This window comes from Streptomyces sp. PA03-5A (genome assembly GCF_033792725.1).
Classification (GTDB): Bacteria; Actinomycetota; Actinomycetes; order Streptomycetales; family Streptomycetaceae; genus Actinacidiphila.
Genome location: NZ_JARAVL010000001.1, coordinates 512,118 through 561,785, shown reverse-complemented (window position 1 = coordinate 561,785; position 49,668 = coordinate 512,118). Strand labels below are relative to the sequence as shown.

45 protein-coding genes (1 of these 45 cut by a window edge) are annotated in these 49,668 nt (G+C 72.2%); 31 read left to right on the top strand and 14 right to left on the bottom strand.

Translation table 11 applies throughout. From position 1 onward, the window contains the following. The coding region (locus PV410_RS02515; protein ID WP_500321983.1) for a sodium:solute symporter family transporter at window positions 1-829 on the top strand (829 nt) is incomplete at its 5' end. Between the two features lie 114 nt (window positions 830-943). On the opposite strand, the gene PV410_RS02510 is transcribed toward PV410_RS02515, so the two are convergent. Continuing rightward, a complete protein-coding gene (locus PV410_RS02510) occupies window positions 944-2,410 on the bottom strand; it encodes an MFS transporter (protein WP_500321982.1) in 1,467 nt (488 codons plus the stop codon). A gap of 90 nt (window positions 2,411-2,500) precedes the next feature. Then, window positions 2,501-2,905: a VOC family protein gene (locus PV410_RS02505; RefSeq protein ID WP_500321981.1), complete on the bottom strand. Its 405-nt coding sequence runs from the start codon at window positions 2,903-2,905 to the stop codon at window positions 2,501-2,503. Between the two features lie 84 nt (window positions 2,906-2,989). Here PV410_RS02505 and PV410_RS02500 point away from each other — a divergent pair, with 84 nt between their 5' ends. Then, window positions 2,990-3,598: a YdbC family protein gene (locus tag PV410_RS02500; protein ID WP_500321980.1), complete on the top strand. Its 609-nt coding sequence runs from the start codon at window positions 2,990-2,992 to the stop codon at window positions 3,596-3,598. A 39-nt stretch (window positions 3,599-3,637) separates the two neighbouring features. Here the strand turns inward: PV410_RS02500 and PV410_RS02495 are convergent, their stop codons facing one another. Next, window positions 3,638-4,429, bottom strand: a complete 792-nt coding sequence (locus PV410_RS02495) for a VOC family protein (protein WP_500321978.1) — start codon at window positions 4,427-4,429, stop codon at window positions 3,638-3,640. 210 nt (window positions 4,430-4,639) lie between these two features. Between PV410_RS02495 and PV410_RS02490 the strand changes: the two genes are divergently transcribed. The 3 genes from PV410_RS02490 (at window position 4,640) to PV410_RS02480 (ending at window position 8,115) form a co-directional block, all read left to right on the top strand. Continuing rightward, window positions 4,640-5,305, top strand: coding sequence for a phosphoglycerate mutase family protein (locus PV410_RS02490; protein ID WP_499514451.1), 666 nt, complete (start codon window positions 4,640-4,642; stop codon window positions 5,303-5,305). A gap of 55 nt (window positions 5,306-5,360) precedes the next feature. Next, entirely contained in the window at window positions 5,361-6,263 is a 903-nt protein-coding gene (locus PV410_RS02485; protein WP_500321977.1) for an ADP-ribosylglycohydrolase family protein, read from the top strand. A 214-nt stretch (window positions 6,264-6,477) separates the two neighbouring features. Next, the gene (locus tag PV410_RS02480) at window positions 6,478-8,115 is read left to right on the top strand and encodes a DUF4153 domain-containing protein (RefSeq protein ID WP_500321976.1); all 1,638 of its coding nucleotides are present in this window, start codon (window positions 6,478-6,480) and stop codon (window positions 8,113-8,115) included. A gap of 59 nt (window positions 8,116-8,174) precedes the next feature. Here PV410_RS02480 and PV410_RS02475 read toward each other — a convergent pair whose 3' ends face one another. Continuing rightward, window positions 8,175-9,722 carry an MFS transporter gene (locus PV410_RS02475; RefSeq protein WP_500321975.1) on the bottom strand — a complete coding sequence of 516 codons (1,548 nt, stop codon included), beginning with the start codon at window positions 9,720-9,722 and terminating at the stop codon, window positions 8,175-8,177. A 110-nt stretch (window positions 9,723-9,832) separates the two neighbouring features. Here PV410_RS02475 and PV410_RS02470 point away from each other — a divergent pair, with 110 nt between their 5' ends. The 3 genes from PV410_RS02470 to PV410_RS02460 all read left to right on the top strand — a co-directional run bounded on the left by PV410_RS02470 (window position 9,833) and on the right by PV410_RS02460 (window position 11,914). Beyond that, on the top strand, window positions 9,833-10,426 hold the full coding sequence (locus PV410_RS02470) for a TetR/AcrR family transcriptional regulator (RefSeq protein WP_500321974.1): 594 nt from the start codon (window positions 9,833-9,835) through the stop codon (window positions 10,424-10,426). 94 nt (window positions 10,427-10,520) lie between these two features. Next, window positions 10,521-11,216 (top strand): ribonuclease HII, encoded by a 696-nt coding sequence (gene rnhB / locus PV410_RS02465; RefSeq protein WP_499514456.1) that lies wholly within the window; start codon window positions 10,521-10,523, stop codon window positions 11,214-11,216. Window positions 11,217-11,275: 59 nt separating this feature from the next. Beyond that, on the top strand, window positions 11,276-11,914 hold the full coding sequence (locus tag PV410_RS02460) for a hypothetical protein (protein WP_500321972.1): 639 nt from the start codon (window positions 11,276-11,278) through the stop codon (window positions 11,912-11,914). Here PV410_RS02460 and PV410_RS02455 read toward each other — a convergent pair whose 3' ends face one another. Together PV410_RS02455 and PV410_RS02450 are read right to left on the bottom strand one after the other, a co-directional pair. Further along, the gene (locus PV410_RS02455; RefSeq protein WP_500321971.1) at window positions 11,915-12,511 is read right to left on the bottom strand and encodes a hypothetical protein; all 597 of its coding nucleotides are present in this window, start codon (window positions 12,509-12,511) and stop codon (window positions 11,915-11,917) included. Between the two features lie 197 nt (window positions 12,512-12,708). After that, on the bottom strand, window positions 12,709-14,868 hold the full coding sequence (locus tag PV410_RS02450) for a RecQ family ATP-dependent DNA helicase (protein ID WP_500321970.1): 2,160 nt from the start codon (window positions 14,866-14,868) through the stop codon (window positions 12,709-12,711). 154 nt (window positions 14,869-15,022) lie between these two features. On the opposite strand from PV410_RS02450, the gene PV410_RS02445 reads away from it, so the two are divergent. Then, the gene (locus PV410_RS02445; protein ID WP_500321968.1) at window positions 15,023-16,264 is read left to right on the top strand and encodes a DUF4192 domain-containing protein; all 1,242 of its coding nucleotides are present in this window, start codon (window positions 15,023-15,025) and stop codon (window positions 16,262-16,264) included. Here PV410_RS02445 and PV410_RS02440 read toward each other — a convergent pair. Beyond that, window positions 16,176-17,486 (bottom strand): alpha/beta fold hydrolase, encoded by a 1,311-nt coding sequence (locus PV410_RS02440; protein WP_500321967.1) that lies wholly within the window; start codon window positions 17,484-17,486, stop codon window positions 16,176-16,178. The genes PV410_RS02445 and PV410_RS02440 overlap by 89 nt on opposite strands. 132 nt (window positions 17,487-17,618) lie before the next feature. On the opposite strand from PV410_RS02440, the gene PV410_RS02435 reads away from it, so the two are divergent. From PV410_RS02435 to PV410_RS02410, 6 genes are all read left to right on the top strand, one after another. After that, the gene (locus tag PV410_RS02435) at window positions 17,619-19,598 is read left to right on the top strand and encodes a glycogen debranching N-terminal domain-containing protein (RefSeq protein WP_500321966.1); all 1,980 of its coding nucleotides are present in this window, start codon (window positions 17,619-17,621) and stop codon (window positions 19,596-19,598) included. 120 nt (window positions 19,599-19,718) lie between these two features. Continuing rightward, window positions 19,719-20,435, top strand: a complete 717-nt coding sequence (locus tag PV410_RS02430) for an NUDIX hydrolase (RefSeq protein ID WP_499514463.1) — start codon at window positions 19,719-19,721, stop codon at window positions 20,433-20,435. A gap of 29 nt (window positions 20,436-20,464) precedes the next feature. After that, window positions 20,465-22,099: an ATP-binding cassette domain-containing protein gene (locus PV410_RS02425; RefSeq protein WP_500321964.1), complete on the top strand. Its 1,635-nt coding sequence runs from the start codon at window positions 20,465-20,467 to the stop codon at window positions 22,097-22,099. Window positions 22,100-22,191: 92 nt separating this feature from the next. Further along, entirely contained in the window at window positions 22,192-23,100 is a 909-nt protein-coding gene (locus tag PV410_RS02420; protein WP_499514465.1) for a FadR/GntR family transcriptional regulator, read from the top strand. Between the two features lie 322 nt (window positions 23,101-23,422). After that, window positions 23,423-24,988, top strand: a complete 1,566-nt coding sequence (locus PV410_RS02415) for an RNA polymerase sigma factor (protein ID WP_499514466.1) — start codon at window positions 23,423-23,425, stop codon at window positions 24,986-24,988. A gap of 142 nt (window positions 24,989-25,130) precedes the next feature. After that, window positions 25,131-25,988 (top strand): S1 family serine peptidase, encoded by an 858-nt coding sequence (locus PV410_RS02410; protein ID WP_500321962.1) that lies wholly within the window; start codon window positions 25,131-25,133, stop codon window positions 25,986-25,988. A 77-nt stretch (window positions 25,989-26,065) separates the two neighbouring features. Here the strand turns inward: PV410_RS02410 and PV410_RS02405 are convergent, their stop codons facing one another. After that, complete coding sequence (locus tag PV410_RS02405; RefSeq protein WP_499514468.1) at window positions 26,066-26,296, bottom strand: DUF7455 domain-containing protein; 231 nt, start codon at window positions 26,294-26,296, stop codon at window positions 26,066-26,068. A 423-nt stretch (window positions 26,297-26,719) separates the two neighbouring features. On the opposite strand from PV410_RS02405, the gene PV410_RS02400 reads away from it, so the two are divergent. From PV410_RS02400 to PV410_RS02365, 8 genes are all read left to right on the top strand, one after another. Continuing rightward, window positions 26,720-28,849 carry a DNA gyrase/topoisomerase IV subunit B gene (locus PV410_RS02400; RefSeq protein ID WP_500321961.1) on the top strand — a complete coding sequence of 710 codons (2,130 nt, stop codon included), beginning with the start codon at window positions 26,720-26,722 and terminating at the stop codon, window positions 28,847-28,849. A 189-nt stretch (window positions 28,850-29,038) separates the two neighbouring features. Then, on the top strand, window positions 29,039-29,488 hold the full coding sequence (locus PV410_RS02395; RefSeq protein ID WP_499514470.1) for a DUF485 domain-containing protein: 450 nt from the start codon (window positions 29,039-29,041) through the stop codon (window positions 29,486-29,488). Then, the gene (locus tag PV410_RS02390; RefSeq protein ID WP_500321959.1) at window positions 29,485-31,092 is read left to right on the top strand and encodes a monocarboxylic acid transporter; all 1,608 of its coding nucleotides are present in this window, start codon (window positions 29,485-29,487) and stop codon (window positions 31,090-31,092) included. The genes PV410_RS02395 and PV410_RS02390 overlap by 4 nt, the downstream gene beginning before the upstream one ends. A 65-nt stretch (window positions 31,093-31,157) precedes the next feature. Continuing rightward, window positions 31,158-31,304, top strand: a complete 147-nt coding sequence (locus PV410_RS02385) for a hypothetical protein (protein WP_500321957.1) — start codon at window positions 31,158-31,160, stop codon at window positions 31,302-31,304. Window positions 31,305-31,324: 20 nt separating this feature from the next. After that, window positions 31,325-31,546 (top strand): hypothetical protein, encoded by a 222-nt coding sequence (locus PV410_RS02380; protein ID WP_500321955.1) that lies wholly within the window; start codon window positions 31,325-31,327, stop codon window positions 31,544-31,546. After that, entirely contained in the window at window positions 31,500-31,901 is a 402-nt protein-coding gene (locus PV410_RS02375; RefSeq protein ID WP_500321953.1) for an SDR family oxidoreductase, read from the top strand. The genes PV410_RS02380 and PV410_RS02375 overlap by 47 nt, the downstream gene beginning before the upstream one ends. Then, window positions 31,898-33,553, top strand: coding sequence for a thiamine pyrophosphate-binding protein (locus PV410_RS02370; RefSeq protein ID WP_500321952.1), 1,656 nt, complete (start codon window positions 31,898-31,900; stop codon window positions 33,551-33,553). The genes PV410_RS02375 and PV410_RS02370 overlap by 4 nt, the downstream gene beginning before the upstream one ends. A gap of 35 nt (window positions 33,554-33,588) precedes the next feature. Further along, window positions 33,589-34,320, top strand: coding sequence for an IclR family transcriptional regulator (locus PV410_RS02365; protein ID WP_500321950.1), 732 nt, complete (start codon window positions 33,589-33,591; stop codon window positions 34,318-34,320). Window positions 34,321-34,326: 6 nt separating this feature from the next. Here PV410_RS02365 and PV410_RS02360 read toward each other — a convergent pair whose 3' ends face one another. Continuing rightward, window positions 34,327-35,019: a response regulator gene (locus tag PV410_RS02360; protein ID WP_500321949.1), complete on the bottom strand. Its 693-nt coding sequence runs from the start codon at window positions 35,017-35,019 to the stop codon at window positions 34,327-34,329. Beyond that, window positions 35,016-36,644: an ATP-binding protein gene (locus PV410_RS02355; protein ID WP_500321948.1), complete on the bottom strand. Its 1,629-nt coding sequence runs from the start codon at window positions 36,642-36,644 to the stop codon at window positions 35,016-35,018. Before PV410_RS02355 ends, PV410_RS02360 begins: the two co-directional genes overlap by 4 nt. A 231-nt stretch (window positions 36,645-36,875) precedes the next feature. On the opposite strand from PV410_RS02355, the gene PV410_RS02350 reads away from it, so the two are divergent. The 3 genes from PV410_RS02350 to PV410_RS02340 are packed head-to-tail and all read left to right on the top strand — an operon-like array spanning window position 36,876 to window position 39,645. After that, a complete protein-coding gene (locus tag PV410_RS02350; RefSeq protein ID WP_499514476.1) occupies window positions 36,876-37,691 on the top strand; it encodes an ABC transporter ATP-binding protein in 816 nt (271 codons plus the stop codon). Next, entirely contained in the window at window positions 37,681-38,559 is an 879-nt protein-coding gene (locus PV410_RS02345; RefSeq protein WP_500321947.1) for an ABC transporter permease, read from the top strand. The genes PV410_RS02350 and PV410_RS02345 overlap by 11 nt, the downstream gene beginning before the upstream one ends. A gap of 48 nt (window positions 38,560-38,607) precedes the next feature. Beyond that, on the top strand, window positions 38,608-39,645 hold the full coding sequence (locus PV410_RS02340; protein WP_500321945.1) for an ABC transporter substrate-binding protein: 1,038 nt from the start codon (window positions 38,608-38,610) through the stop codon (window positions 39,643-39,645). Here the strand turns inward: PV410_RS02340 and PV410_RS02335 are convergent. The 3 genes from PV410_RS02335 to PV410_RS02325 form a co-directional block, all read right to left on the bottom strand. After that, window positions 39,612-40,517, bottom strand: a complete 906-nt coding sequence (locus PV410_RS02335; protein WP_500321943.1) for a ferredoxin family protein — start codon at window positions 40,515-40,517, stop codon at window positions 39,612-39,614. The two genes, PV410_RS02340 and PV410_RS02335, sit on opposite strands and share 34 nt — an antisense overlap. Before the next feature lie 159 nt (window positions 40,518-40,676). Further along, window positions 40,677-40,913 carry a hypothetical protein gene (locus PV410_RS02330; protein ID WP_500321942.1) on the bottom strand — a complete coding sequence of 79 codons (237 nt, stop codon included), beginning with the start codon at window positions 40,911-40,913 and terminating at the stop codon, window positions 40,677-40,679. Between the two features lie 143 nt (window positions 40,914-41,056). After that, window positions 41,057-41,734: a DUF6082 family protein gene (locus PV410_RS02325; protein ID WP_500321940.1), complete on the bottom strand. Its 678-nt coding sequence runs from the start codon at window positions 41,732-41,734 to the stop codon at window positions 41,057-41,059. A gap of 338 nt (window positions 41,735-42,072) precedes the next feature. On the opposite strand from PV410_RS02325, the gene PV410_RS02320 reads away from it, so the two are divergent. The 5 genes from PV410_RS02320 to PV410_RS02300 all read left to right on the top strand — a co-directional run bounded on the left by PV410_RS02320 (window position 42,073) and on the right by PV410_RS02300 (window position 48,399). Continuing rightward, on the top strand, window positions 42,073-43,080 hold the full coding sequence (locus PV410_RS02320) for a LacI family DNA-binding transcriptional regulator (protein ID WP_354796787.1): 1,008 nt from the start codon (window positions 42,073-42,075) through the stop codon (window positions 43,078-43,080). Window positions 43,081-43,329: 249 nt separating this feature from the next. Next, on the top strand, window positions 43,330-44,742 hold the full coding sequence (locus PV410_RS02315; protein ID WP_500321939.1) for an ABC transporter substrate-binding protein: 1,413 nt from the start codon (window positions 43,330-43,332) through the stop codon (window positions 44,740-44,742). A 37-nt stretch (window positions 44,743-44,779) separates the two neighbouring features. Continuing rightward, window positions 44,780-45,754 carry a carbohydrate ABC transporter permease gene (locus tag PV410_RS02310; RefSeq protein ID WP_500321938.1) on the top strand — a complete coding sequence of 325 codons (975 nt, stop codon included), beginning with the start codon at window positions 44,780-44,782 and terminating at the stop codon, window positions 45,752-45,754. A gap of 15 nt (window positions 45,755-45,769) precedes the next feature. Continuing rightward, the gene (locus PV410_RS02305) at window positions 45,770-46,651 is read left to right on the top strand and encodes a carbohydrate ABC transporter permease (protein WP_500321937.1); all 882 of its coding nucleotides are present in this window, start codon (window positions 45,770-45,772) and stop codon (window positions 46,649-46,651) included. A gap of 98 nt (window positions 46,652-46,749) precedes the next feature. Further along, window positions 46,750-48,399, top strand: a complete 1,650-nt coding sequence (locus PV410_RS02300) for a glycoside hydrolase family 13 protein (RefSeq protein ID WP_500321936.1) — start codon at window positions 46,750-46,752, stop codon at window positions 48,397-48,399. Window positions 48,400-48,468: 69 nt separating this feature from the next. On the opposite strand, the gene PV410_RS02295 is transcribed toward PV410_RS02300, so the two are convergent. Beyond that, on the bottom strand, window positions 48,469-49,668 hold the 3' end of the coding sequence (locus tag PV410_RS02295) for a DNA gyrase/topoisomerase IV subunit A (RefSeq protein ID WP_500321997.1). 1,251 nt of this gene lie beyond the right edge of the window; the window shows 1,200 of its 2,451 coding nt (coding positions 1,252-2,451); its start codon lies beyond the right edge, outside the window — the gene reads right to left on this strand; it ends in the stop codon at window positions 48,469-48,471.

The window sequence follows — 49,668 nt, the reverse complement described above, 5'->3', positions numbered from 1 at the left end:
CTCGGCGCTCGCGCTGTTCATGTACCCGCACTCCATCACCGCCGTGCTCTCCAGCCGCAGCCGCGACGTCATCCGCCGCAACACCACCGTCCTGCCGCTCTACACCTTGATGCTGGGTCTCCTCGCAGCCCTCGGCTTCATGGCCATCGCCGCAGGCGTGCAGGTCGGCAACACCCAGCTGGCGATCCCGCAGCTGTTCGAGAACATGTTCCCGTCCTGGTTCGCGGGCGTGGCCTTCGCCGCGATCGGCATCGGCGCGCTGGTGCCGGCGGCGATCATGTCGATCGCCGCGGCCAACCTGTTCACCCGCAACATCTACAAGGACTTCCTCAAACCGGACGCCACCCCCGCGCAGGAGACCCAGGTCTCCAAGGTGGTCTCGCTGCTGGTCAAGGTCGGCGCCCTGATCTTCGTCCTCACCATGGACAAGACGGCCGCGATCAACTTCCAGCTACTGGGCGGCATCTGGATCCTGCAGACCTTCCCGGCCCTGGTCGGCGGCCTGTTCACCCGCTGGTTCCACCGCTGGGCACTGCTGGCGGGCTGGGCCGTCGGCATGGTCTACGGCACCTGGGTGGCCTACGGCGTCGCCAGCCCGGCGCAGAAGCACTTCGGCGGCTCCTCCGACACCATCCCCGTCATCGGCCAGATCGGCTACATCGGCCTGACCGCCTTCGTGCTCAACCTGGCGGTCACCGTCGTCCTCACCTTCGTCCTGCGGGCCCTGAAGGCCCCCGAGGGCGTGGACGAGACCAGCAAGGCCGACTTCACCGCCGACGCCGGCGACCCCGGCGTGCAGAAGGACCTGCCGGTCGCCGCCGGCCACTGACCGCCGCTCCGGCCACGATCACGGGCCGCCGCCCTGGGACGGGGCGGCGGCCCGTGATCGTGGCGGCTCCGGATGCCGCCGTCGTGGGCAGGAGCGGCTGCGGGCCGCTCGCCGTCAGGCCGGCGGAGGGACGTCCCGTTCGCGCCGCGGCCGCAGTATCACCAGCGCGAGCACGAACGCCGCGGCCAGCAGGGCCGCGCCGGTGCCGAAGGCGAGGCGGAAGCCCGCGGTGAGGGCGGACGCGGTGTCGTGCCCGTCGGCGACGAGGGCGTGCGTCCGGGAGCCGGCGAGGGTGGACAGGACGGCGACGCCGAGGGCACCGCCCACCTGCTGGGTGGTGTTGAACAGGCCCGAGGCGACCCCCGCGTCCGCCGGCCCCGCGCCGGACATGCCGAGCACCGTCAGCGCGGAGACGGCGAGGCCGAAGCCGGCCGCCAGCAGCATCGTGGGCAGCAGGTCGGCGGCGTAACCGGCGTGGACCGGCAGCCGGGTGAGCAGACCGAGTGCCACCACGAGCAGGGCGAGCCCGGTGAGCAGGACGCGGCGCTCGCCGAAGCGTGCGCTCAGCCGGGCGGAGAGCAGCAGCGAGACGGTGCCGATGGACAGCGCGGCGGGCAGCATGGCAAGCCCCGTGGCGGCGGCACCGTACCCCTTGACGTTCTGCAGGTAGAGCGCCATGAGGATCTGGAAGCCGAAGAGGGCGGAGATCATCAGCACTTGGACGAGGTTGGCCCCCGAGACCTCGCGCGAGCGGAACATGCGCAGCGGCAGCAGCGGGGACGCGGCCGTCGCCTGGCGGACCACGAAGGTTCCCAGGAGCGCCACGGCCAAGGCGGCGAGGCCGAGGGTGCGTGCGGAGGCCCAGCCGTGACCGCCGGTCTGGACGATCGTGTAGACGCCGGTCATCAGTCCCGTCGTGACCAGGAGTGCGCCGAGGGCGTCGGCGCCCCGGGCGGGGGGACGTGCCGGGTCGGGCTCCAGTACGCGCACCGCCAACAGCGCGGCCGCCAGCCCGATGGGCAGGTTGATGAAGAAGATCCAGTGCCAGCCGGCGGCCTGGGTGAGCACACCGCCGAGCACCTGGCCGATCGACGCCCCGGCGGCGCCGACGAAGCTGAACGCGCCGATGGCCCGGCCGCGTTCACGGGGTTCGGGGAAGAGTGTGACGAGCAGGCCGAGGCTGACGGCTGAGGTCATCGCGCCGCCGACGCCCTGGAGGAAGCGGGCGCCGATGAGCACGGCCTGCCCGGTGGCGAGGCCGCACAGGAGGGAGGCCCCGGTGAAGACGGCCAGCCCGGCGATGAACATCCGCTTGCGTCCGAGGAGGTCGCCGAGCCGGCCGGACAGCAGGAGCAGCCCGCCGAAGGCGATCATGTAGCCGTTGACGGTCCAGGTCAGGTCGGCGGAGGAGAAGTGCAGGTCACGCTGGATGGCGGGCAGTGCCACGGTGACGATGCTGCCGTCCAGGATGATCATCAGCATCCCGGCGCACAGGACCGCGAGGGCCAGTCCGCGGGATCGGTGGTCGGGGGTGGCTCCCGTGGTCGCCGCCGCGGGCGAGAGCTGTGCGCGTAAGGGCATGGCGTCGTCTCCTGGTTGTCGGGGACCCAGGTAAGACGCTAGCAGATGGTTTTGTTGAAGACTATTTGTTTCGGGCCTTCTGAGGCCCGGTCAGTACGACTGGAGCTCCACGAGGCTGCCGTCCGGTGTGCGCAGATGCGCGGTCCGCAGCCCCGGGCCCCACTCGGGCCGGTCCCGGGGTCCGGTGACGACGCTCGCACCGTGCGCGGTCAGCTTCCCCGCGGCCGCCTCGACGTCGTCCACCCGCAGGACGAGCATGGCCGCGTCCTGTGCGGGGGCGTGCGCGGGCAGCGCCTCGGTGCCGATCGTGCGGGCGAGCGCGGCGCGGGAGAAGAGGGTGAGGGCGGCCTCGCCGCCCAGGTCCCAGTTGGCGTATCCGGCCTGCGGGGTCACCTTGACGGGCTCTATGCCGAGCAGGTCGCGCAGGGCTGCGGTCCAGAAGCGGGCGGCGGTGCCGAAGTCCTCGACGAGGAGGCGCGGGTACAGGGCGTCCATGGCGTGATCGTATTCCTCTCCCGTTCAGGGGAGTTGGTCCTTCGATGGGGCGGAAGGTCCACCGGCGGGCCATAGGATGGCGCGGTGCTGGTGAAGTGGATTCGCTGCGGAATCGTCGATCGCGCCGGATTCGAGCGCGGGCAGCGGAAATGGGCCAACGGGCTCATGGGGGAGCCGGGGTTCCGGGGGCAGGGCGGTGGCTGGAGCCGCAGCCAGCCGGGCGTCGCGCACCTCTTCGCGTTCTGGGAGGACCGCGAGTACTACGACGCCTTCATGGCCGGCGCGCACGACCGCCTCGCGGCCGCCCAGGCCGGCACCTACGAGAGCCTCGGCGTCAAGCTCTTCGAGCACCGTCTGGACGTCAAGGTCGGCTTCCGCCCCCGATTCGCCGACAGCGACCTGCTGCGGCTGGCGCACTGCAAGGTGCGGCCTGACCGCGTCGAGCACTTCGTGCTGATGCAGGAGAAGGTCTGGAACCCGGCCATGGCCGGCTCCCCGGGGATGCTGCGCGGGGTCTTCGCGCAGGGACCCGCGTCCGACTTCCTGGTGCTGTCCATGTGGGACTCGGCGTCCGAGCACGCCAAGTACCGGGACGGATCCATCCTGCGACTGTCCGAACGCGCCGATCTCGACGCCGACGTGCTCACCGTCGCCGGTGACGTCGTCGACCTGGAACAGGCCTGGTCGATATGACGGCACGGCGACTGGGGACCGCCCCGGGAGCCGCCGCGGTCAGCCCTTCCCGCCCTGCGCGGGGCGGGTGATCACCGAGAAGTACGCGCCGTGCGGGTCGTCGAGCACGGCGACCCGCCCGACGTGCTCGAGGTCGAACGGCGGCACGGAGACGCTGCCCCCGAGCTCGGTGGCCCGCGCGGCGGCCGCGTCGGTGTCGGTGACGGAGAAGTAGTGCATCCAGTGCTGGGGTATCTCCTGCGGCCAGGCGTCGTTCATGAGCAGGATGCCGCCGAACTTCCGGTCGGTTCCCTCCACTTCGAGCTCGGTGTACGAGCTGTCCCCGGCGAACGGGTGGGTCTCGCCCGTCCAGCCGAAGACGTTGCGGTAGAAGGCCCGGGAGCCCTCCACGTCCCGGGTGTTGAGCTCGATCCAGCACAGCGCGCCCGGCTCGTCGAGCAGGCCCGCGCCGCTGAACCGGCCCGGCTGCCACGCGGCGAACTCCGCCCCGTGCGGGTCCGTGAACTGCGCGAAGCTGCCCTGGTCGAAGACCGCCATCGGCGGTACGCACACCGAGCCGCCGGCCGCCTCGACCGCCTTGGCCGTGTCGGTCACGTCGCTCGTGGCCATGTAGGTGATCCACCGCGGCCGGTCGCCCTCGGCCATCACGGGACCGACGGCCGCCACGTGCTCGCCGCGCAGGCTGAAGAAGGTGTACCCCCCGGCCTCCGGAGGGCCCGCCTGGGAGTCCCAGCCGAACAGGCCGCCGTAGAACGCACGGGAGGCCTCGATGTCGGGACTGCTCAGATCGGTCCAGCAGGGTGTGCCGGGAACGAACGACGTGGTCTTCATGACGGCCTCCAACCGTGGCGCGCGTACGCGCCCCCCTCTTCATGCTGAGTCTGAGGTACGCCACTGACAATCGGGGGCGGGACGCCCGGCCTGTGGACGGAGCCGGCGACCGTCGCCCGGGGACCGCAGCAGGCCTGCGGCGGGGGCTGCCCACGGCCCGCGCCGGGGACCGCCGCGACCTTGCGCGCGCGTACGAATTACAGTGAGGCCATGGCCCGACCGCGTCGCATAGTGCTCATCAGGCACGGAGAGTCCCAGGGCAATGCCGACGACACGATCTACGAGCGGGTGCCCGACCACGCGCTGACCCTCACCACGAGAGGCGAGGAGCAGGCCCGCGCGGCGGGCCGGGAGCTTCGGGAGCTGTTCGGCGAGGAGCGGGTGCAGGCCTTCGTCTCGCCATACCGCCGGACGCATCAGACCTTCCACCTGCTCGGCCTCGAGCCGTGCCGTACCCGCGCCAAGGAGGAGCCCCGGCTGCGCGAGCAGGACTGGGGGAACTACCAGGACGCCGAGGACGTGCAGCGGCAGCGCAAGGCCAGGGACGCCTACGGCCACTTCTTCTACCGCTTCGCCCAGGGCGAGTCCGGGGCGGACGTCTACGACCGGGTCGGGTCCTTCCTGGAGACGCTCTACCGCGCCTTCGACAAGCCGGAGTTCCCGCCGAACGTCCTGCTCGTCACGCACGGGCTCACCATGCGGCTGTTCTGCATGCGATGGTTCCACTGGACCGTCGACGAGTTCGAGTGCCTGTCGAACCCCGACAACGGCGAGACGCGGATGCTGCTGGCCGAGCCCGACGGCCGGTACCGGCTCGACCGGCCCTTCGCCCGCTGGCGGACCACCGACTCCGACCTGGCGCGATATCACGGGTGAGATTGCGCACAGGACGATTGACCCGGGTGGCACCGGATGTCAGAGTTCTCCCGCCATGACCGCTGACCCCCGTGACCTCCCACGCCGCCGCGCGCTGTCCAGCCTGCGCGGTCTCGCCCTGGGCGACGCCCTCGGCTCCCAGTTCTTCGTGCCGGCGCACTACCCGGCGCTGCAGGGCCGCAGGCTGCCGCCGGGAACCTGGCAGTGGACGGACGACACCGAGATGGCGTGCTCGGTCGTCGCGGTCCTGGACTCGCACGGCGCCGTCGACCAGGACACCCTGGCCGCCTCCTTCGCGGCGCACCACGACTTCGACCGCGGCTACGGCCCTGGCGTGAACCGGATGCTGCGGCTGATCCGGCAGGAAGGCGCCGACTGGCGCACGCTCGCCGCCGAGATGTTCAACGGCCAGGGTTCCTGGGGCAACGGCGCCGCCATGCGCGTGGCGCCCCTGGGCGCCTGGTACGCGGGCGAGCCGGAGAAGGCCGCCGAGCAGGCCGAACTGTCGGCGTACACCACCCACCAGCACCGCGAGGCCGTCGTCGGCGCGATGGCCGTCGCGGCCGCCGCCTCGCTCGCCGCGGACCCGGCCGGCCCCGGCGACCCCGTGGACCTCATCACCCGCGTCGTGGCGCTGCTGCCGCGCAGCGCCGTGCACGCCGGGCTGCGCCGCGCCGTCGACATGCTCGACTACGACGACGTGGCCACCGTCGCGGCCGTGCTCGGCAACGGCCGCCGCACCAGTGCGCACGACACCGTCCCCTTCGCCCTGTGGTCCGCCGCCCGGGGCCTGGGCGACTACGAGGGCGCCTTCTGGACCACCGCCCGCGCGGGCGGCGACGTGGACACCACCTGCGCCATCGTCGGCGGGATCATCGCCGCCGGCGCCGGTGGCGAGCCCCCGCGGGAGTGGCAGGAGCGGTGCGAGCCCCTGCCGGAATGGCTGCCCGCCGGCTGAGCCGCGCCCCGGCCGCCTGCGGGCCTCCCAACCCTCTGCATTGTCACGGCCCTGTCACAGACTGCGCCCTCGGGCCCGTACCGCGCTTGCGCAGCTCGTCGGCGCGCCTAGCCTGTCGGCCACGCCGTCCGGCCGATCTTCGCCGGACGCGCAGTCGAGCACCGGTCCCGCGCGCAGCCCCCGGGCGCCGTGCGACCGGCGGGGAGGGGTTCTCATGTCCGACACGCCGTCCGACGCCGCGCCGACGGCGCAGGCACCCGCGCAGGCACCGCTGCAGAAGCAAGGTCCACCCGTCCATCCGGCGCCGCCGTACCCGCGTCCCTGGACGCCCCCGCCACCGCCCCCGCCGCCCGCGTGGGTGATCGCGAGCCGGTCGCGGACCCCACGCGCCGCACGTCCCGCCGTGCTGTGGACGGCGCTGCTCACCGGTGTGCTGGCCGCGACCCTGCTGCGCGGCGGCCTGGGGATCAACCTGTTGCTGGTCAGCGTGCCCGCCGCGGCCGCGGCCGCGGTCGCCGCCCTCGACCACGGACGGCGGCTGCGGCCCTGGTCGGCCCTGTGGGCGGTGGCAGGCCTGATGCTTCTGCTCATTCCGGCACTGCGGGACGCCTGGTGGCCGTCGTTCCTGGCCGTCGTCGCCGCCGCCTTCCTGGGCTCGCTGGCCCTGCACGGCGGCCGCCGCTGGCCGGGCGTCCTGCTCGGCGGCGCCGGGCTGTGGTTCGCTCCGGCGCCCGCGATCGGCTGGGCGCTGCGCGGGCTGCGCGAGCGGTCCGCCCACGACCGGAGCCGGCTGCTGCCGATGCTGAAGACCGTCGGCGTGACCGTCGTGCTCCTCGTCGTCTTCGGCGCGCTCTTCGCGGGGGCCGACGCGGCGTTCGCCGACCTGCTGGGCGACCTCATGCCCGATGTGACCGTCACCGACCTCCCCCTGCGCGTCCTGCTCCTCCTCGTCGGGACGCTGTTCGCCCTCAGCGCGGCGTGGACCGCCGCGGCACCGCGCCGCTGGGACCGGATCGAGGTGAAACCGGGACGCGCGCGCCGGCGCGCCGAGTGGGCACTGCCCTTGGTCGTCCTCGCCGCACTGTTCGCGGCCTTCAACGCCGTCCAGCTGGCGGTGCTGTTCGGCGGCTACGAGAAGGTGTTGGCCAAGACCGGCCTGACCTACGCGCAGTACGCCCGGCAGGGCTTTTGGCAACTGCTCGTCGTCACCCTGCTCACCGTGGTCGTCATCGCCCTCGCGCAGCGCTGGGCGCCGCGCGGCACCGACCGCGACCGCGTGCTCGTGCGCTCCGTCCTCGGCACGATCTGCGTGCTGACCCTGGTCGTGGTCGCCTCCGCGCTGCGTCGCATGGACCTGTACGTCGACGCGTACGGGCTGACCCGGCTGCGGATCTCGGTGGCGGGGGTGGAGCTGTGGCTCGGGCTGCTGATCGTCCTGGTCATGGCGGCCGGGGTGTTCGGCGCGCGCTGGCTGCCGCGCGCCGTGGCGGTGAGCGCCGCAGCGTCCGTCCTCGCCTTCGGGCTGGTGTCGCCCGACGCCCTCATCGCCGACCAGCAGGTGAGCCGCTACGAGAGCACCGGCAAGATCGACCTGGAGTACCTGCGGCACCTCTCCGCGGACGCCGTCCCGGAGCTGGACCGGCTGCCGGAGCCGCAGCGCTCCTGCGCCCTGGAGAAGATCGTCGAGCACCTCTACGAGGACGGCACCGAGGCCTGGTTCACCACCAGTCTGGGTGAGGTCCGGGCGCGGTCGCTGCTCGACGGGCGGCCGGCGCAGACCGGCGGCCGGCCGTGCGACGCGGCGGGGCTGCCGGGCTTCTACGACGAGTGGGGCGACCCGGTCTTCCCGTGAGGTGGAACGCCGTGTGCCGCCGCCCCGGCCTCCCCTCGGGCCGGGCGGCGGCGCCGGCGTCAGGCCGCGGGCATGCCCGCGCTGCCGCTGAGCGCCTCCAGGTCGCTCTTGCGGACCCGGATCACGAACAACGCCGTGACCAGGGCGAGCGCGACGAGCCCCACGGCCGCGTAGAACGCGGTCGAGATGCCGTGCGCGAGGACCTCGTGGCCCCACGGCGGCGGCAGTTCGTGCGTCCGCTGGAAGGCGGCCTGCTGCTCCCGGGTGGCGTGCGCCAGGAAGTCCGGGACGAGAACGGTGGCCTTGTCGCGGCTCGCGGTGCCGAACACCGTCACCAGGATGGACAGCCCGAGCGAACCGCCCACCTGCTGCATGGCGTTCAGGAGCCCGGAGGCGGCCCCCGCCTCGTGCTGGGCGACGCCGGAGACGGCCGTCAGGGTCAGCGTGACGAAGTTCAGGCCCATGCCGAAGCCGAAGAGCAGCATGGGGCCGAGCACCCCGCCCACGTAGCTGCTGCCGGGGTCGATCAGGGTCAGCCACGCCATCCCGGAACCGGTCAGCGCCGAGCCGGCCACGAGGAACGGCTTCGGCCCGAGCACCGGCAGGAAGCGGGTGGACAGCCCTGCCCCGGTGACGATCGCCGCGGTGACCGGGAGGAAGGCGAAGCCCGCCGCGATGGGGCTGTAGCCGAGCACGTTCTGCACGAAGATGACGATGAAGAAGAACATCCCGAACATGGCCGCGGCCAGGCTCAGCATCATCAGGTAGGTGCCGGAGCGGTTGCGGTCGGCGAACATCCGCAGCGGGGTGATCGGTTCCCGGGCCCGCCGTTCGATGACCACGAAGGCGCCGAGCAGCACGACGGCGGCCGCGAACGAGGACACGGTCAGGGTGTCCCGCCAGCCCGAGTGGGCGGCGCGGATGAAGCCGTAGACCAGCGAGGCCATGCCGAGCGTCGAGGTAACGGCTCCGGCGACGTCGAACCGCCCGGGGTGCCGCTGCGACTCGCTGATGAAGCGCGGTGCCAGGAAGGCGATCAGCAGGCCGATCGGCACGTTGACGAAGAACACCCAGCGCCAGTCGAGCCAGTCGGTGAGCATGCCGCCGGCCAGCAGGCCCACGGCGCCGCCGCCCGCGGAGACCGCGGCGAACACGCCGAAGGCCCGGTTGCGCTCCGGGCCCTCGGGGAAGTTGGTGGTGATGAGGGCGAGCGAGGTCGGCGAGGCTATCGCGCCGCCGACGCCTTGAAGGGAGCGTGCGGCGAGCAGCTGCCACGGCTCCTGGGCGAAGCCTCCGAGGAGAGAGGCGAGGGAGAACAGCAGGATGCCGAAGACGAACACCCTGCGCCGTCCGAGGATGTCGCCCGCGCGCCCGCCGAGGAGCAGCAGGCCGCCGAAGGTGAGCGTGTAGGCGTTGAGCACCCAGGACAGGTCGGTGGTGGAGAAGGAGAGCGCGTCCTGGATGTGCGGGAGCGCGATGTTCACAATGGTGGCGTCCAGCACGACCATGAGCTGGCAGGCCGCGATGACCGCGAGTGCGATGCCCGGCCTGCCGTCGCGTCGCGCGGCTCCGGGCTTTCGTGGTGAGGTGAGTTGCCCAGTCGTCACGAGGTCCCCCAGTCGGTGACTTAGTGAACGGTCGCGTTCACTGTGTACGACACTAGGGTGATGGTGGTAGTGAACGCAAGCGTTCACTAGAGAGTGAATGAGAAGGTGGCATGACCATGTCGCAGGGAGGGGGGACCCGCCGTCGCGGGCCCGTTCTGGAGCGGGCGATCCTCGGAGCCGCTCTGGAGCAGCTCAGCACGGTGGGCTGGCGAGGGCTGACCATGGAGGGCGTCGCAGCCGGCGCCCAGACCGGCAAGGCGGCCGTCTACCGCCGCTGGCCGTCCAAGCAGGCCCTCGTCGCCGACGCCCTGCAGACGGCCTTCCCCGAGGTCCCCGACGTCCCGGACCTGGGCGGCCTGCGGGAGGACCTGGTCTTCCTCGTGCTGCGGATGCGCGAGGCGATGTACTCGCGCGGCGGGCTCGCCCTGCGCTCGGTGATCGACGAGTGCGACCAGGAAGCCGCCCACTGCTTCGTACGGCTGATCATGGAAGGGGTCGTCGAACCCACCAAGCACCGCATCCTGGACGTGGTCCGGCGCGGCATCGAGCGCGGGGAGGTGAGGCCCGACGCCACCGGTGACATCGTCGCCGACGTGGTGCCCGCGCTGATGATGTACCGGTCGAAGATCGGCGGCCGGGAGATCACCGAGGAGGACCTGATCGAGGTCGTCGACCAGGTGATGCTGCCCCTGCTGCGCCCCTGACGCGGTCGCCGGGCCGGACGCTCGCGGCCTGCGGCCGTGCTCCCGAGACCTGCTCCCGGCCGGTCCAACGCGGGAGCGTAGGCTAAGCCTTGCCATGGTCCACGAACCCCCCACCCACACCGTCGAGCGCTCGCTGCGCGCGACCCTCGGCGCCAAGGTCATCGCGGGCGTCGACGAGGTCGGACGGGGCGCCTGGGCCGGTCCCGTCACCGTGTGCGCGGCCGTCACCGGGCTGCGACGGCCCCCCGACGGCCTCACCGACTCCAAGCTGCTCACCGTCAAGCGCCGTACCGCGCTCGCCGGTGCGCTCACCGGATGGGTGAACTCCTTCGCGCTCGGCGACGCCTCCCCGGAGGAGATCGACGCACTGGGGATGACCGCCGCGCTGCGGCTCGCCGCCACGCGCGCCCTGGACGCCCTGCCCGTGCGTCCGGACGCGGTGATACTCGACGGCAAGCACGACTACCTCGGGGGTCCCTGGCGGGTGCGCACGGTCATCAAGGGCGACCGCTCGTGCGTGGCCGTGGCGGCCGCGTCCGTGATCGCCAAGGTGCGGCGGGACGCGATGATGGCGGAACTGGGCGTGGACTATGCTCCGTTCGGCTTCGAGGACAATGCCGGGTACCCTTCGCCGGTGCACCGGGCGGCACTGGAGGAGCTGGGGCCCACCCCCCTCCATCGGCTGTCCTGGGCATATCTCGATACGCTGCCGCGTTGGCAGCACTTGAAGAAGGTCCGGGAGACCGTGGAGGCGGGGGAGACGGGTGAGCAACTCGGGTTCGACTTCTGAGCCGAGTTGTGACCTACCCGCCGCTGCGTTGTTCCGGTGCATTTGATAGACATCAGCACATGCCTCTCACCCCCGAGGAGCCTCAGATTCACGAGAGTGTCCCGGGTCCCCGCGTAGCCCCGGCCGCCGGCCGGCCCGCGCCGACCCCCCGCCCCGTACCGGGCCCCGGCCCCCGCCCCGCGCCGCCGCGTGGCGCCCCGGCGGCCAACGCCCGGCCCGGCCGTCCCGGTCCGGCCCGCGGACCCGTCGTACCCCCGCAGCAGCGTTCGCCGCGGGACGCCGAGGTCGTGGCCTCCGTCCCGTCCGGCCCGTCGGCGCAGATCCAGCTCATCCCCGCTTCGGTGGACGGCGCCCTCGACGCCGCCGACGAGGCCGTCGACCTGCTGCTGGACAGCGGGCGCGCTCCGGGTGAGGTCCTGGTGTTCACCACCGGCGAGCAGCACCCCTGGGCCGCCCACGAGCTGAGCTTCGGCGAGACGTCCTACTGGGCCCAGCACGACGCCGGCGACGACGTGTTCTACGCCGCTCACGACGCCGACCGCGCCAAGGGCCGGCCCGTGGTGGTCGTGGCCGTCAACGGCGGCTCCGACGAGACCGTGGCGCGTGTCCTGCCCTCCGCGATGGCGCGGGCCGGAACCCTGCTGGTCGTCTGCGGCGACCCGCAGCGGATCAACGCGCTGCTCGGCGTCAACGCCTGATCAGCGCGCCGCCGCGCGGCGCAGGGGCGGCGTCCCACTGGGACGCAGGCTCACTGCGCCGCGGCTCGTGGCCGACCAGGAGGTCGCGTTCGGGGAACGACCCGAACGGTCCTCGCCCTGCACCCGCCAGCCGTCTTCGGTCAGGGTGATGTACGAACCGGGGCGCAGCCCGTACAGCGAGCAGGCGTCGCGCAGTCCCCACATCCACGCACCGTCCACCTCGGTCCACCCCGCTCCGCCGTCGCGGCAGACGAGCAGGACCGCGGTGCGCACGGGCCTGCGCCGCCGCAGGTCGTCCGCGGTGATCCGGCGCAGGTGGACGAGGATCGCGTTGCGCCGTTCCCAGCCGTCGGTGACGCCGGGGCGCTGCGCGAAGGACGCGCTGGCCGTCAGCCGTTCGTCCGGGGAGTAGACCGCGACCACAGCGGTTCCCGGGGCCGGGAGGTGGCGTGTGTGGAGGTCCGTGACCACTTCGCGGGGGTTGATCAGCAGGGGGATGCCCGCGGCCGTCCATTCGGCCGGCTCCAGGGTGCGATGGCGTCCGGCACGGCGGGAGGAATTCACGGAAGCGGTTTCCGGAGCGAAGCCGATGGCCACGGTCCTCCCTTCGGGTATGCGTCCGCGACCGGGCGTGCGAGGGCATGCCGGTCGTGGGGCTCCAAGAGCCGATGCGGGGATCCAGACTCAATTGTTCCTGTCGCACACGCAGGCGGCAACGGTCATTTTGTCGACCTGTCTGTTATCTGACCCTCCGCCGCTTAGATCCCGTCTCCGTCTCACATGGTGACTACCGGTCAGCCCTGCAAGGCCAGGACCAGCGGAAACACCGCCGTAACACCGGATCGGCGCAGCAACCGCGCGGCGACGGCCACGGTCCACCCCGTATCGGTGAAGTCGTCGACCAGCAGAACCGGTCCCGCGGCCGCGGCGAGGGCCTCGGAGAGGGCGGGTGGAACGGTGAACGCCCCGTGCAGCGCCCGCAGTCGCTGTGCGCTGTTGCTGCGCGGCACCCGCGAGGGCTCCAGGTCACCACTGTGCGCCACCTCCCCGAGCAGCGGCATGCGGCCGATCTCGGCGATGCGCGCACCGAGCGACGCGATGAGCTGCGGCCGGGTGTGCGAGGCGACGGTGACGACGCCGACCGGCCGCTGAGGGGCGTCGGGCTCACCGCTCGCCCAGCCGCCCGGGCCCTTCGCCCAGTCCGCGAGCACCTGCACCACGGCCTGCGCCACGTCGTCCGGAACGGGGCCGTCCGTCGCGTTCTCGGCGAACAGCGGGCGGAGCCGGTTGCCCCAGCCGATGTCGGAGAGCCGTCCCAGTGCCCGTCCGGGCGCGGCCTGTTCGCCCGGCGGGATCTTCCCCTTGAGGTCGATGCCGATCGCGGGCAGACCTGTCGGCCACATCCGGCGGGGCTCGACCTCGACCCCCGGGCGCCCGAGGGCGGCCCGTGCCGCCTCCAGGGCCTCGCGGGAGACCTCCGCGGTGAACCGGGGCCCGGCGCAGTTGTCGCAGCGGCCGCAGGGGGCGGCCTCCTCGTCGTCGAGCTGACGGCGCAGGTACTCCATGCGGCACACCGAGGTCGTGGCGTACTCACGCATCGCCTGCTGTTCGGTCTTGCGCTGCCGGTCGACCCACGCGTACCGCTCGGTGTCGTACGTCCAGGGCAGGCCCGTGGCCGTCCAGCCGCCGCGCACCCGGTGCACCGCGCCGTCCACGTCGAGGACCTTGAGCATGGTCTCCAGCCGGTTGCGGCGCAGGTCCACCCGGGTCTCGAGCGCGGGCACCGACATCGGGCCCCCGGAGGCGGCCAGCGTCTCCAGGGTGCGCCGCACCTGTTCCTCACGGGGGAAGGCGAGCGAGGCGAAGTAGCGCCAGATCGCCTCGTCCTCCGGCCCGGGGAGCAGCAGCACCTCCGCGTGGTCCACACCGCGTCCGGCGCGTCCCACCTGCTGGTAGTAGGCGATGGGGGAGGAGGGCGAGCCCAGGTGCACCACGAAGCCCAGGTCCGGCTTGTCGAAGCCCATGCCGAGCGCCGAGGTGGCGATCAGCGCCTTGACCTCGTTGTTCAGCAGCGCGGACTCTGCGGCCCGGCGGTCGGCGTCCTCGGTGCGCCCCGAGTAGGCGGCGACCCGGTGACCGCGCTGCCGGAGGAAGGCGGTGACCTCCTCCGCGGCCGCCACGGTCAGGGTGTAGACGATGCCCGAGCCCGGGAGGTCGCCGATGTGGTCGGCGAGCCAGGCGAGCCGGTGGGCGGCGTCGGGCATGCGCAGCACCCCGAGCGACAGGCTCTCGCGGTCCAGCGGCCCGCGCAGCACGAGGGCACCCTCGTGGTCGCCGGTCCCCAACTGCTCCGCGACGTCGGCCGTCACGCGTGCGTTGGCGGTGGCCGTCGTGGCCAGCACCGGAACGCCCGGAGTGAGATCGGCGAGCATCGTCCGCAGCCGGCGGTAGTCGGGCCGGAAGTCATGGCCCCAGTCGGAGATGCAGTGGGCCTCGTCGACCACGAGCAGGCCGGTGGTGGAGGCCAGCTTGGGCAGCACCTGGTCCCGGAAATCGGGGTTGTTGAGCCGCTCCGGGCTCACCAGCAGGACGTCGATCTCCCCCGAGGCGACCTCGGCCTGCACCGTGTCCCATTCCTCGGGGTTGGCCGAGTTGATCGTGCGGGCGCGGATCCCGGCCCGGTCGGCGGCCTCGATCTGGTTCCGCATCAGCGCCAGCAGCGGGGAGACGATCACCGTGGGACCGCTGCCCCGCTCGCGGAGCAGCGCGGTGGCCACGAAGTACACGGCCGACTTGCCCCAGCCCGTGCGCTGGACCACCAGGGCGCGGCGGCCGTGCGCGACCAGCGCCTCGACGGCACGCCACTGGTCCTCGCGCAGGCGGGCGGTGCCCGTCGGGTCCCCGACGAGCCGGCTGAGGATCGTGTCGGCGGCGGTGCGCAGTGCGGTGGTCATGCCCCCATGCAACCTGATGGCACCGACACCGCGCCAACCGTGGGGAGGCGGCCTGTGGACAACCCGCCCCGGATAATTGTGATGATATGCGCGAGTTATCCACAGGTTTTGGAGGGGTCTGGCGGAGATCCACGGCGTACGGGACCTTCGGATCATGACTCAGCACACCGAATCCCCCCGTCCCTCGGACGACCCGAAGGTCACGCTGCGCAGCCCGGCCGAACTCGCCGCCGCGCTCCCCTACCTGTGCGGTTTCCACCCCGACGACAGCATTCTGATGATCGCCCTGCACGGCGAGCACGGCCGTTTCGGCGGCCGGGCCCGGCTCGGCATCCCACGGGACGCCGCCGAGTGGCCCGGCGCCGCCCAGCAGTTGGCCGAGTGCCTCGTGAACGGCAGCGAGCAGCGCGGCGCGCGGCCGGACGCGATCGTGCTCTTCCTCGTCCAGGAGCCCGCTCCCGGCGAGGACCCCCACCAGGTCATGGAACGGCTGCGTCCACTGGCGCAGCGGCTGAGGATCGCCTGCGGCACGCTCGACATCCCCGTCGTCGAGGCGCTGTGCGTCTCCGCCGGCCGCTGGTGGTCGTACTGCTGCCCGGACACGGAGCGGTTCCCGCGTGAGGGCATCGGGATCACGCGGTCCGGCGATTCCGTGATGGCCGCGGCGGCCGCCTACGCGGGCCTGCGGATCAACGGCTCCCTCAAGGAGATGGAGGAGCGCCTCACCCCGCCGCCGCCCGGCGCACCGGCCTCCGCGGCCCGCGGGGACGCCCTGGACGCGGCGGCCGCCGCACTCGTCCCCCGCATGCTGGAGCGCGACGACTCCGAAGAGGTGCGGCGCACCACCCTGCGGCTGCTGCGGGAGGCGCTCGAGCGCTTCCGGGCCGCCACCCCGGTGGGGGACGGACCGGAGGCCGACCGCGGTGACGACGCTCTGCTGGACGACGACGAGGCCGCCACGATGATCCTCGGCCTACAGGACCGCACCACCCGCGACGAGGCCGCCGAGTGGATGGACCCGCCGCACACCGACCCCGCGGTGCGCCTGTGGCGGGCGCTCGCCCGGCGCTGTGTCGAGCCGTACCACGAGCACGCCGCCGCGCCCCTGACCCTCGCCGGCTGGGTGGCCTGGTCCGCCGGGGACGAGGCGGCGGCGCGCGTGGCCTTCGGCCGCGCCCTGCACCTTGCCCCCGACTACACCTTCGCCCGGCTGCTCCACGCCGCGGTCAACAACGGCCTCTCTCCGGAGCCGCTCCGCCGTTACCTGCGGCGGCAGAGCATCGGACGGGCCCGCCGTGCAGCGCTCCTCACAGCTCGCCGTGGGCCAGGCGGATCAGCCGGTCGAGGACCCGGCCGCCGCTCACCCGGAGCCCGTCGTGCTCGTACTCGTTGGTGACCCAGGTGCGCAGGCCGCGGACCGAGCGTGCGGTGGCGAGCGAGTCGGCCGTGTCCACGTACATGTCGTCGTGGTAGACGGCCGCCGCCACCGGCACCTCGTTCCGCGCCAGCTGATCCGGGTCGTACAGGTCGGGCCACTCCTCGTGCTGCGCCAGGTGGTGCGCCGTCTCGCGCAGCGGCGCCAGTGCCGGGTCCGTGGCGAACATCCAGGGGTAGATCATCTCGCCGGTCAGCAGCACCGGCGCGTCGTCCGCCAGCGGCTTGTCGACGTCGAACTGGGGGAACTCGGCGCGGACCGACTCGGCGGCCCAGCCGGTGGCCCGCGGCGAGACCGAACGCTGGCCGTAGATCGACTCGTGCAGCACCGCGTAGAGCGGATTGCCCGCGAACGACAGATGGCCCTGGACCTCGGCGAGGAAGGAGTCGGAGAGCTGGAGGCCGGACCCTCCGGTCACGAAGGCGTCCTCGAGCAGGTAGTGCAGCGTGTGCGAGCCGGTGCCCGTGCCGAGCAGCATCCCGGTGGTCTGGAAGGCCTCCGCGGTCAGCAGTCCGCCGCCCGGGAGCCTGACCTCGCGCTCGCGCAGGTGCCGCACGATCGCGCGGACCGTCTCGACGTCCTCCGGGTAACGCGCGTAGTGCGCTGCTGCCTTCCGCTCCACACGGGGGTAGGCGGCCCGGTAGACGTCCTCGGCCGTGCTGCGCAGGCCGGCCAGCCCGCCGGTCACGAAGGCCTCGCGGACGCCCTCGGGGGCGAAGGACAGGTAGGTGAGCGTGCAGAAGCCGCCGTAACTCTGGCCGAGCAGGCTCCACTGGCCGTCCTCGCCGAGCAGCTCACGGCGGATCAGCTCGCAGTCGCGGACGATCGAGTCGGCCCGGAAGTGCTCCAGATAACGGGCCTGTGCCGAGGCGTCCCCGCGCAGCGGCAGGGTCTGCCGGTTCGCCGGGGCGGAACGGCCGGTGCCCCGTTGGTCGATCAGCAGCACCCGGTAGTCGTCCAGCGCCCGGGTGAGCCAGCCGTCGCGGCCCAGCGGCCGCGGCGACCGGCCGCCCGGCCCGCCTTGCAGGAACAGCAGCCAGGGCAGCGGATCTCGTTCCTTCCCGGCGGCCACGACCTCCCGTGCGTACACCTCGATCCGTTCACCGCCGGGGTCCGCGTGGTCGAGCGGCACCTGGAAGGTGTGGTCGGTGATGACGGTTCCCGGCTGACGGTAGACGGCCATGGCTCTCTTTCCGGTGATACGGACGGCTTCCCGATCAGGAACGGTAGACGGCGCGTGACCCGAGTGCCCACACGGCCGTTCTCGTGGGTAGTGGCGGCAGCGCCCGAGCGACCGATTCGACGAGGAGGTGGCATGAGCCCGCAGCCGGTCAACCGGCCGCCCCGGCAGGACCGGGGGCCGCAGCCGGTGCACGACGCCGTGATGTGCGTCGCGGCCCCGGCCCTCGCGGTCTCGCCGGAGCACGGACAACTGGACGGAAGCGGCCTCGCCGGCTTCTACCAGGGCGGCCGCCGGGTCCTGGCCCGCTGTGAGCTGCGCATCGCAGGGGCGCCACCGGTCCCCGTACAGGGCGGGCTTGTCACGGCGGGTCGGGCGCGGTTCACCTCCGTCGCCCGCGTTCCCGGCGATACCGCACCCGACCCGGCCCTCACCGTCGAGAGGCTCCGCACGGCCGGGGGCACCGAGCGCATCACGGTACACAACACCGGTTCCCGTGCCCTGCGCATCCCGTTCGAGGTGGCCCTGGCGACCGACCTCGCCGAGCTGGCGGCGATCGCGGCCGGATCCTCCGGGCCCGAGCTGCAGCCCAGCGTCTGCGACGCAGGGCTGCTGTGGTCGGCGGAGGGCCTGCGGGCCCGGGTGACCGCCGTGCCGGCACCCGAGAGCGCCATGGCCTCCGCCGGGCTGCTGTGCTGGGAACTGGCGCTGCCCGCCGGGGCGTCCCGCACGATCGAGCTGCGCGTGACGCTGGAGCCCGCGGCGGCCGGCGTGAACGGCGGATCCGCCCCGGCGGTCCCCGTGCCCTGGTCGGCCCCGGAGATCCGCGGCGCCGGCGGCAGGGCGGAGACACTGCTGCGCGCCGCCCTCGACGACCTGCGGGCGCTGCTGCTGCGCGACCCGGAGCACCCGCTGGACGTCCATGTCGCGGCGGGCGCCCCGTGGCGGCTCGGTCCCGCCCCGGCCGACGCCCTGTGGGCGGCCCGCATGCTGCTGCCGCTCGGCACCCGCCTGGCGGCCGGCACCCTGCGGGCGTTCGCCCGCCGTCAGGACCCGGAGACCGGCGGCGTGCCGGGGCCGTTGCGCCATGCCGGTCCGCATCTGCCGCCCACCTGTTCCGGAGTGGAGGCGGGGCTGCTCTTCGTCACGCTGCTCGCCGAGGCACGACGGTGGGGACTTCCGGAGCGGGACACCGAACAGCTGCTGCCGGCCGCCGAGCGCAGTCTGTGGTGGCTGCGGTCCGTCGCGGGTGAGGGCGGATACGTCCCCGACCCCGCGCCGGGCGGCCCGCTGCGCTGCGACGTGCAGGCGCACGCCCACCGGGCCATGCTGCACGGCGCCGATCTGCTCCAAGCCCACGGACGCCCGGGCGCGGAGGAATGGCGGGAGCGGGCCGAGGCGCTGCGCCGGAGGTTCCGGGAGGACTTCTGGCTTGACGACCTGGCCGGCGGGAGCCCGGCCGCCGCGCTCACCCCTGACGGCAGACCCGTGCCCCACCTGGGCTCGGCAGCCGCCCATCTGCTCGACACCGGTCTGCTGGGAGGCTGCGAGCTCGCCCCCGGTCTGCTGGACAAGGTGCAGACGGAGCAGCTCGCCCGCCTCCTGGCGGCCCCGGAGCTCGACTCGGGATGGGGGCTGCGCACACTGTCCGCCAAGGCCCCCGGCTACAACCCCTTCGGCCACCGCGGCGGAGCGGTACGCGTCCACGAGACGGCCGTCGCGGTCGCGGGGCTGGCGGCCGCGGGCCACGAGCGAGAGGCCTCGGCGCTCCTCCTGGGCGTGCTGGACGCAGCCGGTGACTTCGGCCACCGGCTGCCCGAGATGTACGCGGGGGAGCAGCGTGACGGCTCCCGCCGTCCCGCCCCGCACCCGACGGCCTCGCGGCCCGCCGCGGTGGCCGCGGCCGGGGCCGTCCACATGCTGATGGCCCTCGCCGGGATCCGCCCCGACGCCCCCGAACGCATGGTGGCCGTACGCCCTCTGGTCACCTCCCCGCTCGGCGACCTCGGCCTCGCCGGGTTGCGGGTGGCCGAGGAGCCCTTCGCGCTGCGGATCGGCGCGTCCGGTACGGCCGTGATCGAGGAGGCGGCTCCGGGACTTCAGCTCGGTGCCTGAACCCGTCGGCGGCACCGGACGCCGGACCGGCGCCGTGACGTCGAACAACAGGCCGAAAGCAGCTCGCGTCATCCCGCCAACCTGCTGTTTATCGTCAGGCAGACGACTATGATCGCGGGCATGGCGCCCTACGACCCGTCAGCTTTCCCGCCCTTCGCCGTCACTGTCGATCTCGTCGTGCTCACAGTGCGCAGCCACGCCCTGTGCGCCCTCGCGGTCCGCCGCGGTGAACCGCCCTACCAGGGCCGGTGGGCGCTGCCCGGCGGCTTCGTACGCGGCGACGAGGACCTGTCCGGGGCGGCCGCCCGCGAACTGGAGGAGGAGACCGGACTGCGCGCGGGCAGCGGGGTCCACCTCGAGCAGCTGGCCACCTACGGCGATCCCAAGCGCGACCCGCGCATGCGCGTGGTGAGCGTCGCCCACCTCGTGCTCGCCCCGGACCTGCCCGCGCCACGCGCCGGCGGCGACGCCCGCAGCGCCCGGTGGGCCCCGGTCGAGGAACTGCTGCGCAACGGCGAGGAGGGTGCCCTCGCCTTCGACCACACGCGCATCCTGGCCGACGGCGTGGAGCGCGCCCGCTCCAAGCTGGAGTACTCGGCTCTGGCCACCGCCTTCTGCCCGCCCGAGTTCACCGTCGGCGAGCTGCGCCGGGTCTACGAGGCGGTGTGGGGCGTCGCCCTCGACCCGCGCAACTTCCACCGCAAGGTGACGGGGACGGTCGGCTTCCTGGTCCCCAGCGGCGGCACCACGACCCGTCAGGGCGGCCGCCCCGCGCAGTTGTTCCGCGCGGGTGGTGCAACCATCCTCAATCCGCCTATGTTGCGACCAGAGGTGTAAATTCCGGGCCATTTGCGCGTTATGGTGCAATGGTGATCCAGGCCATCGGATTGACCAGCGCGTCCCGGGGCGAAGAGCCCCCCGCCGTCGACGACCTCAGCTTCGACGCCCGTCCCGGCGAGATCACCGTCCTGCTCGGCGACGGCGGCGCCGGCAAGTCCACCGTCCTGCGGTTGATGCTCGAACTCGAACCGGGCCGCGGCATCACGCTGTTCGGCGGGCGCCCCTTGCACCGCCACACCCATCCGGCCAACGCGGTGGGCGTGCTGCTCGGCGAGGTCCCCGGCCACCCCTCCCGGACCGCGCGCGGCCACCTGCGCATGCTCGCAGCCGCGGCCGGGGCCCCAGCCGAACGCGCCGACCAGGTCCTGGAGATCGTGGGCCTGCGCGAAACGGCCGGACGCCGTCTGTCGACCTTCTCCCTCGGGATGGACCGCCGCCTGGGCGTGGCCGCGGCGCTCCTCGGAGACCCTCCCGCGCTGCTCCTGGACGATCCCGCCCAAGGGCTCTCCCCGCACGACACCGCGTGGTTGTACGGCCTGCTCAAGGCGTACGCGGCGCGCGGCGGCGCCGTCGTGGTCACCTGCGCCGACCCCAAGGCGGCGGGCCGGCTCGGCGACCGCGTCGTCACCCTCGACAAGGGCCGGCTCGTCGCCGACCAGTCCGCCCACGAGTTCGGCCGCCGCCGGCTGCGCCCGTACGTGGCCGTCCACTCGCCCCAGGCCGAACGCCTGGGCCTGCTGCTGACCGACGACGGGACCGAGATCACCCACGAGAGCGGCAGCCGCATCCGCGTGCACGGCGCGACCACCGCCCAGGTCGGCGAAACCGCCTTCCGCAACGGCATCCTGCTGCACCGCCTCGCGGACGAGGTCGCCGACACCGGTGTTCCGGAGGGTCCGCACGACGATCGCGACCGGCCTGCCGTGCCCCTGGCGGCCGCGCGCGCCGCGGTGCCGCCCGCCGGTCCCGCCCGGCCGGTCCGCTACGAACTGCGCCGCCTGACCGGCGTCCGCGGCCCCTGGCTCGTCGCGCTGGTCTCCGTCCTCGCCTCGGGACTGGCCACCCTGGCGCTGCTGCGCACCGGGCACGACGCCTTCTCCCTGCGCCTGCTGACCGGCTGGTCGCACTCCCTGCCCCTGCCGCCCGCCGCATTGGGCGGCGGGCTCCTCGGCGCGCTCGCCTACGGCCAGGAGTTCCGCTATCCCGCGCTGGCGCCCGCGCACGCGCCCGTGCCCCGTCAACTCCGTCTGCTGCTCGCCAAGCTCGTCCTCAACGGTTCCGCGGCGGCGCTGATCGCACTCCTGGGGGCGGGGCTCGGCCTGGTCGTGATGCGCCTGGAGTTCGGGGCGGGCGGACTGCCCGCGCCGTTCGCGCTGGCCTCCACCACGGCGGCCTCGGTCGCCCTCGTGCTCGCCTGCTGCTGGGCCGGGGTGCTGGCGGCCGGGGTGTTCCGCACCACCGCGCTCGGGCTGGCCGGTGTCCTCGCGGTTCCGCTGCTGGTGGCGCCGGTGGTGAAGCGGGCGGCGTCCGCCCCGGCGATCGACGTGGTCCGCATGGCGACCCAACCGGTGCGCTATTCCTTCGGTTTGTCGCTCTTCGCTCTCTTGTGTGCCTATGCGGCAATGGTCTTGCGCCGGAGAAACCCCATTTCCTTCCGATAAAGCGTCAATTATCAGGTGATGAGTGCTCACCCTTTCGTGTGCTTTTCAGGAAAGCCCTCAAGGCCTCCCGCGCCATCGCCGACAAATGATGCGTGAGTACCCTTGCGCACACCATGATGACCGCGGCCCGCCCCGCCGACCCGAGTCTCGGCGGCGGGGACATCGACCGCTATCCGTACGCCGACGCCCCCGTCGGCCTCGACCGCCCCGGCCCCGCACCCTCCTGGGACGGCGGTGACACCGACATGGGCCGGGTCGGCCGCCGCGCCGCCGGGAGCCGTGGCCGCGGGCTGCACGGCCAACTCGTCCAGCAACTCGGCCAGATGATCGTCTCCGGCGATCTCGGGGCCGACCGCCCGCTCGTCCCCGAGGAGATCGGCCAGCGCTTCGAGGTCTCCCGTACCGTCGTCCGCGAGTCGCTGCGGGTGCTGGAGGCCAAGGGCCTGGTCAGCGCCCGGCCCAACGTCGGCACCCGGGTCCGCCCGGTCAGCGACTGGAACCTGCTCGACCCCGACATCATCGAATGGCGGGCCTTCGGCCCGCAGCGCGACGACCAGCGTCGGGAGCTGTTCGAACTGCGCTGGACGATCGAGCCCCTCGCCGCGCGCCTCGCGGCGGGTCACGGCCGGGAGGACGTCCAGCAGCGCCTCGTCGACATGACCGACATCATGTCCCACGCCGTGGGACAGGGTGACGGCCTCACCTTCTCCCGGGCGGACGCCGAGTTCCACGCCCTGCTGCTGCAGGTCGCGGGCAACCGGATGCTGGAGCACCTCTCCGGCATCGTCTCCTCCGCCCTGCAGGTCTCCGGCGGCCCCGTCACCGGCTGCGAGCGCCCCGGTGAACACTCGGTGGCCCTGCACACGCGGGTCGTCGAGGCGCTGGCCGCCTCCGACGGTGCCGAGGCGGAGACCGCCATGCGCCAGCTGCTCGCCGCCCACCCCGACCCGGGTGCCGGCGGCTCGACGGACCACGTCGTCCCCGCCCCCCGGGAGCACTGACCGCTCCCGCGCAGGACGAGACGGCACCGACTTCCGCCGCCGGCCCACGCCCTCCGGGCCCGGCGGCGGAGCCGTCCGCCATGTTTGACGCCCGCATCCGACCGGGCATGGTCGTGGCGTGCACGGGAGTGTCCCGCTATCGACGGGTTGGTGCCGATCCGGGGTGTGACCCGGCCCACGTACGGCCGGGCGTAACGCTCTCGGCGGCAGCGCGATGAGCTTAGAGGTGGCGGCCGTGCGAGGAATATCCGCGACGAACATGACGCTGAGTTGCTGAGCGGTTCCCACCGTAGTCGTTTTCCATCGTTCCGAGAGGTTGTTCGTGTCGGCCAGCACATCCCGTACGCTCCCGCCGGAGATCGCCGAGTCCGAGTCTCTGATGGCGCTCATCGAGCGGGGTAAGGCTCAGGGTCAGATCGCCGGCGACGACGTGCGCCGAGCCTTCGAAGCGGACCAGATCCCGGCAACCCAGTGGAAGAACGTTCTGCGCAGCCTCAACCAGGTCCTCGACGAGGAGGGTGTGACGCTGATGGTGAGTGCCGCCGAGGCGCCCAAGCGCACCCGTAAGAGCGTCGCAGCCAAGAGCCCGGCGAAGCGTACTGCCACCAAGACCGTCGCCACCAAGGCCGCCCCGGTCAAGAAGACCGTCGCTGCCAAGACCACCGCGGCCCCCGCCCCCACCATGGCGGCGGAGCCCGTGGCGGAGCCGGAGGACGATGCCGTGGCATCCGCGAAGAAGGCCGTCGCCAAGAAGACTGCGGCGAAGAAGACCACCGCGACCGCCAAGAAGACCGCGGCGAAGAAGACCACCGCGACCAAGACCAAGAAGGACGACGAGCTCGTCGAGGGCGAGGAGCTCATCGAGGACGCCGCCCCCGGCAAGGACGAGGACGTCCCGGCCGAGGCCGAGGCGGAGAGCTTCGTGCTGTCCGACGAGGACGAGGACGACGCGCCCGCGCAGCAGGTCGCCGCGGCCGGCGCCACCGCCGACCCGGTGAAGGACTACCTCAAGCAGATCGGCAAGGTCCCGCTGCTCAACGCCGAGCAGGAGGTGGAGCTCGCCAAGCGCATCGAGGCCGGTCTGTTCGCCGAGGACAAGCTGGCCCAGGCCGACAAGCTCGCCCCCAAGCTCAAGCGCGAGCTGGAGATCATCGCCGAGGACGGGCGCTGGGCCAAGAACCACCTCCTGGAGGCCAACCTCCGCCTGGTGGTCTCGCTGGCCAAGCGCTACACCGGCCGCGGCATGCTCTTCCTGGACCTGATCCAGGAGGGCAACCTCGGTCTGATCCGTGCGGTCGAGAAGTTCGACTACACCAAGGGCTTCAAGTTCTCGACGTACGCGACCTGGTGGATCCGCCAGGCGATCACCCGCGCGATGGCCGACCAGGCCCGCACCATCCGCATCCCGGTGCACATGGTCGAGGTCATCAACAAGCTGGCCCGCGTCCAGCGCCAGATGCTCCAGGACCTGGGCCGCGAGCCCACCCCGGAGGAGCTGGCCAAGGAACTCGACATGACCCCGGAGAAGGTCATCGAGGTCCAGAAGTACGGCCGCGAGCCCATCTCGCTGCACACCCCGCTCGGCGAGGACGGCGACAGCGAGTTCGGTGACCTCATCGAGGACTCCGAGGCCGTCGTGCCGGCCGACGCGGTCAGCTTCACGCTGCTGCAGGAGCAGCTGCACTCGGTGCTCGACACGCTCAGTGAGCGCGAGGCGGGCGTGGTCTCCATGCGCTTCGGCCTCACCGACGGCCAGCCGAAGACGCTGGACGAGATCGGCAAGGTGTACGGGGTCACCCGTGAGCGCATCCGCCAGATCGAGTCCAAGACCATGTCCAAGCTGCGTCATCCCTCGCGTTCCCAGGTGCTCCGCGACTACCTGGACTGATCCGGCAGGACGCCCGGACGGGCCCGCGACCGCCACGGCGGCCGCGGGCCCGTCGGATTTTCCGGACAGTTCTCCGGATGCGGCTCCCGTCCCGTCACGTCACTGTGGGTGTTCTGGGCATTCCGGAGGGTGAGGAGAATGCATGCGTTCCTCGATCAGCACGCTGATCGGCGGGCTCATAGCCGGGTCCGCGCTCGCGCTGTCGCTACCGGCTTCCGCCACCGCCGCGGCGGTGGAGTACGCCCCCGGCGCCCCGGGCGCCGACAACGGTGTCATAGGTGGCACGCCGGTCACCACGGAGCAGCACCCGTGGGCGGTGGTCCTGTCGAGCCGGTCCCGCTACGGTACGGCTCGCTCGGGGCAGTTCTGCGGCGGAGCGCTCGTCGGGCCGAACACCGTGGTCAGCGCGGCGCACTGCTTCAGTCCGACCGCACTGGGCGGGGACTGGGACCAGGTGCCCGACCTGCGCATCATCGCGGGGCGGACGGACCTCGCCGGTTCCGGCGGCCGGGAAGTGGCGGTCCGCAACGTCTGGGTCAACCCCGCGTACGACCCCACGACCAACAGCGGCGACGTGGCGGTCGTCACGACCGCGGAGCCGTTCCCCGTGGGAAGCGCGATACGCATGGCGGCACCGGGGGAGAACTCCTACGAGGCGGGCACGCCGGCACAGGTCTTCGGCTGGGGGGACACGGCGGGTCTGGGGACCTACTCGAACGTCCTGATGGCGGCGAACGTCTCGGTGCTCGCCGACTCGGTCTGTGAGCAGGCGTATCCGGGCAGTACGGAAGGCAAGTACCAGAGGAGCGACATGGTCTGCGCCGGCGACCTGGCCGGCGGGCACGACTCGTGCCAGGGGGACAGCGGCGGTCCGCTGGTGGCGGAGGGGCGGCTGATAGGGCTGGTGTCCTGGGGCGCGGGATGCGCCCAGGCGGGGCATCCCGGTGTGTACACCCGGGTCTCGGCGGTGGCGGGACTGGTCGGCCAGCACTCTTCGTGACGTGCGGCGGACAAGCCGACGGGCGGCCTCCCGGAAGGGGGGCCGCCCGTCGTGAGAGCTCGTCGCAGTGCTACGCGTCAGCGTTCGTCTTCGGCCGCGACGGCCGGGGTGGCGGTGAGCCGACCGGTCTCGTCCTGTATCTCCGTAGCGATCTTCTTCAATTCGGGCTCGAACTTACGCCCGTGGTGCGCGCAGAAGAGCAGCTCGCCGCCACTGATGAGTACGACGCGCAGGTAGGCCTGGGCGCCGCAACGGTCGCAGCGGTCCGCCGCCGTCAGCGGGCTCGCGGGGGTCAGAACTGTAGTCACGTCGCCTCTTCTCTAGCTCGACGAGCTGTCGTACCAGGGTCAACATCCAACCAGGCCCAAAGTGTTCCCGCTCAGGTCTTTTCCTTGGAAACGGTCGTTGTAGCGGCCGGATGCTACCGATTGGCGGCGAAAGATCCTCTGGCGTCTTATCTGTCGGCTTCGGGTCGTTCTGGCAGAACTGGTCAGATTGTTCGGTTGTGTCCCCCCGGCCCGGAAGCCGGTTGTTGAGGAGGACGTGCCCCGAGCCTAAATGGTTCATGCCTCCAGGGGAACGTGACATGTGTATCACTCGAACGAGGGATCGAACATGCCTTCGAAAAGGGGCTAGCATGATGCCCGTACCGGGTCGCGGCGAAACGGCCGTGCGTGACCTCGGTACCCTCTCACCGATACGGCTGAAGAACTTCATGAGGAGACGTTCGCGTGACCGCCGAAACATCCGTGCCGTCCACCGCGTTGCTGACCGGTGCAGATCGTGACGGCTCCAACTACACCGCGCGACACCTGCTCGTGCTCGAGGGCCTCGAAGCGGTCCGCAAGCGCCCCGGCATGTACATCGGTTCCACCGACAGCCGCGGCCTCATGCACTGCCTGTGGGAGATCATCGACAACTCGGTGGACGAGGCCCTGGGCGGCCACTGCGACCACATCGAGGTCGTCCTCCACGGCGACGCCTCCGTCGAGGTGCGGGACAACGGCCGCGGCATCCCCGTCGACGTCGAGCCCAAGACCGGTCTGTCCGGCGTCGAGGTCGTCATGACCAAGCTGCACGCCGGCGGCAAGTTCGGCGGCGGCTCCTACGCGGCCTCCGGCGGTCTGCACGGTGTCGGCGCCTCCGTCGTCAACGCGCTCTCCGCCCGGCTGGACGTCGAGGTCGACCGCGGCGGCCACACGCACGCGATCAGCTTCCGCCGCGGCGTCCCCGGCAGCTTCGCCAAGGGCGGCCCCGAGGCGGCCTTCGAGCCGGGCAACGGGCTGGACAAGGTCAAGAAGGTGCCGCGGGCCCGCACCGGCACCCGCGTCCGCTACTGGGCGGACCGTCAGATCTTCCTCAAGGACGCCAAGCTCTCCCTGGACACGCTCCACCAGCGCGCCCGCCAGACCGCGTTCCTGGTCCCCGGGCTCACGATCGTCGTCCGCGACGAGCGCCCCGACAACGGCTCGGAGGACGGGAAGCCGGTCGAGGACACCTTCCACTTCGACGGCGGCATCAGCGAGTTCGCCGAGTACCTCACCCCGGACAAGCCGATCTGCGACGTGCTGCGGCTGACCGGCAGCGGCACCTTCAAGGAGACCGTCCCGGTCCTCGACGAGCTCGGCCACATGACCCCGACCGAGGTCACCCGCGAGCTCGGCGTCGACGTCGCCCTGCGCTGGGGCACCGGCTACGACAGCACGCTGCGCTCCTTCGTGAACATCATCGCCACGCCCAAGGGCGGCACCCATGTGCGCGGCTTCGAGGGCGCCGTCACCAGGACGTTCAACGAGGTCCTGCGCGCCACCAAGCTGCTGCGCGTCGCCGAGGACGACATCGTCAAGGACGACGCCCTGGAGGGCATGACGGCGGTCGTCACGGTCCGGCTCGCCGAGCCGCAGTTCGAGGGCCAGACCAAGGAGGTGCTGGGCACCTCGGCGGCCAACCGCATCGTGGCCAACGTCGTGTCCCGCGAGCTCAAGGCGTTCCTCACCTCCACCAAGCGGGACGACAAGCAGCAGGCCCGCGCAGTCCTGGAGAAGGCCGTCGCCGCGGCCCGCACCCGGATCGCCGCCCGGCAGCACAAGGACGCGCAGCGCCGGAAGACCGCGCTGGAGTCCTCGTCGCTGCCGGCCAAGCTGGCCGACTGCCGCAGCGACGACGTGGACCGCAGCGAACTCTTCATCGTCGAGGGTGACTCGGCCCTGGGCACGGCCAAGCTCGCGCGCAACTCCGAGTTCCAGGCGCTGCTCCCGATCCGGGGCAAGATCCTCAACGTCCAGAAGTCCTCGGTCACGGACATGCTGAAGAACGCCGAGTGCGGCGCCATCATCCAGGTCATAGGGGCAGGCTCGGGCCGCACCTTCGACATCGACCAGGCCCGCTACGGCAAGATCATCATGATGACGGACGCCGACGTCGACGGCAGTCACATCCGCTGTCTGCTGCTGACGCTCTTCCAGCGCTACATGCGGCCGATGGTCGAGGCCGGCCGGGTCTTCGCGGCCGTGCCGCCCCTGCACCGGGTCGAGCTGACCAACCCCCGCAAGGGGCAGGACAAGTACGTCTACACCTACTCCGACCGGGAGCTGCGCGAGACGCTGCTGGAGTTCGAGCGCAAGGGCATCCGCTACAAGGACTCCATCCAGCGCTACAAGGGTCTCGGCGAGATGGACGCCGACCAGCTGGCCGAGACCACGATGGACCCGCGCCACCGCACCCTGCGCCGGATCAACATCAGCGACCTGGAGGGCGCGGAGCTCGCCTTCGACCTGCTGATGGGCAACGAGGTCGCGCCGCGCCGCGAGTTCATCGCCAACTCCGCCGCCACGCTCGACCGTTCGCGGATCGACGCCTGACGGACCGGTTCCCCGTGCCGGCGCCCTCCGCGGTCACCCACCCGTGGAGGGCGCCGAAGCCTCCCCACCCCCAGGAGTGGGGGACCATCACCCGATGAGGTGAAGGTTTCTGCTTGGAGGCTCCCGGATCTTCCCGCAATGTCCATGCTTGGGCGCACGGCCGATCGGCCCGTGAGGCGAGGAGAGTTCGTGAAAGAGCACGACCGGGCGGAAACCGGAGGGCTGTGGGTGGACGACCCCTGGTACGACGTCCTGGCCGCGGGGGAGTGGGAGGGCCCCGAGCCACCGCCGGTCTCCCTCCCGACGCAGGCCCGCCCGGCCGACGCGCACGCCCGGGTGTACCGCGAGGTGCAGGCCAGCGGCCCCTTCCAGGAGGTGCGTTCCCGGTACCGGCGGTTCGTCTTCCCGGCGGCCGCCGCCTTCCTCGCCTGGTACCTGCTCTACCTCGTCCTGGCGACGACCGCGCCGCGACTGATGGCCCGGCCGCTGGTCGGCGAGTTCAACGTGGCCATGGTCCTGGGCCTCGCCCAGTTCGCCACGACCTTCCTCCTGACCTGGGCCTACGCCCGGCACGCTCGGCTGCGCCGGGACCGGGCCGCCCTCGACCTGCGCTGGGACACCCAGGAGCGGATGCGGTGACCGGCAACCACCAGGGCCTGGCGCTGGTCCTCTTCACCGTCTTCGTCTCCGTCACCCTGGCGATCACCGCCTGGGCCGGCCGACGGCGCAGCTCGTCCGTGGAGTTCTTCGCCGGAGGCCGTCTCTTCTCCCCGTTGGAGAACGGATTCGCCATCGCCGGCGACTACATGTCCGCCGCCTCCTTCCTCGGCATCTCGGGGCTCATCGCGCTCTTCGGCTACGACGGCATGCTCTACTCCGTCGGCTTCCTCGTCGCCTGGCTGTTCGTGCTGCTGCTCGTCGCCGAACTGGTCCGCAACTGCGGCCGCTACACCCTCGCCGACGTCCTCACCGCCCGTATGCGCCAGCGCCCGGTCCGGATCGCCGCGGGCACCTCCGCGGTCACCGTCTCCGTGCTCTACCTGGTCGCGCAGATGGTCGGCGCCGGGAGCCTGGTCTCCCTCCTGCTCGGCGGTCAGGGATCGGCCGCCCGCACCTGGACCGTCATCGGCGTCGGCGCGCTGATGGTCTTCTACGTCGCCTTCGGCGGCATGCGCGCCACGACCTGGATCCAGATCGTCAAGACCGTGCTCCTCATGGGCGGCACGATCACCCTCACCGTCCTGGTCCTCGTGCACTTCCACGGCGACCTCGGAGCGCTGCTGCGCTCGGCCGCCGACGGCAGCGGCCAGGGCCGGGAGTTCCTGGCCCCCGGCAGGCTGTACGGGCAGAGCTGGACCGACCGGCTGGACTTCATCAGCCTCGGCCTCGCCCTCGTCCTGGGCACCGCCGGGCTGCCGCACATCCTTTCGCGCTTCTACACCGTGCCCACGGCACGCTCGGCGCGGCGTTCGGTGGTCTGGGCGATCGGTCTCATCGGCGGCTTCTACCTGATGACGATCGTGCTGGGCTTCGGCGCGGCGGCGCTGGTCGGCTCGAACACCGTGCGCGCGTCCAACGCCGCAGGGAACACGGCGGTGCCGCTGCTCGCCCTCGACCTGGGCGGGGGAGCGGGCTCCACCGGTGGAACGGTCCTCTTCGCGGTCGTCGGGGCGGTCGCCTTCGCCACGATCCTGGCCGTCGTCGCCGGTATCACGCTCGCCTCGTCCGCCTCGGTCGCCCACGACCTCCACGCGACGCTGCGCCGTCGAGGGACCGCACCGGACGGCAGGCGGCGGGAGAACCAGGACGTGCGGGTGGCCCGGGTGGCCGCCGTCTGCATCGGCGGGGTGGCCATCGCGCTGAGCCTGTTCGCGCAGGGCCAGAACGTGGCCTTCCTGGTGGGGCTCGCGTTCGCGGTGGCCGCGTCCACCAACCTGCCCGCGCTGATGTACACGCTGTTCTGGCGGAGGTTCACGACCCGCGGCACGGTGTGGGCGATCTACGGGGGTCTCCTCCCGGCGGTCATGCTGGTGGTGCTGTCCCCGGTGGTGTCGGGCAGCCCGCAGTCGCTCTTCCCCGGCGTGGACTTCCAGTACTTCCCGCTGGAGAACCCGGGCCTGGTGTCCATCCCGCTGGGCTTCGCGGCGGGCTGGCTGGGCACGGTCCTGTCCCGCGAGCGCGCCGACGAGGACAAGTTCGCCGAGGTCGAGGTCCGTTCGCTCACCGGGGCCGGAGCGGTCTGACACCCGTTCCGCCTGGCGGAACGCTCTGATTGCCGCAGGCCCGCGGTGCCTCCACGCTGTGCGGCATGCCATCGAGCCGTGTGCGTCGGCTGCTGCGCGACGAGACGGGCGTGGCAGCGGTACTGGTCCTGCTGGTGCTCGTCGTGGGCATCGCCGAGCCCGCGTTCCTGACGCGGTCCAACCTGGCCGGGACCGCCCACAACGCCTGCTAGGTGGGGCTGATGGCGGCGGGATGGTCTTCGCCCTCGCCCTGCGCGAGGTCGACCTGCCGGCCGGCGGGGTGTACGCGCTCGGCGTGACCGTCGGCGCGGTCCACATCCGCGACGGCTGGTCCCCCTGGGCGGCGGCCGCAGCGGTGCTGGTGCTGTCGGCGCTGCCCGGGGCGGGCAACGCCCTCGTCGCGACGTATGTGGGGCGGGGCTGCCGACGTTCATCGTCACCCTCGCCTCCGTGATGATCAACTCCAGCGTCGCCGGACTCACCACCGACCCCGGCATCAGCGGCTACGCGGCGGCCAAGCACGCCCAGGCCGGGCTGATGCGCGTCGCGGCAGTGAGTGCGCCGCCCGCGGCATCCGCGTCAACACCATCCACCCGGCCCCCACCGACACCCCGTTCATGCGGCGCATCGAGACCGCCGCCACCGGGCAGCCTTCCGAGCACGCGGCCAGGGCGTTCGACGCGATGATCCCCCGCGGCCGGCACGCGGCACCCGAGGAGATCGCCCGCACCGTGCTCCACCTCGCGGGCGACGACGCGAGCTTCACCACCGGAGCCACCGTCGCGGTCGACGGCGGCATGAGCGTATGAGAGGCGTACCCGCCATGACGACCGCCCTGCGGGCCCTGCTGGAGATCCTCGCCGACGAGGGGGTGGACCGGGTCTTCGGCAACCCGGGCACCACCGAACTCCCCTTCCTCGAGGCGCTGTCCGGGCCCGGCCCTTCGCCCGAGTACGTCCTCGGCGTCCAGGAGGGCTCGGTCGTCGCCATGGCCGACGGCTACGCCCGGGCCACCCGCCGTCCCGCCTTCGCCAGCCTGCACATCGCCGCCGGCACCGCCAACGGCCTGATCGGGATGCTCAACGCCCGGCGCTCCCGCACCCCGCTGGTCGTCATGGCGGGCCAGCAGGACCGGCGCCACCTGCTCCAGGACCCCATGCTCGCCGGGGACCTGGTCGCCCTCGCCTCCGGAGCGGCCAAACGGGCCGAGGAGGTGCACCGCCCCGAGGACCTGCCGTTCGTGCTGCGCCGCGCCTTCGCGCTGGCCCGGCAGCCGCCTCAGGGCCCGGTGTTCGTCTCCGTGCCGATGGACGTCCTCGAGGACGCCGCACCCGTGGAGGTCCCCGCACGCTCCCCCCTCGCGCCGCCCGGCCCGGCCGGCGGGCTCGACCGGGCGGCAGCCCTGCTGGCCGCCGCCGGACGGCCCGCGGTCGTCGCCGGTGACGGGGTCGGCAGGGACGGGGCTGTCGGGGCGCTGGTACGGGTCGCCGAGGCGCTCGGCGCGGTCACCTACCACCAGCCGATGAACGACCACCTGGACTTCCCCGGCTCCCACCCGCTCTACGCCGGACCGCTGCCGCCCGTCAACGCCCGCATCCATGAGCGGTTGAAGGGCCACGACGCGCTGCTCATCGCCGGCTGCCGGGCCTTCACCCCGCACCACTACACTCCCGGCCCGCCCGTCCCCGCGCACCTGACGGTCGTGCAGATCGACACCGACCCCGCCGAACCGGGCCGCAACTTCCCCGTCGCCCTCGGCCTCACCGGGCCGCTGGACTCCTCACTGGCCGCGCTCGCCGGCCACCTGGCCCGCCTGGTCCCCGAGGACACCGCCCGCGAGCGGATACGGGAGGCGGGCGCCCGCCACGCCGAGGCGCGGGACCGGCTCGACCTGCGGGCCCGGTCCGCGGGGCGCCGTGCCCCGGTCGATCCGCTCGCCGCCGCGCACGCCCTGGCCACCGCACTGCCGGAGGAGGCGGTGCTCGTCGAGGAATCGATCACCGTCGGGGTGCACCTGCGCGGTGTGCTGCGCCGGGACCGGCCGGGCGGCTTCGTCCACACGGTCGGCGGGGGCCTCGGCTGGGGCATCGGCGCGGCCGTCGGCCACCGGCTCGGCGCGCCCGGACGCCCGGTGGTGGCCGTGCTGGGGGACGGCTGCGCGATGTTCGGGCTGCAGGGGCTGTGGAGCGCGGCGCACCACCGGGTGCCGGTCCTGTTCGTCGTGATGGCCAACGGCGAGTACCGCACCCTGAAGGACACCCTCGACACCCGTGGTGGCAGCCCCTCCGTCCCGCACCCCGGCCTCGACCTGGGCGAGCTCGACTGGCGGCTGGCCGCACGTTTCTTCGGCATCCCCGCGGTCCGTGCGGACGGGACGGAGGAACTGGCGCGGACGGTCGCGGCGGTGGGCGGGCTCGACGGCCCGCTGCTGGTCGAGGTGCCCTTGCGGGGGCACTCATGAGAGCCGAGGGTGCGACCGTGACGTAGAGCCGGTCGATGCTGGCCCGCGGGACCGCGCTGCTCGGCGCCTTCGCCGCGGGGGAGGACGGGATCGCGCTCGGCGAACTCGCCGCCCGCACCGGCCTGCCCAAGTCGACCGTGCACCGGCTCCTCGCCGAACTGACCGCCGTCGGGCTCGTGGAGCGCGGGACGGACGGCTACCGGCTCGGCCTCGCCCTCTTCGAACTGGGCCAGCGGGTGCCGCACCGGCGGCTGCGCGAGGCGGCGCGGCCGTTCATGGAGGAGCTGTACGAGGCCACCCACGAGAACGTGCTCCTCGCCGTCGTCGACGGCGCCGACGCCGTCTTCCTGGAGAAGCTCACCGGCCGCCGCTCCCTGCGGATCATCTCCCGGGTCGGCGGCCGCCACCCGGCCTACTGCACCGCCACCGGCAAGGCGCTGCTCGCCTACGGGACCCCGCCCGGCCTGGCCGCGGTGCTCGGCGGCGGGCTGCGCCGTCGCACCCCGCGGACCATCGTCGTGCCGCGGCTGCTCCAGCAGGACCTCGTCCGCACCCGGACCCGCGGCTACGCCGTGAACCGGGAGGAGGCCGAGGTCGGCGTCTCCGCCGTCGCCGCCCCCGTCCACGGGCCGCGGCTGGGCCCGCGTCCCTTCCCCGTCGCCGCCGTCTCCGTCACCGGCGCCACGCGGGGGCTGCGGCCGGACCGCGTCGCGCCCGTGGTGTGCGCGGCGGCGCGGGCGCTGAGCCGTGAACTCGCCCGCCGGTGAACCGGGTCAGCCGGTGCGCGACCACGCGTACCGGTGCTCGGGGCGGCCGGTGTCGCCGTACTTGAGGGTGAGGCTGATCCGGCCCTCGCGCTCCAGGAACTTCAGGTAGCGCTGCGCGGTGGAGCGGCTGATGCCCGCGCGTGCCGCGACCTCGTGGGCGGACAGCGGCTGCGCGGCCTCGGTGAGGACCTTGCGCACCAGGTCGGCGGTGGGTGCCGAGTGCCCCTTGGGCAGGTCCGCCGGTGCCGCACCGGCCGTGCGCAGCGCGCCGAAGATGCGGTCCACCTGCTCCTGGCCGGCCTCGCCGCGCCCGCCGACTCCGTCGAGCGTGCGGCGCAGCGCCGCGTAGGCGTCCAGCTTGGCCCGCAGCCCGGCGAAGCTGAACGGCTTGACCAGGTACTGCAGCGCGCCGAAGCGCATCGCCGCCTGCACGGTCGCCACGTCACGGGCGGCCGTCACCATGATCACGTCCGCGCTGTGGCCGAGCTGCCGCATGCGCCGCACCAGGGTGAGGCCGGTCTCGTCCGGCAGGTAGTGGTCGAGCAGGACGAGGTCGACGTGCATGCGCTCCAGCGTCGCCAGCGCCTGGGCAGCGGTGTGGGCGCGGGCAGTCACCCGGAAACCGGGGACCCTGGCGACGTAGGCCGCGTTGATCTCGGCGACGCGGAAGTCGTCGTCCACGACCATGACGTCGATCATCGTGCTTCCCCCGCGGACGCCCCGGAGGCCGCGGACGCGGCCGAGGTGAGTTCCGCGCCGGCCAGCGCCTCCGGCAGGACGACGGTGAAGACCGCGCCGCCGCCCGCGCGGGCGGTCACCCGGGCCATGCCGCCGTACCGTTCGGCGAGCCGCCGCACGAGCGCGAGGCCGAGCCCGCGGCCGCGGTGGGCCGGGGACCGCTTCGTCGTCCAGCCCTCGGCGAAGATCTGCTCACGGGCCTCGGGCGGTACGCCGGGGCCGTCGTCGGACACCCGCAGCACGACCGTCGTGCCCTCGGCGCGCAGCTCCACCTCGACCAGCGAACCCGCCGCGTCCAGGGCGTTGTCGATGAGGTTGCCGAGCACGGTGACCAGGTCCCGCGGGTCCACGACCCGGTCCGGGAGCAGGGTGACGGGGGAGACCGACAGGGCCACGCCCCGCTCCGCGGCGATCGCCGACTTGCCGACCAGCAGGGCGGACACCAGCGGGTCCCTGACCCGTTCCGCGACCTGCTCCGCGGAGGCCCGCTGGGCGTCGGCGACCTCGCCGACGAAGTCCACCGCCTCGTCGTACAGGCCGAGTTCGAGCAGCCCGAGCAGGGTGTGCAGGCGGTTGGCGTGCTCGTGGTCCTGGGCGCGCAGCGCGTCCAGCAGGCCGTGCGTGCTGTCCAGCTCCCGCCCCAGCCGCTCCAGTTCGGTGCGGTCCCGCAGGGTGGCCACCGCCCCGCCGTCCCCGGTCGGCATCCGGTTGGCGACCAGCACCCGCGCCCCGCTGACGGTGAGCAGGTCGGTGCCCGCGACCCGGCCGGCCAGCACGTCGGTCGTCCGCCCGGCGGGCAGCACCTCGTCCAGGGCGCGGCCGGCTGCGTCCGGACCGAGGCCGAGCAGCCGTTGCGCCTCGTCGTTGAGCAGCCGCACCCGTCCCCGGGCGTCCAGGGCGATGACGCCCTCACGGATGCCGTGCAGCATCGCCTCGCGCTCGTCGAGCAGCGCGGAGATGTCGGCGAAGGCGAGCCCATGCGTCCTGCGCTGCAGCCGCCGCGACACCAGCAGCGCCGCGAGTACGCCGACCGCGAGCGCCGCTCCCGCGTACAGCAGCAGCACCGGCACCGTGGCCAGCAGCCGCTCCCGCACGCTGTCGTACCCGATGCCCACCGACACGGCGCCCACGATCCTCCCGCCGGCCCCGTGCAGCGGCACCTTGGCGCGCGCGGAACGCCCGAGGGTGCCCCGGTCGATCTGCATGATCTCGCGCCCCGACAGGGCCACGCTGGGGTCGGTGGAGACGTGCCGGCCGATCTGGGCGACGTCCGTGTGCGACCAGCGCACACCGCGGGTGTCCATGACCACGATGTACAGGGCACCGGTGGCACGGCGGATCCGCTCGGCCTCCTCCTGCACCGGACCGGTGACGCTCGGGCGCGTGGTGACCAGGTCGTGGGCGAGCCCCGGGGTCGCGGCGGTGGTCTGGGCGATCGACAGCGCCTGCCGCATCGCCTGCTGGTCCAGCTGGGAGCTGAGCGGGGCGAGGAACAGCCCGGTGGCCAGGGTGATGACGCCGGTGGTGAGGACCACCTGGACGAGCAGCACCTGGGCGAAGACGCGGCGGGGCCAGCGGATGCGCATCTACGTCACCCCTGTCCTTCCCGGTCTTCCGCGCCCTTGCGGAATTCGCCCGTCCGTTCGCCCGGCTGTGAACGCAACGTAAACGCGGCCGGGGCCCGCTGCCCAGCCCCCGTGGCCCTTTCGTTGTTGTAGCGCGAGCAAAACGAGCAGAACAGGGGGTTGTGGGCACAAGGCGCAGTTGTGACCGCAAGGGTGCCGCCGTGGCCGGGACCACGCCTACCGTCCCGGCGCATGAGCACACAGACCGGCCCCGCCATCGAACTGCGGGGAGCGAGCAAAGCGTTCCGGACCCCGTCCGGGGCCCTCCACACCGCCGTCCGCGACCTGGACCTGACCATCGGCCGCGGGGAGTTCGTGGCCGTCGTGGGCCCGACCGGCTGCGGCAAGTCCACGACCCTGACCCTGGTCAGCGGGCTGGAGGAGCCCACCGAGGGCGAGGTGCTGGTCGCCGGCGAGCCGGTGCGCGGCATCGGCGACAAGGTCGGCTACGTCTTCCAGCAGGACGCCGTCTTCCCCTGGCGGACCGTGCTGTCCAACGTCATGGCCGGCCCCCGCTTCCGCGGCGTGCCCAAGGCCGAGGCGAGGGAGCGGGCCCGTGAGTGGCTCGCCCGCGTCGGCCTGTCCGCCTTCGAGGACCGCTACCCGCACCAGCTGTCCGGCGGCCAGCGCAAGCGCGTCGCGCTCGCCGCCACCTTCGTCAACGACCCCGAGATCCTGCTCATGGACGAGCCCTTCTCCGCGCTCGATGTGCAGACCCGCGCGCTGATGTCCGACGAGCTGCTGGAGCTGTGGTCCGGCACGGGCGCCTCGGTCGTCTTCGTCACCCACGACCTGGAGGAGTCCATCGCGCTCGCCGACAAGGTCGTCGTCATGACCGCCGGGCCGGCCACGGTCAAGGAGGTCTTCGAGATCGACCTGCCGCGCCCGCGCCAGGTCGAGTCCGTGCGGCTGGAGCCGCGGTTCATCGAGATCTACCGGGAGATCTGGGCCTCGCTCGGCGAAGAGGTCCGCATCACCCGCGAGAGGGGTGCGGCCGATGTCGCCTGAGACCGTGGCGGCCCCCTCGGCCGCCGCCACCGTGGACCCCGCGGGCACCGACCGCGCGCGCTCGCGCGCCCGTGCCGCCCGCAACCGGAGTTACCTCGTCCACGGCAGCCGCGTGCTGCTCCTGGTCGCCGTCCTCGGGCTGTGGGAGTGGCTGGCCAGGGCCGGGGCCGTCGACCCCTTCCACTTCTCGATGCCCTCCAGGATCTGGGAGCAGATCCGCACCTGGGCCGTGGACGGTACCGCGCAGGGCACCCTGTGGGAGCAGATCTGGTACACGCTCTACGAGGCCCTGCTCGGCTGGGTCATCGGCGTCGTCGCGGGCGTGGTGCTCGGCATCGCCCTCGGGCGGATCCATTTCCTCGCCGACGTCCTCGGCCCGTACATCAAGGTGCTCAACGCGCTGCCGCGGATCGTGCTCGCGCCGATCTTCCTGATCTGGTTCGGACTCGGCCCGGCCTCCAAGGTGGCCTCCGCCGTCGTCCTGGTCTTCTTCCCGGTGTTCTTCAACGCCTTCCAGGGCGCCCGCGAGGTCGACCGCAACCTGGTCGCCAACTCCCGCATCCTGGGCGCCCGCGACCGTCAGGTCACCTTCCAGGTCGTCATCCCCTCGGCCACCTCGTGGATCTTCACCAGCCTCCACGTGAGCTTCGGCTTCGCCCTCATCGGCGCCATCGTCGGCGAGTACATCGGCGCCACCAAGGGCCTGGGCCTGCTGGTCGCCGCCTCGCAGGGCACCTTCAACTCGGCCGGCGTGTACGCCGCGATGGCGATCCTGGCGGTCGTCGCGCTGCTCGCCGAGGGCCTGCTGACCTTCCTGGAGAAGCGGCTCTTCCGCTGGAAGCCGGGCGAGGCCGGCTCCGCCCGCTGACCCCGCCACCGCCTCCCGCCCACCCCCCTTCACAAGGACGTGAACCAGATGCGCGCAACCCTCAGGGCCGCGGCCGCCGTCGCCGCCTCCGCCGTCGCCCTCACCACGCTCACCGCGTGCGGCGGCGACTCCGCCTCCGCTTCCGGCGGCAAGGGCGACAAGGTCAAGATCATGGTCGGTGGCCTGGACAAGGTCATCTACCTGCCCGCGATGCTCACCGAGCGGCTCGGCTACTTCAAGGCCGAGGGACTGGACGTCGAACTGCTCACCGAGCCGGCCGGCGTACAGGCCGAGACCGCGCTCGTCTCCGGCGACGTGCAGGGCACCGTCGGCTTCTACGACCACACGCTCGACCTGCAGGTGAAGGGCAAGCAGGTGGAGTCCGTGGTGCAGTTCTCGCAGGCGCCCGGCGAGGTGGAGATCGTCTCCAACGCGGCGGCCGGCGACCTCACGGGCCCTGAGGACTTCAAGGGCAGGAAGCTGGGCGTGACCGGCATCGGCTCGTCCACGGACTTCCTCACCAAGTACCTGGCCGTCAGCAACGGCGTGAAGACCAGCGAGTTCACCCCGGTCGCGGTCGGCGCCGGGCAGACCTTCATCTCCGCGATGGAGCAGGGATCGATCCAGGGCGGCATGACCACGGACCCGACCGTGGCCACGATCCTGGACAAGGGGCTCGGCAAGGTGCTCATCGACATGCGCACGCCGGAGGGCTCGCGGCAGGCGCTCGGCGGGCTCTACCCGTCCTCCAGCCTCTACATGCAGACGGAATGGGTCAACAGCCACAAGGAGACGGTGCAGAAGCTCGCCAACGCCTTCGTGAAGACGCTCCGCTGGATGTCGACGCACAGCGCCGCGGAGATCGCCGCGAAGATGCCCGCCGACTACGCGCAGGGCGGCGGGCAGGAGCTCTACGTCAAAGCGATCGAGAGCACGCTGCCGATGTTCACCAAGGACGGCGTGATGCCCGAAGGCGGACCCGAGACGGTGGAACGGGTCCTCAAGGCCTTCAACCCCAACCTGCAGAACGCCCAGGTGGACCTGGGCAAGACCTACACCACGGAGTTCGTCAAGAGCGCCGGCTGAATGCCGCTGATCTCCATCCGCAGCGGCGCCCCCAGGGCCGCCCCGCAGCTCTCGGGCCGGGGCGGCTCCGCCGCGACCGGCGTCACCGCGACGTCCCAGGCCCGGCCGTCGCGGTGCCGCACGCGGGTACCGTGCTCGCCGTCCACGGTCAGCGCCTCGGCGTTCAGCTCGCCGGTCAGCCGCCGCACGGCCAGTTCGGCGGCCTGGCCCGGACGCTCCCACGCGGAGCGTCCGCGGCAGCCCTCCAGCACCATGCCGCCCTCGCGGGCGGCCGCCAGCACCTGCCGGGCCAGCGCGGCGTCGACCCGGCCGTAGGCGTAGCCGTACGGCAGCACCAGCATCGTCGGCGAGAACCGGTGCCCGCCCAGGTGGGTCACCTCCCAGACCTCACCGAGCCCCGAGGCGGCCAGCTCCGCGGCGAGCGGCCGGCCGTTGAGGGCGCAGCAGCGGTCGCGCTTGCCGTTGGTGCAGACGAGGGCGAGCGGGTCGCCCTCGTACGGCATCCCGAAGCCGCGGTGGTCGCCGCGGCCCAGCGCCTCGAAGTCCAGGCCCAGCAGTGCGGCCGGGTCCTCCACGACCGCGTCCCGCACCCAGGAGCCACCCGGCACGGTGTGCGCCACGTACGCCGTGCGCCGCCGCACGTCATGCCGGTCCGCGTGCCGCCCGGGCCGCCGGATCAGCCCGACCCGTACCCCGGTACCGGCCGCGGCCCGCTCCAGCGCCCTGCCCACCCGCGGATCCAGATGGCTCCCGGTCAGCGCCTTGGGACCCCACGGCCCCGGCTGCTCCAGCAGCAGCCAGGTCCGCGCGGTGGCCGCCGTCGCGGCGACGGGCTCCGCCAGCGAGCTGGACGCGGAGGTGCAGGTGCTCATGAAGGTAAGCCTAACCTTCCGCACCACCCCCGGCTCTCCCGCCCCTCCCGTATTACGTCGGGTGCTCGTCGAAGGGGCTCGGGATGGCCCGACACGGCATGGTGCGGCCTCCCCCTCCGAGCAGTTCGCGGGGGAGGCCGACAGTTCGCGAGCGGCGGATTAGAGGTCCGGGATGTCCTGTTTGGCGCGAAGGAGCGTGTCGCGAGTGATCACTACGATCCGCTCGTAGTCCGCCCGGGCCGCGTCGCCCGGAAGTTTGCCGTCCAGGTCAGCTGTGGCATCGGTGCCGATGACTGCAAAGTTGCCATCGGACAACTCGAAGATATCGGGGCATGTCGCGGCGGCGGTGCTTCCGCGTTCGCGAGGTGAGGCCCCGATTCTGCGCACGATCTCCACGCTGATCCATCCCGTTCCGGGAGGTCGCGCCGTTCCGTGAATGGCCCCTTCCCTCCCATGAGGCTTCGAAGATCCTTTCTCTCTAGTGGATCGAGTGCTTCCAGGGTGCAGTTTTGGTGTAGCCGTGACAGAAATTCAGCCGATCAGGGGTACCGACCTCCGCCATTGGCTTCCAGTTCTCTGATGAACGCGTCCACCATCGCCCCGAGCCGCGCTTCGTCGCCGGTGGGGTCTAGGCGTGCCTGACGGAACGGTCGGGACCACGTCCAGTACTCGCGGAACCGGCGGCTCTTCACCAGGTCGCGCAGCACCTGTTGGAACTCGATCGCGGACAGGCTGCCCAGGCGCAACACAAAGAGGTGATGGGTGAAGATCATGTTGGCGTACAACAGTTCTCGGGCCTGATCGGCGGGAACGGTCTCTAACTCCGGCCACACGGAAGCCAACTCCGGGTGCTCAATGCCGATCTTGAGGAGTTCGACGTGCAAGGTGCGCAGCTCCGCCTCGGCGGTGCGGTAGAGCTGGTTGTGCGTGCCACTCAACTCCTTCCGCTGGGCTGCTAGTTCCCGTCGCTGAAGGTGGGCCTTCCGCTGCTGCACACCGAAGGTCACGAGCACCGCCGCCAGCGCCAGTCCGGAGAACGCGGCGTTGGCGGCCATGAAGGTGGGGGCGGCGGAGTCCTGGCCGGGGCCCGAAGGGGAGGCGAGAGTCACCATGAGCTTGCCCAGGGCCACGGCGACGGCGGCCGTGAGCACCAGGACGGCGGTGACCCCGATGACCAGCAGGGCGGCGATTCCGCCCACCTCTCTGGAACGCGCCATGTGACCCCCCGATCGGCGCACGCCCGCCCGTCATGGCGGCGGCAGCCCGAAGAAGCGAAGCTCCGGGCAGGTACGAGCGGCTCTGATCGACTGCCTCGGAGAGGTGAGAAGCACGCAGGGACGTACGGGTCCGGCACCCGCCGTCGAATGAGTGTTACCCACAGGGAACGGTCGTGAAGCGCGCTATTCAGGACAGGTGGGCGCTGTATTGGCCCAGGTTGAGGGTGAGGCGACGCTTCGGTCCCTCCTGCCACGGCGGCACCCCCGGGTGCCGGGCGTCCCAACGGTCTTGCGCATGAGCGCAAACCACTTGCACGCCATGTCGTATGCTTGCGCTCATGACGCGACGGCTTGCCGAAGTAGCGAAGAAGGTCGGGGTCAGTGAGGCCACCGTCAGCCGTGTGCTGAACGGGAAGCCGGGGGTGTCGGAGGGCACCCGGCAGGCGGTGCTCACGGCGCTGGACGTGCTGGGGTACGAGCGGCCGACGCAGTTGCGGGGGAACCGGGCCCGGCTGGTCGGGCTGGTGCTGCCGGAGCTGCAGAACCCGATCTTCCCGGCCTTCGCCGACATCGTGGGGGCGGCCCTCGCCCAGCAGGGCCTGACGCCGGTGCTGTGCACGCAGACCGCGGGCGGGGTGTCGGAGGCGGACTACGTCTCGCTCCTGCTGCAGCAGCACGTCTCCGGCGTGGTCTTCGCCGGCGGTCTGTACGCGCAGGCGGACGCGCCGCACGACCACTACCGCCTGCTGGCCGAGCGGAACCTGCCGGTGGTGCTGATCAACGCCGCGATAGAGGACCTCGGTTTCCCGCGGGTGTCGTGCGACGACGCGGTCGCCGTGGAGCAGGCCTGGCGGCACCTGTCCTCGCTGGGCCACGAGCGGATCGGCCTGCTGCTCGGGCCCACCGACCACATGCCGTCGCGGCGCAAGCTGACCGCGGCGCGGGCCGCGGCCGCCGCGGGCGGCGGGTCGCTGCCCGACGAGCACGTCGGGCGGGCGATGTTCACGCTGGAGGGCGGCCAGGCCGCGGCCGCCAAGCTCTGGGAGCGCGGGGTCACCGGGATCATCTGCGCCAACGACCCGATGGCGCTGGGCGCGGTGCGGGCGGCGCGCCGGCTGGGGCTGTCCGTGCCCGGCGACGTCTCCGTGGTCGGTTACGACGACTCGGCGTTCATGACCTGCACCGACCCGCCGCTGACCACGGTGCGGCAGCCCATCGAGGCGATGGGCCGCACCGCCGTCGAGCTGCTCGCACTGAAGATCGCGGGCAAGCAGGTGGCCTCCGACGAGCTGCTGTACGAGCCCGAGCTGGTCGTCCGCGGGACGACGGGGCCCGTGCGCGGCTGAGCGGCCGCGCGCCCCCGCGGACCGGGCGGTTCCGACGTCGTCGGAACCGCCCGGTCCGCGTTTGCGGCCTCGGGGTTCCCGCTCCGTTCCCGGTGTTCGCGTGCTTCGTTGCCGAGCTGCGCAAGGCCGTCAATCTTTTGCGAAATCTGCGCGAGATCTTGCGGACACCTGTTTGTGGTGCTTGAGTGTGCGACGCCCCCGCTGCGTGTGGTCGGGGGCTTCCACGCTCATGCCCGAAGGGGACCACCGATGAGAAGCTCCTGGTTCCGCCCCGCTCGCCGTGCCTCCGCGGCCACGCTCGTCTCCGTGATGGCCCTGGCCGTCCTCACCGCCTGCGGCACCAGCAGCAGTGCGGACAACGACAACGACGCGGGCGGCGGTTCGTCCGACCCCACCGCCCCGCTGGACCCGAAGGCCAAGGTCACGCTGACCATCGACTGCATGCCGCCGGCCGCGAAGAAGGCGGAGCTCAAGGAGTGGAAGGAGGACGTCGCCGCCTTCAACAAGAAGTACCCGAACGTGACGATCGACGGTAAGTCGACGCCCGGCCAGTGCGAGGAGCCGGCCCGCTTCACGGCCGCGCTGAAGGCCAAGTCCCAGCCGGACGTGTTCTACACGTACTTCACCGACCTGCAGCAGGTGCTCGACAACGACGGCGCCGCGGACATCTCCGCGTACGTCACCGACAAGACCGTCCCGGCCCTGAACGACATCGACCCCAACGTGCTGAACGTCCTGAAGAAGGACGGCAAGCTCTACGGCCTGCCCACCAGCAACTACACCATGGGCCTGCTGATCAACCGCAAGCTCTTCCAGCAGGCCGGCCTCGACCCCAACAAGCCGCCCACCACCTGGGAGGACGTGCGCACCGCGGCCAAGGCGATCGCCGGCCTCGGCAAGGGCATCGCCGGGTACGGCGACTACAGCGCCCAGAACACCGGCGGCTGGCACTTCACGGCCACGATGTACGGCCTGGGCGGCGACGTCGTCTCCGCGGACGGCACCAAGGCGGGGTTCAACACCGACCTCGGCAAGCAGGTGGTGCAGAACCTGCACGACATGCGCTGGACCGACAACAGCATGGGCCAGACGCAGCTGCTCAAGTGGGGCGACCTGCAGAAGCAGATGGCCACCGACAAGCTCGGCATGTTCCTGGCCGCGCCGGACGACATCACGTACATGGTCCAGCAGCTCGGCGCCGACTACGCCAACTTCGGCATGGGCCCGATCCCCGGCGGCAAGGCCACCCTCTTCGGCGGCAACGACTACATGATCAAGAAGGGCAGCTCGCCCGACAAGATCAAGGCCGCCATCGCCTGGCTGAACTTCAAGACGCTCAGCGTCGGCAAGGGCCAGTTCGAGTACGCGCGCTCCAAGGCGGACGGCCTGCCCGTCGGTCTGCCCCAGCCGGCCTTCTTCATCGGTGCCAGCAAGACCAAGGACGACCAGCTGAAGACCGAGAGCGCCACGATGCCGGTGGAGAACTTCCGCGCCTTCATGGACAACCCGATCCCCGGCAAGGCCGAGCCGCCGAAGGCCCAGGAGATCTACAAGGTCCTGGACAACGTGATGTCCGGTGTCCTCACCAACAAGAGTGCGGACCCCGCCAAGCTGCTGTCCACCGCGGAGACCCAGGTCAACCAGGTCCTCGCCAACCAGTAGCCCAGGCCCCCTCGGCACCCGGCACCCAGGAGCGACGATGTCGGCCCCCAGCGCCCCCACCCTGCCCACCAGCACTCCCGCGAAGAGCCGGTCGCGCCGTACGGTGCGCCGCCCCGCCCCGGACGGCCGCCGTCCGGGGCGGGCCGGCCGCGCCCTGCGCCGCAACCTCACCGCGCACGGCTTCCTGATCGGCGCCGTGCTCTGCTTCGGGTTCTTCTCCTGGTACCCGATGGTCAGGGAGGTCCTGCTGGCCTTCCAGAAGACCGAGGACGGGGCCACCACCTGGGCCGGCTGGTCGAACCTGAACTACGTCTTCCACGACCCCGCGTTCTGGCAGGCCTGGCGCAACACCCTGCTCTTCACCGCCCTGGCGCTGCTGCTCGGCTTCGCGGTGCCGTTCGTCATCGCCCTGCTGCTCAACGAACTACGGCACGCGCGGGGCTACCTGAGACTGCTGGTGTACCTGCCGGTGATGCTGCCGCCGGTGGCCTCGGTGCTGCTCTTCAAGAACTTCTACAACCCCGAGTACGGCCTGTTCAACCGCATCTTCGAGGTGCTGCACCTGCCCCAGCAGCAGTGGCTGCAGTCCACCAGCACCTCGATGCTGTCGGTGGTCATCGCCTCCACGTGGATGAACATGGGCGGCGCCACCCTGATCTACCTGGCCGCGCTCCAGGGCATCCCCGGCGAGCTCTACGAGGCCGCCGAGCTCGACGGCGCCGGGCTCCTGCGCAAGATCTGGCACGTGACGATCCCGCAGACCCGGCTGATCCTGTCGCTGATGCTGCTCATGCAGATCATCGCCACGATGCAGGTCTTCACCGAGCCGTTCCTGCTGACCGGCGGCGCCGGCCCGGAGGGCTCCACCACCACCGTCGTCTACCTGATCTACCAGTACGCCTTCAGCTTCAACAACTACGGCAGCGCCGCGGCGCTCGGCCTGGTCCTGCTCGTACTGCTGGCGGTCTTCTCCGCCGGGTACGTGCGGCTCAGCCGCGCCACGGACGAGTAGGGCGGGGAACCACCGATGAGCAGCAGCACCCGAACGCTGATATCACCGACGCAGCTGGCCAGCCGCCGCGGCAGGATCGTCTACCGGACCGTCCTCGCCCTGGTACTGGTCGCCTTCACGCTGGTCTTCCTCGGCCCGCTGTACTGGATGGCCTCCAACGGCCTGAAGTCCACCCAGGAGTTCGCGCAGATCCCGCCCACCGCCTTCCCGCAGGCCCTGCACCCCGAGAACTACAAGAGCGCCTGGGACGTGATGGACCTGTCCCACCTGCTGCTCAACACCCTCTGGTACGCCTTCGGGGCACTCGCCTTCCAGCTCGTGTTCGACGTGGCGGCCGCCTACTCGCTGTCCAAGCTCCGTCCGGTGCTGGGCAACGTGATCCTCGGGATGATGCTCGCCACGCTGATGATCCCGGCCACCGTCCTGGTCGTACCGCAGTACCTGACCGTGCTGGACGTGCCGATCTTCCAGCGCAACCTGCTCAACTCGCCCTGGGTGATCTGGCTGCCGTCGGTCACCAACGCCTTCAACATCTTCCTGCTGAAGCGGTTCTTCGACTCGGTGCCGCAGGAACTGCTGGACGCCTCCGCCATCGACGGGGCCTCCCAGCTGCGCACCCTGTGGTCGGTCGTCCTGCCGATCTCCCGCCCGATCCTCGGAGTGGTCTCCATCTTCGCGATCGTCGGGGTCTGGAAGGACTTCCTCTGGCCGATGCTCACCCTGCCCGACCCGACGAAGCAGACGCTCAACGTCGGCATCTACTCGCTCGCCAGCGGGGTGCCGGAGAACTGGCTGGTCGCGGCCATCGCGATGGCCTCGGTGCCCACCCTGCTGATCTTCCTGATCTTCCAGCGCAACATCATGAGCGGCCTCACCGCCGGCGGCCTCAAGGGCTGAGGCCCGGCCCCGACGGCCTCCGGCCGCACCCGTCCAGCACCACGCCGCCCGCCACAGGGCGGGCGGCGCGGTCCCAGCTGCCCGAAAGGACCAGTCACGTGGCAGACACCCACCCGGCCGAGGCCACCGACGCGTGGTGGCGCGGCGCCGCCATCTACCAGGTGTACGCACGCAGCTTCGCCGACGGAGACGGGGACGGCACCGGCGACCTCGCCGGGGTGCGGTCCAGACTGCCGTACCTGGCCGCGCTGGGTGTGGACGCGCTCTGGTTCAACCCCTGGTACCCCTCGCCGATGGCCGACGGCGGCTACGACGTCGCCGACTACCGGGCCATCGACCCGGCCTTCGGGACCCTGGCAGACGCCGAGAAGCTGATCGCCGAGGCACGCGCCCTGGGCATCCGCACCATCATCGACATCGTCCCCAACCACATCTCCGACCAGCACGTCTGGTTCCAGGCGGCCCTCGAGGCCGGGCCCGGCAGCGCCGAGCGCAAGCTGTTCCACTTCCGCACCGGCCGTGGCGAGGACGGCGAGCTGCCGCCCAACGGCTGGCGTTCGCAGTTCGGCGGCTCAGCCTGGACCCGGCTCCCGGACGGCGACTGGTACCTGCACCTGTTCGCCCCGGAGCAGCCCGACCTCAACTGGGCCCACCCCGCGGTGCGAAGGGAGCACGAGGACGTCCTGCGCTTCTGGTTCGAGCGCGGCGTGGCCGGGGTGCGCATCGACTCGGCGGCCATGGTCGCCAAGGACCCGGACCTGCCCGACTTCGTGGAGGGCACCGACCCGCACCCCTACATCGACCGCGACGAGCTGCACGACATCTACCGTTCCTGGCGCAGCGTCGCCGACCCCTACGACGGCGTGCTGATCGGCGAGGTGTGGCTGCCGGACACCGAGCGCTTCGCCCGCTACCTGCGTCCCGACGAGCTGCACACCGCCTTCAACTTCGACTTCCTCGCCTGCCCGTGGGACGCCGGCCGGCTGCGCGCCTCCGTCGACGCGACGCTCGCCGCGCACGCTCCGGTCGGTGCCCCCGCGACCTGGGTGCTGGCCAACCACGACGTGACGCGTACGGTCACCCGGTACGGCCGCGCCGACACGGGCTTCGACTTCAAGACCAAGGCCCACGGCATCCCCACGGACCTGGAGCTCGGCACCCGGCGCGCCCGCGCCGCCGCCCTGCTGACCCTGGCCCTGCCCGGCTCGGTCTACCTGTACCAGGGTGAGGAACTGGGGCTGCCCGAGGTCGAGGACATCCCGGCCGAACTGCTGCAGGACCCGATGTACTTCCGCTCCGGCGGCACCGACCCGGGCCGTGACGGCTGCCGGGTGCCGCTGCCCTGGTCGGGGGACGCGCCGCCGTACGGCTTCGGGGGCGAGCACCCCTGGCTGCCGCAGCCGGCGGACTGGGCGCGCTACACCGCCGAGGTGCAGGAGACGGACCCCGGTTCCCTGCTGAGCCTGTACCGGACGGCGCTGGAGCTCCGCCGCGCGGAACCCGGCCTCGGCGAGGGCCCGATGGACTGGCTCGACGGTCCCGGCGACGTGCTCGCCTTCCGCCGTGCGGGCGGGTTCGCCTGCGTGGTCAACCTGTCCGCGGACCCCGCCGCGCTCCCCGCGCACCGGCAGCTCCTGCTGGCCAGCGGACCGCTCGCCGAGGACGGCCGGCTGCCCCGGGACACCTGCGTGTGGCTGCGCCTGGACGACCCGGCCGGACCCGGCGGGGCGCAGGCGTACGCGTCCTGACACCGCGTACGCCGAGGGGCGCGGCACCCGTACCGGGTGCCGCGCCCCTCATCGCTGTGGACGTGCCGGTCACACCGGGCCGGCGACCACCGAGACCCGCTTGGTGAGGGCCACGCCCGAGCCGTCCCGGCGCGGGTCCTTGGGCGGGAGGTCGGCCGGCGCGCCCGTGGAGGTGGCGGCACGGGCCGGGGTGCAGCCGGCCCAGGCGAGGAGCAGCATGTCCTCGCCCTTCAGGAAGCGCTGGCAGCGCACGCCGCCGGTCGCCCTTCCCTTGCGCGGGAACTGGTCGAACGGCGTGAGCTTGGCCGTGCCCTCCTCGGCGCCTGCGAGCGTCTCCCGGGCCCCGGCGAGGGTGAAGACCACGGCGTCGGCCGAGGGGTCGACGGCGGTGAAGGAGATCACCTTCGCGCCGTCCGTCAGCTTGATGCCGGCCATGCCGCCCGCCGGGCGGCCCTGCGGACGGACCTGGCCCGCCGGGTAGCGCAGCAACTGTGCGTCGTCGGTGATGAAGACCAGGTCCTCCTCGCCGGTGCGCAGTTCGACCGCACCCACGATGCGGTCGCCCTCCTTGAGCGCGATGACCTCCAGGTCGTCCTTGTTCGCCGGGTAGTCCGGCACGACGCGTTTGACCACGCCCTGCTCGGTGCCGAGCGCCAGACCCGGCGAGGACTCGTCGAGCGTGGTGAGGCAGAGCACCTGCTCGTCCGGTTCCAGCGACAGGAACTCCGCGAGCGGCGCCCCGCCCGCCAGGTTCGGCGCACCGGAGGTCTCCGGCAGGATCGGCAGGTCGATCACGGCGATCCGCAGCAGGCGCCCGGTGGAGGTGACCATCCCGATGTCGGCCCGCGCCGTCGTCGGGATCGCCGAGACGATCACGTCGTGCTTGACGCGCTTGCCGTCGCCCGGGGCCAGGGCCTCGCCGTTCGCCGTACGGGCCAGCAGCCCGGTGGAGGAGAGCAGCACGCGGCACGGGTCGTCGGCGACCTCCAGCGGCACGGCCGCGACGGGGGCCGCGCCCGGCTCCATCAGCAGGGTGCGGCGCTCGGTGGCGTACTTCTTGGCGACCGCCGCCAGCTCGGCGCCGACCAGCTTGCGCAGCTCGGCGTCGGACTCCAGGATCCGGGTGAGCTCCTCGATCTCGGCGGTCAGCCTGTCCCGCTCGGACTCCAGTTCAATCCGGTCGAAGCGGGTCAGCCGGCGCAGCGGGGTGTCGAGGATGTACTGGGTCTGGATCTCCGACAGCGCGAAGCGCTCGATGAGGCGCTCCTT

Bases quoted from the DNA above. Each gene is read 5' to 3' on its own strand.
- PV410_RS02445 (WP_500321968.1), top strand. From the start codon at position 15,023: ATGACTCAGCACACCGAATCCCCCCGTCCCTCGGACGACCCGAAGGTC.
- PV410_RS02480 (WP_500321976.1), top strand. From the start codon at position 6,478: ATGTCCGACACGCCGTCCGACGCCGCGCCGACGGCGCAGGCACCCGCG.
- PV410_RS02340 (WP_500321945.1), top strand. From the start codon at position 38,608: ATGCGCGCAACCCTCAGGGCCGCGGCCGCCGTCGCCGCCTCCGCCGTC.
- PV410_RS02320 (WP_354796787.1), top strand. From the start codon at position 42,073: ATGACGCGACGGCTTGCCGAAGTAGCGAAGAAGGTCGGGGTCAGTGAG.
- PV410_RS02365 (WP_500321950.1), top strand. From the start codon at position 33,589: ATGCTGGCCCGCGGGACCGCGCTGCTCGGCGCCTTCGCCGCGGGGGAG.
- PV410_RS02470 (WP_500321974.1), top strand. From the start codon at position 9,833: ATGACCATGTCGCAGGGAGGGGGGACCCGCCGTCGCGGGCCCGTTCTG.
- PV410_RS02430 (WP_499514463.1), top strand. From the start codon at position 19,719: ATGGCGCCCTACGACCCGTCAGCTTTCCCGCCCTTCGCCGTCACTGTC.
- PV410_RS02410 (WP_500321962.1), top strand. From the start codon at position 25,131: ATGCGTTCCTCGATCAGCACGCTGATCGGCGGGCTCATAGCCGGGTCC.
- PV410_RS02440 (WP_500321967.1), bottom strand. From the start codon at position 17,486: ATGGCCGTCTACCGTCAGCCGGGAACCGTCATCACCGACCACACCTTC.
- PV410_RS02510 (WP_500321982.1), bottom strand. From the start codon at position 2,410: ATGCCCTTACGCGCACAGCTCTCGCCCGCGGCGGCGACCACGGGAGCC.
- rnhB (WP_499514456.1), top strand. From the start codon at position 10,521: ATGGTCCACGAACCCCCCACCCACACCGTCGAGCGCTCGCTGCGCGCG.
- PV410_RS02335 (WP_500321943.1), bottom strand. From the start codon at position 40,517: ATGAGCACCTGCACCTCCGCGTCCAGCTCGCTGGCGGAGCCCGTCGCC.
- PV410_RS02425 (WP_500321964.1), top strand. From the start codon at position 20,465: ATGGTGATCCAGGCCATCGGATTGACCAGCGCGTCCCGGGGCGAAGAG.
- PV410_RS02460 (WP_500321972.1), top strand. From the start codon at position 11,276: ATGCCTCTCACCCCCGAGGAGCCTCAGATTCACGAGAGTGTCCCGGGT.
- PV410_RS02450 (WP_500321970.1), bottom strand. From the start codon at position 14,868: ATGACCACCGCACTGCGCACCGCCGCCGACACGATCCTCAGCCGGCTC.
- PV410_RS02495 (WP_500321978.1), bottom strand. From the start codon at position 4,429: ATGAAGACCACGTCGTTCGTTCCCGGCACACCCTGCTGGACCGATCTG.
- PV410_RS02315 (WP_500321939.1), top strand. From the start codon at position 43,330: ATGAGAAGCTCCTGGTTCCGCCCCGCTCGCCGTGCCTCCGCGGCCACG.
- PV410_RS02305 (WP_500321937.1), top strand. From the start codon at position 45,770: ATGAGCAGCAGCACCCGAACGCTGATATCACCGACGCAGCTGGCCAGC.
- PV410_RS02360 (WP_500321949.1), bottom strand. From the start codon at position 35,019: ATGATCGACGTCATGGTCGTGGACGACGACTTCCGCGTCGCCGAGATC.
- PV410_RS02370 (WP_500321952.1), top strand. From the start codon at position 31,898: ATGAGAGGCGTACCCGCCATGACGACCGCCCTGCGGGCCCTGCTGGAG.
- PV410_RS02485 (WP_500321977.1), top strand. From the start codon at position 5,361: ATGACCGCTGACCCCCGTGACCTCCCACGCCGCCGCGCGCTGTCCAGC.
- PV410_RS02380 (WP_500321955.1), top strand. From the start codon at position 31,325: ATGGTCTTCGCCCTCGCCCTGCGCGAGGTCGACCTGCCGGCCGGCGGG.
- PV410_RS02310 (WP_500321938.1), top strand. From the start codon at position 44,780: ATGTCGGCCCCCAGCGCCCCCACCCTGCCCACCAGCACTCCCGCGAAG.
- PV410_RS02375 (WP_500321953.1), top strand. From the start codon at position 31,500: ATGTGGGGCGGGGCTGCCGACGTTCATCGTCACCCTCGCCTCCGTGAT.
- PV410_RS02385 (WP_500321957.1), top strand. From the start codon at position 31,158: ATGCCATCGAGCCGTGTGCGTCGGCTGCTGCGCGACGAGACGGGCGTG.
- PV410_RS02345 (WP_500321947.1), top strand. From the start codon at position 37,681: ATGTCGCCTGAGACCGTGGCGGCCCCCTCGGCCGCCGCCACCGTGGAC.
- PV410_RS02490 (WP_499514451.1), top strand. From the start codon at position 4,640: ATGGCCCGACCGCGTCGCATAGTGCTCATCAGGCACGGAGAGTCCCAG.
- PV410_RS02435 (WP_500321966.1), top strand. From the start codon at position 17,619: ATGAGCCCGCAGCCGGTCAACCGGCCGCCCCGGCAGGACCGGGGGCCG.
- PV410_RS02505 (WP_500321981.1), bottom strand. From the start codon at position 2,905: ATGGACGCCCTGTACCCGCGCCTCCTCGTCGAGGACTTCGGCACCGCC.
- PV410_RS02355 (WP_500321948.1), bottom strand. From the start codon at position 36,644: ATGCGCATCCGCTGGCCCCGCCGCGTCTTCGCCCAGGTGCTGCTCGTC.
- PV410_RS02350 (WP_499514476.1), top strand. From the start codon at position 36,876: ATGAGCACACAGACCGGCCCCGCCATCGAACTGCGGGGAGCGAGCAAA.
- PV410_RS02325 (WP_500321940.1), bottom strand. From the start codon at position 41,734: ATGGCGCGTTCCAGAGAGGTGGGCGGAATCGCCGCCCTGCTGGTCATC.